This is a genomic window from Kribbia dieselivorans NBRC 106261, assembly GCF_001552435.1.
Lineage (GTDB): Bacteria > Actinomycetota > Actinomycetes > Actinomycetales > Dermatophilaceae > Kribbia > Kribbia dieselivorans.
Genome location: NZ_BCRE01000004.1, coordinates 1 through 57162, shown reverse-complemented (window position 1 = coordinate 57162; position 57162 = coordinate 1). Strand labels below are relative to the sequence as shown.

General features: G+C 68.7%; 51 protein-coding genes, 3 tRNA genes and 2 pseudogenes (1 of these 56 only partly in view). 16 read left to right on the top strand and 40 right to left on the bottom strand.

The window, feature by feature from the left end:
- From KD1_RS00665 to KD1_RS00625, 9 genes are all read right to left on the bottom strand, one after another.
- Positions 1-768, bottom strand: the 5' portion of a protein-coding gene (locus KD1_RS00665) for an ABC transporter substrate-binding protein (RefSeq protein WP_068396016.1). Its footprint begins 465 nt before the window's first position; only the first 768 of its 1233 coding nucleotides appear in the window; the start codon lies at positions 766-768; the stop codon falls past the left edge of the window.
- A gap of 251 nt (positions 769-1019) precedes the next feature.
- Positions 1020-1802, bottom strand: coding sequence for an enoyl-CoA hydratase/isomerase family protein (locus KD1_RS00660; RefSeq protein WP_068396013.1), 783 nt, complete (start codon positions 1800-1802; stop codon positions 1020-1022).
- A gap of 30 nt (positions 1803-1832) precedes the next feature.
- Entirely contained in the window at positions 1833-2594 is a 762-nt protein-coding gene (locus tag KD1_RS00655; RefSeq protein ID WP_068396010.1) for an SDR family NAD(P)-dependent oxidoreductase, read from the bottom strand.
- A gap of 31 nt (positions 2595-2625) precedes the next feature.
- Positions 2626-3549: a hydroxymethylglutaryl-CoA lyase gene (locus KD1_RS00650; RefSeq protein ID WP_217995760.1), complete on the bottom strand. Its 924-nt coding sequence runs from the start codon at positions 3547-3549 to the stop codon at positions 2626-2628.
- An 11-nt stretch (positions 3550-3560) separates the two neighbouring features.
- A complete protein-coding gene (locus KD1_RS00645) occupies positions 3561-4811 on the bottom strand; it encodes an acetyl-CoA hydrolase/transferase family protein (protein ID WP_068396007.1) in 1251 nt (416 codons plus the stop codon).
- Positions 4808-6010 (bottom strand): thiolase family protein, encoded by a 1203-nt coding sequence (locus KD1_RS00640; RefSeq protein ID WP_068396004.1) that lies wholly within the window; start codon positions 6008-6010, stop codon positions 4808-4810. Before KD1_RS00640 ends, KD1_RS00645 begins: the two co-directional genes overlap by 4 nt.
- Positions 6010-6759: an SDR family NAD(P)-dependent oxidoreductase gene (locus KD1_RS00635; protein ID WP_068396001.1), complete on the bottom strand. Its 750-nt coding sequence runs from the start codon at positions 6757-6759 to the stop codon at positions 6010-6012. Before KD1_RS00635 ends, KD1_RS00640 begins: the two co-directional genes overlap by 1 nt.
- Positions 6759-7925 carry an acyl-CoA dehydrogenase family protein gene (locus KD1_RS00630; protein WP_068395998.1) on the bottom strand — a complete coding sequence of 389 codons (1167 nt, stop codon included), beginning with the start codon at positions 7923-7925 and terminating at the stop codon, positions 6759-6761. The genes KD1_RS00635 and KD1_RS00630 overlap by 1 nt, the downstream gene beginning before the upstream one ends.
- Before the next feature lie 56 nt (positions 7926-7981).
- Positions 7982-9049: an acyl-CoA dehydrogenase family protein gene (locus tag KD1_RS00625; protein WP_068395995.1), complete on the bottom strand. Its 1068-nt coding sequence runs from the start codon at positions 9047-9049 to the stop codon at positions 7982-7984.
- Between the two features lie 110 nt (positions 9050-9159).
- Between KD1_RS00625 and KD1_RS00620 the strand changes: the two genes are divergently transcribed.
- Entirely contained in the window at positions 9160-9933 is a 774-nt protein-coding gene (locus tag KD1_RS00620) for a FadR/GntR family transcriptional regulator (RefSeq protein ID WP_217995759.1), read from the top strand.
- Between the two features lie 21 nt (positions 9934-9954).
- On the opposite strand, the gene KD1_RS00615 is transcribed toward KD1_RS00620, so the two are convergent.
- A complete protein-coding gene (locus KD1_RS00615) occupies positions 9955-11937 on the bottom strand; it encodes an AMP-binding protein (RefSeq protein WP_068395992.1) in 1983 nt (660 codons plus the stop codon).
- A gap of 5 nt (positions 11938-11942) precedes the next feature.
- Positions 11943-13118, bottom strand: a complete 1176-nt coding sequence (locus KD1_RS00610; protein WP_068395989.1) for an acyl-CoA dehydrogenase family protein — start codon at positions 13116-13118, stop codon at positions 11943-11945.
- An 81-nt stretch (positions 13119-13199) separates the two neighbouring features.
- Between KD1_RS00610 and KD1_RS00605 the strand changes: the two genes are divergently transcribed.
- Both KD1_RS00605 and KD1_RS00600 read left to right on the top strand, forming a co-directional pair.
- A complete protein-coding gene (locus tag KD1_RS00605) occupies positions 13200-13649 on the top strand; it encodes an FAS1-like dehydratase domain-containing protein (protein ID WP_068395986.1) in 450 nt (149 codons plus the stop codon).
- Positions 13646-14050: a MaoC family dehydratase gene (locus KD1_RS00600; RefSeq protein ID WP_068395983.1), complete on the top strand. Its 405-nt coding sequence runs from the start codon at positions 13646-13648 to the stop codon at positions 14048-14050. The genes KD1_RS00605 and KD1_RS00600 overlap by 4 nt, the downstream gene beginning before the upstream one ends.
- Here the strand turns inward: KD1_RS00600 and KD1_RS00595 are convergent.
- The 9 genes from KD1_RS00595 to KD1_RS00555 form a co-directional block, all read right to left on the bottom strand.
- Positions 14040-14909: an SDR family oxidoreductase gene (locus KD1_RS00595; RefSeq protein ID WP_068395980.1), complete on the bottom strand. Its 870-nt coding sequence runs from the start codon at positions 14907-14909 to the stop codon at positions 14040-14042. The genes KD1_RS00600 and KD1_RS00595 overlap by 11 nt on opposite strands.
- Entirely contained in the window at positions 14909-15781 is an 873-nt protein-coding gene (locus KD1_RS00590) for an enoyl-CoA hydratase/isomerase family protein (RefSeq protein ID WP_068395977.1), read from the bottom strand. The genes KD1_RS00595 and KD1_RS00590 overlap by 1 nt, the downstream gene beginning before the upstream one ends.
- Positions 15782-15834: 53 nt before the next feature.
- Complete coding sequence (locus KD1_RS00585; RefSeq protein ID WP_068395974.1) at positions 15835-17379, bottom strand: class I adenylate-forming enzyme family protein; 1545 nt, start codon at positions 17377-17379, stop codon at positions 15835-15837.
- A 135-nt stretch (positions 17380-17514) separates the two neighbouring features.
- The gene (locus KD1_RS00580; protein WP_068395971.1) at positions 17515-18099 is read right to left on the bottom strand and encodes a TetR/AcrR family transcriptional regulator; all 585 of its coding nucleotides are present in this window, start codon (positions 18097-18099) and stop codon (positions 17515-17517) included.
- 106 nt (positions 18100-18205) lie between these two features.
- Positions 18206-19864: an AMP-binding protein gene (locus KD1_RS00575; protein WP_068395968.1), complete on the bottom strand. Its 1659-nt coding sequence runs from the start codon at positions 19862-19864 to the stop codon at positions 18206-18208.
- A 102-nt stretch (positions 19865-19966) separates the two neighbouring features.
- A complete protein-coding gene (locus KD1_RS00570) occupies positions 19967-20773 on the bottom strand; it encodes an enoyl-CoA hydratase/isomerase family protein (RefSeq protein WP_083541859.1) in 807 nt (268 codons plus the stop codon).
- Positions 20774-20824: 51 nt separating this feature from the next.
- A complete protein-coding gene (locus KD1_RS00565) occupies positions 20825-21805 on the bottom strand; it encodes a quinone oxidoreductase family protein (protein WP_068395964.1) in 981 nt (326 codons plus the stop codon).
- 74 nt (positions 21806-21879) lie between these two features.
- Positions 21880-23067 carry a helix-turn-helix transcriptional regulator gene (locus tag KD1_RS00560; protein ID WP_068395961.1) on the bottom strand — a complete coding sequence of 396 codons (1188 nt, stop codon included), beginning with the start codon at positions 23065-23067 and terminating at the stop codon, positions 21880-21882.
- Positions 23068-23108: 41 nt separating this feature from the next.
- Positions 23109-24353 (bottom strand): acyl-CoA dehydrogenase family protein, encoded by a 1245-nt coding sequence (locus KD1_RS00555; protein ID WP_068395958.1) that lies wholly within the window; start codon positions 24351-24353, stop codon positions 23109-23111.
- 174 nt (positions 24354-24527) lie between these two features.
- Between KD1_RS00555 and KD1_RS00550 the strand changes: the two genes are divergently transcribed.
- On the top strand, positions 24528-25010 hold the full coding sequence (locus KD1_RS00550; RefSeq protein ID WP_068395954.1) for a MaoC family dehydratase: 483 nt from the start codon (positions 24528-24530) through the stop codon (positions 25008-25010).
- Positions 25007-25993 carry an NADPH:quinone oxidoreductase family protein gene (locus KD1_RS00545; protein WP_068395951.1) on the top strand — a complete coding sequence of 329 codons (987 nt, stop codon included), beginning with the start codon at positions 25007-25009 and terminating at the stop codon, positions 25991-25993. Before KD1_RS00550 ends, KD1_RS00545 begins: the two co-directional genes overlap by 4 nt.
- On the opposite strand, the gene KD1_RS00540 is transcribed toward KD1_RS00545, so the two are convergent.
- Positions 25983-27029 carry a phosphotransferase family protein gene (locus KD1_RS00540; protein ID WP_068395949.1) on the bottom strand — a complete coding sequence of 349 codons (1047 nt, stop codon included), beginning with the start codon at positions 27027-27029 and terminating at the stop codon, positions 25983-25985. The genes KD1_RS00545 and KD1_RS00540 overlap by 11 nt on opposite strands.
- 124 nt (positions 27030-27153) lie before the next feature.
- Here KD1_RS00540 and KD1_RS00535 point away from each other — a divergent pair, with 124 nt between their 5' ends.
- A complete protein-coding gene (locus tag KD1_RS00535) occupies positions 27154-27960 on the top strand; it encodes an SDR family NAD(P)-dependent oxidoreductase (RefSeq protein ID WP_068395947.1) in 807 nt (268 codons plus the stop codon).
- 11 nt (positions 27961-27971) lie between these two features.
- On the opposite strand, the gene KD1_RS00530 is transcribed toward KD1_RS00535, so the two are convergent.
- The 8 genes and pseudogenes from KD1_RS00530 to menB all read right to left on the bottom strand — a co-directional run bounded on the left by KD1_RS00530 (position 27972) and on the right by menB (position 36505).
- A complete protein-coding gene (locus KD1_RS00530; protein ID WP_068395945.1) occupies positions 27972-29003 on the bottom strand; it encodes an Rv3169 family protein in 1032 nt (343 codons plus the stop codon).
- Positions 29000-30643, bottom strand: a complete 1644-nt coding sequence (locus tag KD1_RS00525; protein WP_068395942.1) for an AMP-binding protein — start codon at positions 30641-30643, stop codon at positions 29000-29002. Before KD1_RS00525 ends, KD1_RS00530 begins: the two co-directional genes overlap by 4 nt.
- 103 nt (positions 30644-30746) lie before the next feature.
- Positions 30747-31742, bottom strand: a complete 996-nt coding sequence (locus KD1_RS00520; protein ID WP_068395939.1) for an NADPH:quinone oxidoreductase family protein — start codon at positions 31740-31742, stop codon at positions 30747-30749.
- Positions 31739-32419: pseudogene (locus KD1_RS17605) on the bottom strand (SDR family NAD(P)-dependent oxidoreductase); the annotation flags it as partial. The gene KD1_RS00520 and the pseudogene KD1_RS17605, both read right to left, overlap by 4 nt.
- Before the next feature lie 29 nt (positions 32420-32448).
- Positions 32449-32751 (bottom strand): helix-turn-helix domain-containing protein, encoded by a 303-nt coding sequence (locus KD1_RS17600; protein ID WP_083541857.1) that lies wholly within the window; start codon positions 32749-32751, stop codon positions 32449-32451.
- A 121-nt stretch (positions 32752-32872) separates the two neighbouring features.
- A pseudogene (locus KD1_RS17595) lies at positions 32873-33790 on the bottom strand (hypothetical protein); the annotation flags it as partial.
- A 37-nt stretch (positions 33791-33827) separates the two neighbouring features.
- Complete coding sequence (locus tag KD1_RS00510; RefSeq protein WP_217995758.1) at positions 33828-35471, bottom strand: class I adenylate-forming enzyme family protein; 1644 nt, start codon at positions 35469-35471, stop codon at positions 33828-33830.
- A gap of 179 nt (positions 35472-35650) precedes the next feature.
- Positions 35651-36505, bottom strand: a complete 855-nt coding sequence (gene menB, locus KD1_RS00505) for a 1,4-dihydroxy-2-naphthoyl-CoA synthase (RefSeq protein ID WP_068395933.1) — start codon at positions 36503-36505, stop codon at positions 35651-35653.
- 138 nt (positions 36506-36643) lie between these two features.
- On the opposite strand from menB, the gene KD1_RS00500 reads away from it, so the two are divergent.
- The 5 genes from KD1_RS00500 to KD1_RS00480 all read left to right on the top strand — a co-directional run bounded on the left by KD1_RS00500 (position 36644) and on the right by KD1_RS00480 (position 40448).
- Positions 36644-37522, top strand: a complete 879-nt coding sequence (locus tag KD1_RS00500) for an SDR family oxidoreductase (protein ID WP_068395930.1) — start codon at positions 36644-36646, stop codon at positions 37520-37522.
- Positions 37515-38324 (top strand): PaaI family thioesterase, encoded by an 810-nt coding sequence (locus KD1_RS00495; protein WP_169795307.1) that lies wholly within the window; start codon positions 37515-37517, stop codon positions 38322-38324. The genes KD1_RS00500 and KD1_RS00495 overlap by 8 nt, the downstream gene beginning before the upstream one ends.
- A gap of 132 nt (positions 38325-38456) precedes the next feature.
- A complete protein-coding gene (locus tag KD1_RS00490; RefSeq protein WP_068395923.1) occupies positions 38457-39227 on the top strand; it encodes a hypothetical protein in 771 nt (256 codons plus the stop codon).
- Between the two features lie 265 nt (positions 39228-39492).
- A complete protein-coding gene (locus KD1_RS00485) occupies positions 39493-39675 on the top strand; it encodes a hypothetical protein (RefSeq protein WP_068395920.1) in 183 nt (60 codons plus the stop codon).
- A gap of 23 nt (positions 39676-39698) precedes the next feature.
- Positions 39699-40448, top strand: a complete 750-nt coding sequence (locus tag KD1_RS00480) for a helical backbone metal receptor (RefSeq protein ID WP_068395917.1) — start codon at positions 39699-39701, stop codon at positions 40446-40448.
- Between the two features lie 18 nt (positions 40449-40466).
- Here KD1_RS00480 and KD1_RS00475 read toward each other — a convergent pair whose 3' ends face one another.
- Positions 40467-42098: a long-chain-fatty-acid--CoA ligase gene (locus KD1_RS00475; protein ID WP_068395915.1), complete on the bottom strand. Its 1632-nt coding sequence runs from the start codon at positions 42096-42098 to the stop codon at positions 40467-40469.
- Between the two features lie 117 nt (positions 42099-42215).
- On the opposite strand from KD1_RS00475, the gene KD1_RS00470 reads away from it, so the two are divergent.
- On the top strand, positions 42216-43751 hold the full coding sequence (locus KD1_RS00470) for a CYTH and CHAD domain-containing protein (protein ID WP_068395912.1): 1536 nt from the start codon (positions 42216-42218) through the stop codon (positions 43749-43751).
- Between the two features lie 120 nt (positions 43752-43871).
- Here KD1_RS00470 and KD1_RS00465 read toward each other — a convergent pair whose 3' ends face one another.
- The 3 genes from KD1_RS00465 to icmF form a co-directional block, all read right to left on the bottom strand.
- Positions 43872-45053: a thiolase family protein gene (locus KD1_RS00465; protein WP_068395909.1), complete on the bottom strand. Its 1182-nt coding sequence runs from the start codon at positions 45051-45053 to the stop codon at positions 43872-43874.
- Positions 45054-45125: 72 nt separating this feature from the next.
- Positions 45126-46499 carry a phytase gene (locus KD1_RS00460; protein WP_068395905.1) on the bottom strand — a complete coding sequence of 458 codons (1374 nt, stop codon included), beginning with the start codon at positions 46497-46499 and terminating at the stop codon, positions 45126-45128.
- A 122-nt stretch (positions 46500-46621) separates the two neighbouring features.
- Positions 46622-49855, bottom strand: a complete 3234-nt coding sequence (gene icmF / locus KD1_RS00455; RefSeq protein ID WP_068395902.1) for a fused isobutyryl-CoA mutase/GTPase IcmF — start codon at positions 49853-49855, stop codon at positions 46622-46624.
- 113 nt (positions 49856-49968) lie between these two features.
- Here icmF and KD1_RS00450 point away from each other — a divergent pair, with 113 nt between their 5' ends.
- Positions 49969-50466 carry a MarR family winged helix-turn-helix transcriptional regulator gene (locus tag KD1_RS00450; RefSeq protein WP_068395899.1) on the top strand — a complete coding sequence of 166 codons (498 nt, stop codon included), beginning with the start codon at positions 49969-49971 and terminating at the stop codon, positions 50464-50466.
- 15 nt (positions 50467-50481) lie between these two features.
- On the opposite strand, the gene KD1_RS00445 is transcribed toward KD1_RS00450, so the two are convergent.
- Entirely contained in the window at positions 50482-51567 is a 1086-nt protein-coding gene (locus KD1_RS00445; protein WP_217995757.1) for an NAD(P)/FAD-dependent oxidoreductase, read from the bottom strand.
- A gap of 85 nt (positions 51568-51652) precedes the next feature.
- Between KD1_RS00445 and KD1_RS00440 the strand changes: the two genes are divergently transcribed.
- A complete protein-coding gene (locus KD1_RS00440) occupies positions 51653-52564 on the top strand; it encodes a hypothetical protein (RefSeq protein ID WP_068395896.1) in 912 nt (303 codons plus the stop codon).
- A gap of 23 nt (positions 52565-52587) precedes the next feature.
- On the opposite strand, the gene KD1_RS00435 is transcribed toward KD1_RS00440, so the two are convergent.
- The 6 genes from KD1_RS00435 to KD1_RS00410 all read right to left on the bottom strand — a co-directional run bounded on the left by KD1_RS00435 (position 52588) and on the right by KD1_RS00410 (position 54756).
- Positions 52588-52974, bottom strand: coding sequence for a hypothetical protein (locus tag KD1_RS00435; protein WP_068395893.1), 387 nt, complete (start codon positions 52972-52974; stop codon positions 52588-52590).
- A 94-nt stretch (positions 52975-53068) separates the two neighbouring features.
- Positions 53069-53434, bottom strand: a complete 366-nt coding sequence (locus KD1_RS00430) for a carboxymuconolactone decarboxylase family protein (RefSeq protein ID WP_068395890.1) — start codon at positions 53432-53434, stop codon at positions 53069-53071.
- Between the two features lie 288 nt (positions 53435-53722).
- Positions 53723-53797, bottom strand: a tRNA-Val gene (locus KD1_RS00425).
- A 17-nt stretch (positions 53798-53814) separates the two neighbouring features.
- Positions 53815-53885 (bottom strand) — tRNA-Cys (locus KD1_RS00420).
- A 21-nt stretch (positions 53886-53906) separates the two neighbouring features.
- Positions 53907-53979 (bottom strand) — tRNA-Gly (locus KD1_RS00415).
- Positions 53980-54096: 117 nt separating this feature from the next.
- A complete protein-coding gene (locus tag KD1_RS00410) occupies positions 54097-54756 on the bottom strand; it encodes a TetR/AcrR family transcriptional regulator (RefSeq protein WP_068395887.1) in 660 nt (219 codons plus the stop codon).
- Between the two features lie 150 nt (positions 54757-54906).
- On the opposite strand from KD1_RS00410, the gene mhpA reads away from it, so the two are divergent.
- Positions 54907-56541 carry a bifunctional 3-(3-hydroxy-phenyl)propionate/3-hydroxycinnamic acid hydroxylase MhpA gene (gene mhpA, locus KD1_RS00405; RefSeq protein WP_068395884.1) on the top strand — a complete coding sequence of 545 codons (1635 nt, stop codon included), beginning with the start codon at positions 54907-54909 and terminating at the stop codon, positions 56539-56541.
- The coding region (locus KD1_RS00400; RefSeq protein WP_157073088.1) for an iron-containing alcohol dehydrogenase at positions 56538-57162 on the top strand (625 nt) is incomplete at its 3' end. The genes mhpA and KD1_RS00400, both read left to right, overlap by 4 nt.

Below are 57162 nucleotides of genomic sequence, written 5' to 3'. Positions count from 1 at the left end.
GGAGAGGTTGAACTGGGCCATCTGGTTGACGAAGGCGACACCGTCGGCGCCGTACTCCACGGCGAAGAGGCCGTCGGCATCGCTACCCTTGAGCTTCGAGATGTACGACCCGAAGTCCGTCGTGTTCAGCGGCGCGAACTGCTCGATGCCCATCTTCTTGCCGCCCTTGTCGGCGGCGGCCTTGAACACCTTGGCGGAGGTGTGACCGGTCGAGTAGTCGACGGCCTGGATGTCCCACGTGGCCGCGGGCAGCTTGCTCAGGCCCTCGGCGACGGCGTTCATGTCCATGGTCGTGGACTGCACGACGCGGAAGGCGTTGGCGTTGCAGTCCTTGCCGGTCAGGGCGTCGTCCTTGCCCAGGCCGTTGAACGACAGCGCGCCGAGGCCCTCGAGCTGGGCGTTGAGGGCGCCGTGCTCGGTGGAGGTCATCACGCCGCCGATGAACTTGGCGTCCTTCTGGTTCACGGCCTCGCGGGCCGCCCGCAGCGTCGTCGCCGGGGTCGCGTCGGTGTCCATCTTGATGATCTCGACCTTGCGGCCGTCGATCCCGCCGGCCGCGTTGACCTCGTCGGCGGCGAACTGCCACGCCGCGTAGGCGTCCTGGCCGAACTGGGCCAGGGCACCGCTCGAGGGCGGGATGACCGCAACCTTGACGGCCTCCCCATCGGCGGAGTTTCCGTCACCGGCGCTCTGCGGGCTACCGCACGCGGCCAGCAGGCCGGACACGGCCAGGGCAGAGATGATGAACGTCGAACGAGTGCACTTCATCGGACACCTCGGGGTCATGGAGCTCGGGGCTCACAGTGATTCGATGCCACCGGTGTGGCATGCCTTTATTTTGGTCTGACCAACAATGGGAGAGCATCCCCCGATGGGGTCATCCACCTCCCCCACTGGGGTGAGTCGCCCACGCACGCCGGAGCGTCGAACGAGGGCGATACCTGACCCCACCCGATTCGGGTCGGCGAGGACCACGCGTGGTGGCCGACCCGCGCCGGGTGGGGCCGAGGGAACTGCGCTCAGGCGAACTCGGGGGCGCGCTTGCCGAGGAAGGCGGACAGCCCCTCCTGCGCCTCACCGTGCTCGAACAACTCCTGCTCCTGCTCGATCTCGTAGCGGAAGCCCTCGTCGATGGCGGTGTCGAAGGACGCGTCGACCGTGCGGACGATGGCCTTGAGCGCCGGCTGCGACATGCCGCACAGTCCGCGCGCCAGGGTCAGCGCCTCCTCGACGGCCGTGCCGGGCTCGACGAGCCGGTCGACCAGACCCATGACGTGGGCCTCGTCGGCCGGCACCTGCCGCGCCGTCAGCATGATGTCCAGGGCGCGTCCGCGACCGACCAGCCGCGGCAGCCGCTGCGTGCCACCGGCGCCCGGGATCAGGCCGAGCTTGACCTCCGGCAGACCGAGCTTGGCGTCTCGGCCCGCCACCCGCAGGTGACAGGCGATGGCCAACTCCAGGCCACCACCGAGGGCAAGTCCCTCGATGGCCGCCACCGTGATGTAGTCGGTGCCGGTCAGGCGGTCCAACGTCGCCCGCAGACCGTCACCGTAGGCGGTGAAGGAGGCGGCATCGATGTTGGACATGTGCTTGATGTCGGCACCGGCGGCGAAGACCCCGGGCAGGTCCGAGGCGATGACGACGATCTTGATGTCACCGCGGCGGTCGGCCTCGGCCAGCGCGGCCTCGACGCCCTCGATGATGACCGGGCCCAGGGCGTTGGCCGGTGGGCGCTGGAGCGTGACGAGCATGATGCCCGGCTCGGGAACGGCCCAACCGACGGCGGAGTTGTGTTCTGTCATGGTCGAATCCTTTGCTTCGGACTGGGCCACTCAGGCCATCGTCAGGCCGCCGCTGACGGACAGCGTCTGGCCGGTGACGAAACCGGCGCCGTCGGAGGCGAAGAACGCCACGGCGGGGCCGATGTCACTCGGCGTGCCCAGTCGCTTCATCGGCACAGCGCGGGTCATGCCGGCGATGACCTTGTCGGCGTCCTGGCCGGAGGCCTGGGTGAAGTTGCGCAGCGCCGGGGTGTCGGTCGGGCCCGGGCAGACCGTGTTCGCGGTGACGCCCTTCGTGGCCACCTCGCGGGCCAGCGTCTTCGTGAAGGCGATGATGCCGCCCTTGGAGCCGGAGTACACGGCCTCCAACGACGATCCGACCCGACCGGCGTCGGAGCCGATGTTGACGACCCGGCCGAAACCGCGCTCCATCATGCCGGGCACGACCGCCTGGATGACCCGCAGGGCGCCCTTGAAGTTGATGTCGAGGATCTTGTCCCAGAACTCCTCGTTCGTCTTGACGAAGGGCATGAAGTCGTCCCAGCCGGCGTTGTTGACGAGGACCTCGACCGGGCCGAGCTGCTGCTCGACCTCGGCGACGGCCGAGCGCACCGAGTCGGTGTCGGTGACGTCCATGCGCACCGCGATGACGTTGCCGCCCGAGGCTGCGGCGACCTCCTTGGCCGTGCTGGTGGCGGTCTCGCCGTTGAGGTCGGCGATGGCCACGGTGTGGCCCTGTGCGACGAGTGACTCGACGATGCCCCGGCCGATGCCCTGGGCACCACCGGTGACGATGGCGACGCGTGCAGTCATGTTTCTCTCCCGTGTGAGTGTGTGGTGAAGGTCAGTTGTGCCAGGTGACGGGGCCGGCAACGATGGAGTGGCTGGTCAGCTTCCGGCCCAGCACCGACTGCGCCTGGCGCGCGGCGTCGATGACGTTGCCCAGGTCGAGCCCGGTGTCCACGCCCATCTCGTGGAACATGCTCACGAGGTCCTCGGTGGCGATGTTGCCGGTCGAACCGGCCGGCACCGGACAGCCGCCGAGCTCACCGAAGCTCGATTCGAAACTCGTGCACCCGGCCTCGAGGGCGGCGTAGGCGTTGGCCAGCCCCTGCCCACGGGTGTTGTGGAAGTGGGCGGTCACCTCCACACCGGAGAGTCGTTCGAGGGCTCGGGTGAAGAAGGCCCGCGAGTAGGCCGGGTTGCACATGCCGGTGGTGTCGCCGAACCCGATCTCGGTGGCCCCGGCGGCGGCGAACCGTTCGGCCAGGTCGAGGACGTGCTGCATGTCGACGTGCCCCTCGAACGGGCAGCCGAACGAGGTCGCGATGACCGCCGCGCACTTGAGCCCCTCGGCGACGATGCGTTGGGCCATGACCTCGTTGTCGGCCATCGTCTCGGCGATCGTGCGGTTGACGTTCTTGCGGTTGTGGGTCTCAGAGCCGGAGACGAAGATGACGACGTCGTGGAACAGGTCGCGGTACCGCAGCGCGTTGTCCAGGCCCTTGCTGTTCGGCACGAGCACCATGAGGCGCACGTCCTTGGGAACGTCGATCTGCTGCAGCACCTCGACCCCGTCGGCGAGCTGCGGAATGACGTCGGGGCGCACGAAGCTGGCGACCTCGATGCGCTTGAAGCCGGCGGCCCCCAACGCGTTGATGAGCCGCACCTTGTCCGGGGTCGGGATGCTCTCGGGCTCGTTCTGGAAGCCGTCGCGGGGGCCGACTTCACGGATCTGGACCTTCTTGGGCAGGGCTGTCGTCGTCACGGTGATTCCTTTCAGCGGGTCGGGACCGCGGCGCGGTCGACCTGGGCGGAGCGCTCGAGCTGCTCACGGTGTTCGGGGGCGGCTACCTCGATGAGGCGGCGCGCTCGTTCGGGCAGGGAGCACCCGGTCAGATGGGCGGCGCCGTGTTCGGTGACCACCACGTCGATGTCGGCGCGGGAGGTCGACATCGCGCCGAACTCCAGGTGCGCCTTGATGGTGGACTTCCCCTTGCTCGTGGCGGGCAGCACGATGATCGAGCGCGCGCCGGTCTGGGCCGCCGCCCGGGAGAAGTCGGTCTGGCCGCCGATGGCCCCGACATACGTCGTGCCTCGCACCTCGCTGCCGGCCTGGCCGGTGAGGTCGACCTCGATGGCCGAGTTGATCGAGACCAGGGAGCGCAGTCGGGCCAAGGTGGTCGGCGCGTGGGTGTAGCTGACGGGCCGGAACTGCACCGGCAGGTCGCCCAGGCACGCGTAGAGCTCGGTCGAGCCCAATGCGGCGCCGGTGACCATCATGCCCGGGTCGATCTCCTTGCGGGCCCCGGTCAGGGCCCCGGCCTGCACCAGCCGCAGCACCGGATCGGAGATCAGTCCCGAATGGAGGCCCAGATCGCGGTGCCCGGACAGCGCGTCCAGGATGGCCGACGGGATGACGCCGACCCCGACCTGGATCGTGTCGCCGTCCTCGACGAGGTCGGCGACGTGACCCGCGATCGCGAGCTCCACGGCTCCGGGAGATCGTTCGGGGGCCTGCAGCAGCGGGCGGTCGGTCTCGACGGTGGCCGCGAACCGGCTCAGCGGGAGGCGCACCGATCCGACGGTGGCGGGCATCTGGTGGTTGACCTCGGCGATGAGCACCGGGGTGTGGGCGATCGCGTCGGCGACGTAGTCGACACCGGTCCCCAGCGAGCAGTTGCCGTCGGCATCCGGGGGTGAGACCTGGATCAGACCGACGTCGTGCGGGAGTCGACCTTGGGCGAACAGCCGCGGCAGGTTGGAGAAGTGACAGGGCACGACCTCCAACCGGCCCGCCGCGCTGAGGTGACGCAGGTCGCCCAGCGCGCCGTAGGACAGGGCTCGAATCTGCGGCGGGAGCTGCGTGGCCACGCGCTTGTCCCACGTCATGCCGATGAAGGCGGTGACGTCGACGAGCTCGGGTGCGAGATCCAGCAGGGCGTGGACCAACGGAGTCGGTTCGGCGCTCGTCTGGCTCCACCACACGCCGGCTCCCGGCGCGATGAGGTCACGCAGCTCCGGGGTCACGACTCGACCCGCTGAACCAACGTCGCGGTGCCCATGCCGCCGCCACAGCACATGGTGATCAGGGCGAGTTCGCCGTCGCGACGCTCCAGTTCGGCCACGGCCGTGCCCACGAGGCGAGCGCCGGTCGCGCCGACGGGGTGCCCCAGGGCGATGGCGCCGCCGTTGACGTTGACCTTGGACATGTCCGCGCCGAGCTCGCGCTCCCAGGCGATGACCACCGAGCTGAAGGCCTCGTTGATCTCGACGAGGTCGATGTCCGCCATCGTCAGCCCGTTGCGCTCCAGCAACTTGCGGGTCGCCGGGATCGGTCCGGTGAGCATGATGATCGGGTCGACGCCGACCGTGGTGTGGTCGACGATGCGCGCCCGGGGACGCAGACCGTGCTGGTTGACGGCGTCGCGGGACGCGAGCAGCACCCCGCTGGCGCCGTCACAGATCGGTGAAGAGGAGCCGGCGGTGACCCGCCCACCCTCCGGGCGGAAGGCCGGCTTGAGCCCGGCGAGGGTCTCCATCGAGGTACCGGGGCGGACGGTCTGGTCGCTGGTGCGGATCTCGCCGTCCAGTTCCATCGGGATGATCTCGCCCGCGAACCGCCCGTCATTCTGGGCCTCGACGGAGCGCCGGTGGGACTCGACGGCCAAGGCGTCCATGTCCTCGCGGGTGATGCCCCAGCGGTCGGCGATGAGTTCGGCGCTCTCGCCCTGGTGGACGAAGTCGTACCGCTCGCGCAGGGCGGGCGGCCAGGCCACGCCGTACAACTCCTCGAGCTTCGCCGGCGAGTTGATCGGCACGTGACCCATGTGCTCCACGCCTCCGGCGATGACGACCTCGTGGGTGCCGGTGCCGACGAGCGAGGCGCCCATCTCGATGGCGGTCTGGGCCGAGCCACAGCGACGGTCGAGCACCACGGCGGGCACCTCGGGCGGGTAGCCCGCCTGCAGCCAGGCGTTGCGACCGATGTTGCGGGACTGCTCACCGAAGGGCGCGGTGCACCCGACGATGAGGTCCTCGACGGTCATCGGCTCGATGCCGGATCGGGTGAGGAGCTCGGTGTAGACCCGGCCGAGCATCTCGTTCGGGTGGACGTCGCGGAACCAGCCCTTCTCGGCGTGCGAGCGACCGAACGGCGTGCGCGCCGCCTCGGTGATGAGGACCTCGCGGGAGTGGGTCATGAACGGACCGTTGATCGTGCGTGCCATCAGATGACCGTCCCGCCGTCGACGGGCAGGACCTGCCCGGTGATGTATGAACCTCCGTCGGAGGCGAAGAACACGAAGGTCGGCGCGATCTCGTCGGGCTCGGCCCAGCGGCCCAGTGCCACCCGGGCGAGGTTCTTCGCCGAGAGCTTCTCGTTGGTGCGCACCGTCTCGGTCATCGCCGTGGCCGCCAGCGGGGCGATGGCGTTGACCGTCACCTGGCGCCGCGCCAGCTCCTTGGCCAGCGACTTCGTCAGGCCGATGATGCCCGCCTTGGCCGCCCCGTAGTTGGCCTGCCCGATCGTGCCGGTCAGGCCCGCCGCGGAGGTGACGTTGATGATCCGGCCGGTACCGTCCTGGGGCAGTTTGTCGAGCACGGCCTTGCTGCAGACGTAGCTGCCGATGAGGTGGATGTCGATGACGCGACGGAACGAGTCCTCGTCCATGTTGGGGAACATCGCGGGCGCAATGGCGCCGGCGTTGTTGACGAGGATGTGCACGTGCCCGTCGCCCAGGGCGGCGGCGCCCTCGACGGCGGCTGCGGCCTGTTCGGCGTTGCGGACATCGAGGACCGCGTGCTGCGCGACACCGCCGGCATCACGGATCACCTGTGCGACGGCAGCCGCAGCCTCCTCGTTGACGTCGGTGACCATCACCGCGGCTCCGGCGGCTCCGAAGGCACGAGCCACGGCGGCGCCGATGCCGCCTCCGGCTCCGGTAACGAGGGCAGTACGCCCGGTGAGTTCAAACATCAGTAGCTCCGGGGAAGGCCGAGGACGTGCTCGCCGAGGTAGTTGAGAACCATCTCCTGGCTGAGCGGGGCGATCCGGGTCAGACGTGACTCCCGGAAGTAACGCGAGACGTTGTACTCCTCCGAGTAGCCCATGCCGCCGTGGGTCTGCACGGCACGATCGGCGGCCTCGAAGCCGGCGTCGGCGCAGAGGTACTTGGCCATGTTGGCCTCCTTGGCACACGGGCGACCGATGTCGTACAGCCACGTGGCCTTGCGCAGGACGAGCTCGGCGGCGTCGAGTCGGGCGAGCGAGTCGGCCAGCGGGAACTGGATGCCCTGGTTCTTGCCGATCGGGCGGCCGAACACCTCACGGTCGTTGCCGTACTTCACGGCCGTGCGCAGCGCTGCGCGACCGATGCCGAGGGCTTCGGCGGCGACGAGCATCCGCTCCGGGTTGAGCCCGTCGAGGATGTACTTGAAGCCCTGCCCCTCCTCGCCGACACGATCCTCCGCCGGGATGCGCAGGTTGTCGATGTACAGCTCGTTGGAGGTGACCGCGTTGCGACCCATCTTCTTGATGGGGCGGATCTCGACCTTGTCGCGGTCGAGGTCGGTCAGGAACAGGGTCATGCCCTGGGTCTTCTTCTCGACGTCCTCGGCCTTGGTGGTGCGCGTCAGGAGCAGGATCTTCTCGGACTCCATCGCCTTCGAGATCCAGACCTTGCGGCCGTTGACGACGTAGTCGTCGCCGTCGCGCTTGGCGAACGTCGTGATCTTCGTCGTGTCCAGGCCGGCGCCGGGTTCGGTCACCCCGAAGCAGACATGCAGGTCACCATTGACGATGCGCGGCAGCGTGCGGGCCTTGAGTTCGTCGGAGCCGTGCACGACGACCGGGTGCATGCCGAAGATCGACAGGTGCATCGAGCTGGCCCCGTTCATGCCGGCGCCGGAGGCAGCGACCTCCTCGAGGAGGATCGAGGCCTCGGTGATGCCCATGCCATGACCGCCGTACTGCTCGGGCATGGTCACCCCGAGCCAACCACCCTTGGCGAACGCCTCGTAGAACTCGGTGGGGAACTCGTGCGCGAGGTCCTTCTCCATCCAATACTGGTCATCGAAGGTGCCCGCGAGTTCGCGCACGGCCTTTCGAATCTCCTGTTGATCCTCGGTCAGATCGAAGTCCACGGTTCCATCCCTTCCTTAGCTGGGCCAACCATACCAATGGTCAGACCAAACAGCAATCATGACTGTGGGGTGAGTTCGAGCTGGGACGCCAACCGCTCGTTCCACGCCGACGGAGCGCCGAACAGGCGCGCGTCGAGCTTGGCTCGCTTGTAGTACAGGTGCAGGTCGTGTTCCCACGTGTAGCCGATGGCCCCGTGCATCGTCAGGGCGCTGTCGGCCGCAGCCACCCCGGACTTCGTCACCTGGGCCTTGGCGGCACACGCCCACGGCTCGGCCATCTCGTGGCCTTCGTCGACCGCGGCGGCGGCCGGATAGATGATCGACCGGGCCGCCTCGACCCCGACGAGAATCGTCGCCGCCGCATGCTTGACGGCCTGGAACGAACCGATCGGGACGCCGAACTGCTGACGCTGCTTGCTGTACTCGACCGCCAGATCGAGCATGCGCGCCGCGGCGCCGAGCGAGTCGGCGGAGACCAGGACGGCGGCCCGCCGGGCCACCTGCGTCAGGATGGCCTCGGCATCGACGTCCAGCACCTGCGCCGGAGCGCCGTCGAACCGAACGTCACAGGCCTCGCGGGTCTGGTCGAGCAGCGATCGTTCGCCACGCTGCACGTCGGCGGCCTCGACCAGGGCCAGCCCGACTCCCCCACCGGTGGCGACCGGCACGACGAACCGCGCCGCCCGACTGCCACCGAGCACGAGTCGGACCTCGCCGGTCACCGTACCGTCGACCAGGGGAAGCGCCCGGCCACCTCCGGGGATCCGGTCGGAGGCACCGACCCACACGACGAACTCGCCGCGTTCGACGAGGCCCTCGATGACCTCGGGACGACCCGCGACCGCCGGCAGCACGGCCATCGTCGACAGCCAGGCGGCCGACGGAGCGCCGTGCGACCCCATCGCCTCACTGGCCAGCGCCAGTTCGACCAGTCCCCCGCCGGCACCGCCGGCGGCCTCGGCCAACCCGGCCGCCAGCCAGCCGTCCTCGGCCAGACGCGCCTCGAACGGCGCTCCGCCGTGGGTGGCCCATTCGCGCACGGACGGTGAATCCGCCACATGGTCGAGCCACCCCGTGAAGGCCTCGTGGAATTCCTGCTGCTCGAAGGACAGTTCCCACCGCATGTTGTCGACTCCCCTCCGGACGTCGTGATCTAGTCTCGAAATGTTCGATGCTGCGAGAGTACATTAGGTCTGACCAATAGACCATAGTTGTTCCACAGAAGGATGTCGCCATGCCCACTGCCGAAGAGCCCGCCAAGGAGCGCTCGGGGCGCTCCACGATCCAGCTGGCGCCGATGTCCGTGCCGAAGGCCTCGGATGTCCTGGCCGACGAGTTGCGCGAACGCATTCTGTCCGGGGAGTTCGTCGAAGGCACACCCCTGCCGCCGGAGCGTGAGCTCGTCGTGCAGACGAACATGAGTCGCACCACGGTTCGGGAGGCCTTGCGCATCCTCGAGGTCCAGGGCCTGGTCCGCATCAAGGCTGGCCGGGCCGGTGGCGCCTTCGTGCAGCGCCCGGGCGAGGAGTCGATGGCGCGCAGCGTCGGCCTGCTCATCCGCGGGCGCCAGATTCGACTCAAGGCCCTGCTCGAGACCCGCGAGGGCCTGGAGCCGTTCAGTGCCAAGCTCGCGGCACGCAACCGCACCGAGGAGGACCTCGCCGTGCTGGAGGCCGCCAACCAGCGAATCAAGGATGCCCCCGACCTGGCTTCCTTCCTCCAGGCCAACATCGACTGGCACGTCGGTGTCGCGCAGGCTGGGCACAACGAACTGATGACCGGATTGATGATGGCCCTCTCCCCTGCCATCTACGAGGCCACGGAGAACGAGCAGTTCATCGACGACGAGGTCATGGAGACCACCTTCAAGGCCCACCAGAGCATCAATCGCGCCATCCGTGACGGTGACGGCCCAGCCGCCATGAGGCGAATGGACCGTCACGTTCACGTCTATGCCGAGGAGCTCCTCAAGGTCGAGGTGCGCACCGACATCACCTTGCCGGATTAGCGTTCGCGCGCCTCGAGGCGATCACGCCGTCGGTCTGCGGTCGCCGATCGACGCCCGGATCTCGTCGATCGCCTCCGGGTTCTCCGCTCCGGCCAGATCACCGGGATCGGTACCCATCGCCGCGGCCCGGACGGCGCGGCGCATGATCTTCTGCGACCGGGTCTTGGGCAGGCGCGTGACCCGCTGCACCAGGCTCGGCGCGAACGGCTTGCCCACCTGGTCGGCGACCATGTCGCGCAGCTCGGCCGACACATCGACATCGGCATCCGCGCGCGGCACCCAGAAGGCCCACACGCTTTCGCCCTTCTTCGCGTCCGGCACCCCGATGGCGGCTGCCTCGGCGACCGCCGGGTGCGTCACCATCACGGCTTCCACCTCGGCCGGAGCCAGGCGCTTGCCCGCGACGTTCATGACGTCGTCCGAGCGGCCACGGATGAACCACTGTCCGTCCTCGACGAGCGCATAGTCGCCGTGGCGCCACATCCCTGGGAAGGTCGACCAGTACGCCTCCAGGTAGCGCTCGTCGTCCTTCCAGATGCTGCGGGTCATGGCCGGCCAGGGCTGGCGACACACGAGCTCGCCGACCTCACCGCGCACCGAGTGTCCCTGGTCGTCGACCACGTCGACGTCCATGCCAAGCGAGGGCCCGCCGAGGGAGCAGCTGCGAATCGACTCGACCGGGTACGGAGCCAGGAACGACCCGCCTACCTCGGTGCCGCCGGAGAAGTTGATCACCGGCACACGCCCGCCGAACAGGTCCCGGGCCATCCACTCGTATGCGGCGGCGTCCCACGGTTCACCGGTGGAGCCGATCACCCGGACCGAACTCAGATCCGGGAGGTCGGTCGTGGCCTCGGTCAGGCGCAGCGTGCGGATCAGTGTTGGTGACACCCCGAGCATCGTCACCCGGTGCCGTGCGACGAGGTTCCACAGGCGGTTGAGGTCCGGTACATCGGGACTGCCTTCGTAGAGCAGCAGCGTCGCGCCGTTGGCGTGGGTGCCGACCATGGACAGCGGGCCCATGACCCAACCCATGTCGGTGATCCAACAGAAGACCCCGCCGGCGGAGACGTCGAACGAGTAGGCGACCTCGCTGGCAACCTTGACCAGGAAGCCTGCCTGCGTGTGCACGGCTCCCTTGGGTCGCCCGGTCGTACCGGAGGTGTAGGCCAGCATGAATGTCTCGGCGGCCGACATCTCCGCGACGGGTTCGGAATCGCCGTCGTTGTCCACCAAGGTCTCCCACGCGATCTCCGCGGGGTGTCCCTCGGAGGTGTCGGCCTCACCGTCGTTCGCGGCGCCCTCGCCGAGGTTGCGCACGACGATCACCGACTCGACCGACGGGCAGTCGCGCAGGGCCTCGTCCAGGAGCGGCTTCATGGCGACCCGCTTGCGACGGCGCACGGTGCCGTCGGCGACGATGACCGCCTTGGCGTCGGCATCCTGCAACCGCGACGCGATGGCGGTCGGCGCGAAACCGGAGAACAGCGGCACCAGGACGGCACCGATGCGCGCCACCGCGTACAGGCTGATGACGGCCGCCGGAATCATGGGTAGATAGATCGCGACCGCATCGCCGCGGCCCACGCCGAGCCGGCGAAGTCCGGCAGCGGCCCTGGACACCTGGTCCTCCAACTCGGCGTAGGTCAGCCGGGTCACCGTGCCGTCCTCGGCCTCGTGCACGACCGCGTCGCGGGCGGCCGAGACCGGATCGGCGGTCCAGCGCGACAGGCAGGCGTCGACGATGTTGAGCCGGCCGCCGATGAACCAGTCGGGGTGCTCGATCCCCCGCGAGATGTCCAGCACGCGCTCGTACGGCTGCCGGAACGGCAATCCCAGGTCTTGAATGGCGGCATCCCAGTACCACGCGACGTCCTCGACGGACCGGGCCCGCAGTTCGTCGATCCCCGTGATTCCGTGGGCCCGGGCGAGCCGCGTGACGTTCGCGTCCGCGACCTGCTCGGGGGTCGGGTGCCAGACGTAGGTCTGCGTGTTCTCTGCCACGACGTTCAACTCCTCGGCATGCCGAGCATGCGCTCGGCGACGATGTTGCGCTGAATGAAGGTCGATCCGCCGGCGATGGCGGTCCCTCGGGCCTGATAGGCCAGCCTAAGCCAGCGGCCCGCCACCTGACCGGGATCGTCCAACCCCGTCTGACCGCCGAGGGGTTCGAGCGAGAGCCGGAAGTCGGCCAGGTCCTCGACGAGGGGGCAGAAGTACAACTTGCCGATCGAGGTGACCGGACCGGGCGGGCCATCGGTGGCCGCCAGGCTGATCACGCGCTGACCGATGAGCTGGTGGATGAGGGCCCGTCCGTAGAGGTCGGCCACCTGCTGCCGGACGCCCTCGTGGCGGCCCAGCGGTTGACCGTCGTCGTCGGTCATGGATCGCACGTCAGCCACGATCTCGTCGACAGCGCGCTTGGTGTTTACGCGCCCGGTGGCGATCGCCACCCGCTCGAAGGCCAACGTGCCCATGGCCACCGACCAGCCGCCGTCGACCTCGCCGACGACCATCTCGTCGGGGATGAAGACGTCGTCCAGGAAGACCTCGTTGAACTCCGCCTCACCGAGCATGTGCTCCAACGGCCGCACGGTAATGCCGGGAGCGTCCATCGGCACGAGGAAGTAGGTGATCCCCCGGTGACGCTCACCGCCACCGGTGCGGGCCAGGAGGATGGCGTGGTCGGCGATGTGCGCTCGGGACGTCCAGATCTTCTGTCCGTTGATCCGGAAGCCGCCCTCGACCTTGGTCGCCTTCGTCCGCAGGGAGGCGAGGTCCGAGCCGGCCTCCGGTTCGGAGAAGAGCTGGCACCAGATCTCCTCGCCACGCAGGATCTTCTCGAGGAAGCGTTCCTTCTGGGCGGAGGTGCCGAACTGGCTGATCGTCGGTCCGGCGAAGTCCTCGCCGATCGTGTTGAGCCGCTCGGGGGCGCCGGCCCGGTCGAGTTCCTCGGTGTAGATGGCGCGGATGATCTCGTTGGCCCCTTGGCCGCCGTATTCGCGCGGCCAGTTGATGCCGGCATATCCGGCGTCGAACAACAGCCGTTGCCACTGTTGCCAGAACGGCTTCTTGCCCTCCAGCGTGACCGGTTCCGGCCAGGGCAGCAGGGGCAATGTGTCGACGAGCCAGGTTCGCAGCTTCGAACGGAAGGCCGCCTCGTCAGGTGAGTCGGTCAGTTCCACAGCCGTCTCCTCTCCTCGCAATGATGGCTAAATGGTACTATAGGTCTGACCAAAACCGTCAAGGACTCCGAAGGAGGAGTTGTGGCCGAAAGTCTCGTCGGCCTCGTCGTCGACGAGGTGGAGTACGGCGTCGAAGAGGGCAAGATCCGCGAGTTCGCCCGGGCATCATTCGCCGAGGATCCGGTGCACACCGACCCGTCTGTCGCGCACGCCCGGGGGCTGTCCGCCCCGGCCGCCACCGCCACCCATGTCGTCGTGGCCGGCCACCATCGTGACCAGCGGGCCTTCGTGGCTCGCCTCGGCCTGGACATGACCCGGATCGTCGTGGGGTCGGTGCGCTGGGAGTACGACCGGCCACTGCTCGCCGGTGATCGTCTGACGGGTCGCCGGGTCGTGATCGCCGACGAGACCCGCGAGGGCAAGCGCGGCGGCACCATGCGCCTGGTGACCCTGGAGACCACCTATACCGACGCAGAAGGCCAGACGCCCGTTCGCCAACGTGAGGTCCTCATCGAAAGGGGAGCCCGATGACCACGACCCTGCAGGTCGGTACCGCCCTCGAGCCGCGCACCATCGGTCCGATCACCCAGACCGACATCGTGCGCTTCGCCGGCGCGGGTGGCGACTTCAACCCCCTCCACCACGATCCGGAGTTCGCCGCCCGCGCCGGCTTCACCGCGCCGATCGCCATGGGTCAGATGCAGGCCGGCATCCTGGCCGCCGCGCTGACCGACCGGGTCGGCGTCGAACACCTACGCGCCCTCGAGGTGCGTTTCGTCGCCCCGGTCGAGATCGGCGATGTGCTCACCGTGACCGGAACGGTGACCGAGGTGGGCGACGGGGTCGCCACGCTGGCGCTGGCGATGACCAAGGCCGATGCGGCCACGGTCGTCACCGGCACCGCGTCGGTGGGGGTACCGGTCACCCCCTGAGGATCTCCGGCCCCTGGGCACGGTGGAACCCGTCGAACGGCTCGTTGTTCGAGGCCGGTTGCAGTTGCCACCACCCCCGGCGCGCATTGGGAGCCCCACCATCGACCCGGATGCAGGAACCCGTGATGAAGGCCGCCATCGGCGAGAGCAGGAAGACGATGGCGGCCGACACCTCGGCCTCCGTGCCGAACCGCTGCAGCGGGATCCCGGGAGTGACCTCGGTGCGAATGAACTCGGTGTCCTTCGGGTCATAGGTGTCGAGGCCGCTGGAGGCGATGGAGCCCGGTGCAATGGTGTTGACCCGCACCCCCGATTCGGCCCACTCGGTCGCCGCGGATTCCGACAGGGTGAACATTCCACCCCGGGCGGCTGCGGAGTGCGAGAAGTTCGGCCAGCCGTGCCAGATGTCGGCGATCATGTTGACGATGGCTCCGCCGTGCTCGGCCATGTGGCGGTTGTACACCTCGCGCATCATGATGAATCCACCGACGAGATTGTTGTCGACCACGGCGCGGAATCCCTTGGTGCTGATGGACTTCAGCGGAGCGCGGTACTGCCCACCGGCGTTGTTGACCAGACCGTCGATCCGGCCGTGGTCCGACAGGATCCGATCCACGACACCGGCCACGCCTTCCTCGTCGCGGATATCGGTGGCGTAGGCGCTGACGTGGCCGCCGTCGGCCGTGATCTCCTCCACCACGGCCGCCAACTTCGCCTCGTTTCGTCCGACGATCACCACGGACGCTCCCAGGGAGGCCAGCTCGTGCGCGGTGCACCGTCCGATGCCACTCCCCCCGCCGGTGACGACGACCACCTGTCCGGCGAACAACCCTGGGGCAAAGCCGCTCTGGTAGCTCATCAGGAGTCCTTCCGGTCGTCGGCGGGTGCCAAGGGGGTGAAGGGGGTGGGTGTCGTACCGTCGCGGCCGACGTCGGTGCGCGTGAAGAACTCCTGCGAACGGCCCATCACCGTCGGGTTGCTGGCACACAGGGCGTAACCCCACATCGCCTCGACGCGCAACTGGTCGTGCAGTGGCCGGCCGATGATCTCGTGCACCGTCTCCTTCGCCGACTCGATGGCCGCCTGGTCGCAGCGCAGAATGGCCTGCACCACGCGTTCGGTCTCGTCGATGAGTCGGTCGGCCGGCACGACCTTGTTCACCATGTTGGCGTGGTAGGCCCGCTCGGCGGTGACGGGATCTCCGGTCAGGAGGAGTTCCATTGCGAAGCTGACGCCGCAGCTGTTGACGAGGCGAACGATGCCACCGTCGGCCGGGTGCATGCCGCGCCGGACCTCGAAGGTGCCGAACTTCGCGCGATCCGTCGCAATGCGCAGGTCACAGGCCATGGCCAGTTCGATGCCGTGCCCGACACACCAGCCATCGATGGCGGCGACGATCGGCTTGGGGATCGAGGCCAGTGGTCCGCGGGTGATCCCGCTGACCCCGTCCTCCAGGCGCTCTCGGCCGACCATCGGGCCGACCTGTTGCCACTCGGGCGCATGGGTACGCAGGTCCGCTCCCGAGGTGAAGGTGTGGTCGCTGCCGGTGATGACCGCCACGCGCAGGTCATCGTCGTCGCGGAAGTCCTCCCAGATCCGACAGAGCAACTCATGGGTCTCGATGTCGATGGCGTTGCGGACCTCGGGGCGATTCAACGTGATCCACGCGACCGGGCCGCGCTTCTCATAGATGACCTTGGCCGCGGTCGATGCGGCGTCTGAACTGGACATGGTGGTGTCCCTCCTGGATCGGTGGTTGACGGGGATTTCTGACGGGCTAAGCGTCACGACGCGGCCTCGGTGCGAAGGTCGACCTTGCGGACCTTCCCCGACGGCGTCAGCGGCAGCGATGTGCGAATGTGGATGCTCTTGGGCACCTTGTAGCCGGCGATGTGTTCGCGGCAGTGCGCCCGCAGCGCATCCGGGTCCACGTCGCGCCCCTGGGCGGGCACGACGAAGGCGGTGACGGCCTCGCCCCAGCGCTCGTCCGGCACGCCGATGACGGCTGCCATCGCCACGTCCGGGTGGCTGCCCAGGGCCCGTTCGACCTCCACCGAGTAGACGTTCTCGCCGGCGGTGACGACCATGTCCTTGGCCCGGTCGACCAGGGTCAGCTGGCCGGCACTCGAGTGGAATCCCAGATCCCCGGTGCGGTACCAACCGTCGGTGAACGCCGCCGCGCTGGCTTCGGGCTGTCCCAGGTAGCCGGCCATGACATACGGCGACCGCACGAGGACCTCCCCAACCTCGCCGGCGGGGCAGTCGTGGTCCATCGGATCGACGATCCGAACGTGAACCAGCGGCACCGGTGCTCCCGCCGACGCCACGAGCTCGAGCCGGGAGGCGTCGTGGTCGTCCGGCCGAAGGATCGAGATGATGTAGGTCTCGGTGGTGCCGTAGAACTGGCGCAGTTCACAGCCCAGCGCCTCCAGTGCACCTTCGATGGTCGGCGGGGTGATGGCCGAGCCGGCATAGATGAGGGTGCGCAATGAGCTGACGTCGGCGCCGGTCCGCCTGACCTCGTCGACCAGCCACTGGATCGCCGTGGGCACCAGACACAGGGTGGTCGGGCGGTGGCGGGTCAGGGCCTCGAGCACGGCAGCCGGTTCGAAGAACGGGATCATTGCCACGGTGCCGCCGTGGTAGAGCGTCGGCAAACTGACCCACGTGCCGGCCAAATGGAAGTTCGGCATGGCCATGAGGTGGACGTCCTCGCGGCCGGTGCGGATGGTGGGTTCGAGTTCGTCCGAGAGGATCGACAGGTCGAAGCCGTCATGCCGGTGCAAGGCCCCCTTGGGTTGACCCGTGGTCCCCGAGGTGTAGGCGATCAACGAGATGTCCTCGCTGATCGGCCGGGGCAGATCGACGGTGCCGTCCACCCCGGTCAGCCGCGGGTCCAGACCCGACCCGCCCGCGGCCACACTCACGAACGGCCAGAGGTCGATGGGCTGCGCCACCTGGCTCACAGCGGTCTGCAACGCGTCGGCGAAGTCCTCCTGCGTGACGACGACGGCCGGAGCACAGTCCCGCAGCAGGGCAGCGATCTCCGGCACGGCCAAGCGCCAGTTCAGCGGGACGAACGGCCGACGCGCGCGGTTGGCGGCAAACCACGTGACCCACAACTCCAGGGTGTTGTGGCCGAGATAGGCGATGGGTTGCCGCGGCTCGCCACAGTTCACCAGCGTCACGGCGAGGTCAATGACTCGTTCGGCCAGTTGCTGCCACGTGAGCTCAGCGTCGCCGGCCACGAGCGCGACGCGGTCCGGCGTTCGGTCGGCCCAGACGTCAACGATGTCGGGCAGGGTGCGGATTTCGGGGTGTCGCCACATTGGATGTTCCTCTCCCTTGAGCAACGTCTCCTTCTCGAATGATCATTCGAGTGAGAGAATCATGCAATAGGTCAGACCAAAATGGCAAGCCTGAGCCACACCCGTGAATGTGGGTTTCTCCAGTGACGAGGGATGTCAGATCGAGAGCAGGCCCAGCACGCGGCCCGCGATGGCACTCAGATCCGTCTGCCGCTGCTCGATGCTGCGCGCCGAGTGGTGGTAGAGATCGGATTGGAGGGCGCCGATGGCGGCTCGCACCAACTGCTCCGCCTCCTCGGCCGAAAGGTCGGGGCGGGCGCGGACGAGCAGGTCGCTCCACCCGCCGATGTACGCACGTTGCTTGGTACGGATCCGCCCGGCATCCGCCTCGGCGATGTGGCCGGCCTGCCGGTAGTAGGTCTGGGCGGTCCGCCGTTCGTGCACCACGAAGTCCACGTGGCGACGCACGATCGCTCGTAGCGCACCCAGGGGGTCCGACGCCGCGGCGATGGCCTGAGCCTCGTCAGACAGCAGGGCATCCAGGCATTCATCGAACAACGTGACGAGAATCTCCTGCTTGCCGGAGAAGTGCCAATAGATCGTCGAGGCAGCCATGCCCACGGCCCCCGCGATGTCGGACATGGACACGCGCGCGTAGTCCCGGTCCGAGAACAACGTCGCCGCGGCCGCGAGAATGCGTGCCCGCCTCACCTCGGTGGACTCACGCGTGCGACTCGTCATGCGGCGATCCTAGGGTCAGCGCCCAGCAGCCCCGCCCCGACATGACGAATGCCCGAACCGCGCTGGGCGGTTCGGGCATTCGGTCTCGACAGTCGCGGCAGGCCGATCAGGCGTTCTGCTCGGCGGCGATCCGCTCCTTGATCATGGAGCGCAGCACATGCTTCTGGACCTTGCCGGTCGCGGTCATCGGCAGGCCCTCGACGATCTCGAGCCGCTCGGGCACCTTCTGGATGGCCAGACCCTCGCCCAGGAGGTAGTCACGCACGTCATCCAGGGTCAGGCCCGTCCCCTGCTCGGTCGGCACCAGGTAGAGGCACACCTTCTCGCCAAGTCGCTCGTCCGGCATGCCGACGGCTGCGACCTGACTGACGGCCGGGTGCTTGCTCAGTAGATCCTCCACGTGCCGCACGGAGATGTTCATTCCACCCCGGATCACGATGTCCTTGGTGCGCCCGGTGACGCGAACGAAGCCGTCGGCGTCCATCGTGCCGAGGTCGCCGGAGCGCGAGAAGCCATCCTCGGTGAACAGGGCTGCCGTCTCGGTGGGGTTGTTGATGTATTCGAGCATGTGCATCGCGCCCTTGTAGGCGATGTCACCCTCCTCGCCGCGCGGCACCTCGTGACCCGACCCATCGATGATCCGCACCTGCTGGAAGGGCAGCACGCGGCCGTCGGAGGTCAGCGATCGCTCCACCGGGTCGTCGATGGTGCACATCGTCGTGGTGACGTTCTCGGTGCGGCCGTACAGGCTGAGCACCTTGAGGGTCGGCAGCTCGACGGCGGCCCGCTCGATGATGCTGGCCGGGATCGGCGATCCGGCACAGGTCCACAACCGCAGGCTGGTGAGGTCGTGGCGCTGCGGGTCATAGGCGTCCAACAGGGTCTGCAGGAAGGTCGTGGCGGTGACCGCGACGGTGCAGCGGTGCTCCTGGATCTGCTGCGCCCCGGCCTCCGGCACCCACGACTCCATGACGTGCGACGCGGCGCCATGCATCATCGGCAGGATGATGCTGGTCACCAGCCCCGTGGTGTGGGTGATCGGTGACGGCCCGAACTGGACGTCGTCCTGGGTGATGGCCCAGGCCTTGGCCAACAGCCGGGAACCGCAGGCGAGCGTGTTGAAGGTGTGCAGACACCCCTTCGGACGCGAGGTCGTCCCGCTGGAGTAGACGATGACGACCGGCTCATCCGGCCCGAACTTCTCACCCAAGGACTCGTCGGTCGCCCCAGCGCCGTCGGCCACCACATCCGCATAGGCGGTGAAGCCCTGGCCCGGCGTCTCCCCGCGCACGACGACCACGTCCTCGATCGCCGACACGGTCTCGCGAATCCGCCCGTACATGGCGGCGTAGTCGAACTTCTTGAAGGTCTGGCTCGTGATGGCCAGGCGCACCCCGGCGTTGTCGACGATGTAGGCCACGTCGTCGTCACGGTAGATGGGCATGATCGGCACCATGATCGCGCCGAGCCGCTGGAGGGCCACCGCGATGACGGCGAACTCCACCCAGTTGGGCACCTGGACGCTGACGCGATCGCCGGCGCCGATGCCGCGCGCCCGCAGACCACCGGCGAACGCGATGGCCTGATCGCGCAGTTCGCCGAAGGTCAGCGACCGGTGGTCATCGGTGAGGAAGACCCGATCGGGCGTCGCCGCCGCGTGCCCCGACAGGAGGTCGAAGAGCGTCTCCGAGCGCCATTGGCCCGTGGCGTAGAACTCGTCGATCGCCTCGATCGAATACCGATCCGTCACCTTCGCGAACGCCATCGTGCGCCTCTCTCGCCAGGGAGTCCCATCCGGACCCCACATCTCTATCGCTCCAACCATATTATGGTTGGACCAAATGTCAAGAGGATTGGCACCAGGAGGTCAGCGCATCTGCCAGCGCGGGTCGCGCTTCTCCCGGAAGGCCGCGACGCCCTCCTTGATGTCCTCGGTGGTGAAGGCCAGCGCCAGCTGCGACTGCAGGGCCGAGAGCGCCTCCGGCAGCGCGAGATCCCGGGTGGCATCGATGGCGTTCTTGCCCAACTGCATGAGCAACGGCGACTTGGTCGCCAGCCGCTGCGCCCAGGCCCGCACCACGGTGTCGAACTCGTCGGCCGGCACGACGCGGTTGACGATGCCCAGGTCGGCGGCCTCCTGGGCATCGATCGGATCGCCGAGCATCATCAACTCATTGGCCCGCACGCGCGGCAGGTTGCGGTAGATCAGCGCGGAGATCATGAACGGAAAGACGCCGACATTGATCTCGGGGCACCCGAACCGGACACCCTCCTTGGCGATGACGAGGTCACAGGCCAGTGCCAGACCGAAGGCACCGGCCAAGACGTCACCTCCGGCCGCGCAGATGACCGGCTTGCCCAGCCCACCGATCAGTTGGTACAGACGCGGGAACCGATCGAGACCGGCGTACTTCTGGATGGCCGGAGCATCGCTGGCAAAGGCCTTGAGGTCGCCGCCGGCGGAGAACACCCGGTCATGGGAACTGCCCAGCACGACCACCCGCACCTGCTCATCGTCTCGGGCGGACTCGAAGGCGGCGATGAGTTCGTCGAGCAGGGCATCACCGAGGGCGTTGCGCGTGGCCGGACTGTCCAGGGTGATCCACGCGATGCCGGCCTCGTGGGCGCGGCGCACGAATTGCGGTTCGGTCGTCGGAGTGGAGTTCTCGGGCATGTCAGGGATCCCGTCGTGTCAGGGGTGGTTGGGTGGTGGAAGGACTGGGCGTCAGGTGTGGTCGAGCACGATCTTGCCGACAGCCTGCCCCGACTCGAGGAGTCGGTGTGCATCGGCGATCCGGGCCAACGGCAGGACCTCGGCGATGGTCGGCGGCGGCAGGCGGCCCTCGTCGATGAGCGCGAGCAGCCCGGCCAGGTCACGGGGCGAGCCCATGGTCGTGCCGATGAGTTCGTACTGTCCGAAGTAGAAGGGCCGCGCCTGGAGCACCTGTTCGTTGCCCTGCGACGCTCCCAGGACGACGAGTCGCCCGCCGGGCCGGAGCGCGGTGACGGCCTGTGACCAGGCGCCGACGGAGTCGAGCACGACGTCGAACCCGGCCCCGCCGGGCGAGAGAGCCTTGGCCGCCTGAGCCCAATCCGGATCGTCGTAGCGCACGCCGCCGACGGCACCGGCCGTCTGGGCGGTCGCGATCTTGGCGTCGGAAGAGGACGTCACCCAGGCCGGAGCGCCGATCGCCGCGGCCATCGAGATCGCCATGGTCGCGACGCCGCCCCCGGCTCCCAGAACGAGCAGCGACTCCCCGGCAGACAATCGACCCCGGGAGATGAGCGCGCGGTACACGGTCAGGCCAACAAGCGGCAGGGCCGCACTCTCGTGCCACCCCCATCCGCTCGGCTTGGGAGCAACACACTCCTGCGGGACGACGACGGACTGCGCCGCGGTCCCCCATCGGCGATCCCCGAGGATCTCCCACTCGGCTGCCGGCGCCGCGTCACGTTCGCCCCACCACAACGACGGCAGGACGATGACCTCCTCCCCGGTGTCGGCCCGCACGCCCGCTCCATCAGCCCCGGGCACATGTGGCAGCGGGGAGCCGTACAGCCCCTGCCGCACCAGCACGTCGTGCCAGTTCAGGGCACTCGCGCGCAGATCGACGCGCACCCATCCGGTGGCCGGTTCGGGAGTGGGCACGTCGGTCGGCACCAGGACATCGGCGTCACCGAAGCGCGTCATCACAGCAGCCAGCATCGATCCTCCTTTGGTCTGACCAATGACGCTAGCGTGCGATGACGCCGGTGGCAACCCGCCGTCGGTGACGAAACTCAGAGGCTGCCCAGGGTCACCCGCAGGTATTGCGCGATGGCCTCCGCACGATTCTCCGCGCGGAGCTTGCGCAGGATGTGCTTGACGTGCGACTTCACGGTGTCAGGCGCGATGTACAGCTCCGTGGCGATCCGGTCGTTCGTCGCTCCGGTCGACATCTGATGCAGCACCTCGAGTTCGCGGGGCGTCAGAATGCCGGCCAAACCCTCGGTCGCCCGCTGCCTGGAGCTGAGCGTCAGGGCATGTTCCGGATGACTGTCCTGATCCTTGACCCCCATCCGAGACAGGGCGATCTCGGTGTTGGCGACCTCTCCCAGCACGCGTTCGACGTCCGCCAGGGCCGCCTGGACCTCCACCCGCTGACGGTTGAGCTGGAACAGCAACACCGCACGCTCGTACAACTGGTCGAAGGCCCGCGCGAAGGCGTCCAGGACATCTCGGTCGAGAGGGGTGACGTCCTGGTCCTGGAAGTCGGCGTGGATCAGGCCGATGACCTCACCCGCCGGGGCGAGCGGAGCGGCGACATAGGACCCGTGCGGACGGTCGGCGGCAGATGTGGTCGGTCGGGCCCGGATGAAGCTCCCGGCCATCCGGGTGCGCTCGTCATCGGGGAAGACGATGACCGTCTCGCGCCGGTCGACGATGTCCCCCTCGCGAATCCTCGGATCCAGCGCAATCTCCGGGGAGGTGGTCAGCCACTCGACGAAGGCCTGCTCGTTGTCACGCACCTGCCGCGCGAGACTCCGCCACGGACGCCACCGACCCTCTTGCACGCGGGAGACCAGCACCCGGTCGAACTCGCCACACTCGAGCACGGCCCGGCACACCCCGTCGAGGAGGACGTCGGGATCGATGTGCTGGCGCATCCGTTGGACGCCCGCATCGAGCACGGCGAACCGGCGTTGCCGTTCCTCGATGTGGTGGCCACGGAGGTCCCAGCGCAAGGTGTGCAGGTCGGAGAGGCACTGACTCGCCTCGACCACCAGCACACCGCTGCGCTCGGTGTCGGCCTCCTGCAGCCAGATCCGGATCCGCGCGACGGCGTCGGTGAGCTTGGCGTCGATGTCGGCCAGGTCGTCGTCCGGGCCGATGACGACGCTCCGGCCGCCGAGCTCGCCGACCCGCGCCAGCAGCACCTGGGCGCGGGCCCGCAGCTGGGCCACGATGGTTCTCGACGGGCTGGCCATGCCGGGCAGATTAACGGAGCCCCCGGCCACCTGCGCCCGACTCAGCTCCGAACACCGGAGAAGTCGAACATCGCCGCGGCGATCCGGCGCTTCTGCAGTTCGTCGGTGCCCTCGGTGATGCGGTACCGGCGGTGGTGGCGGTAGATGTGTTCGAACTGCTTGGCCCGCGTGTATCCGATCCCGCCGTGGATCTGGATCGCGCGGTCGGCGGCCTGGCACGCCAATTGGTTGCTGCGGAAGTTCACCATGGCGACCTTGTCGCTGACGGCGGTCTTGCCCCCGGCGTCCATCATCGCGGCGGTCCGGTACAGCGTGTTGCGCACCAGTTCGGCTTCGGTCTGCAGCTCGACCAACTGCCACTGGATGCCCTGGTGGTCGCGCAGCAGGGTGCCGAAAACGCGGCGCTCCTGGGCGTAGGCGATCGACTCATTGATGCAGTACTGCGCCGCCCCCAGCGACGAGGCGGCCTGCCGAATACGGTTCTCGTGGACGAAGAGCTGGGCGAGGTCCAGGCCTCGCCCGACCTCACCGAGCACCGCTTCGGCCGGTACCCGAACGTCGTCGAGGTGGACCTCCGGGTGATCGCTGGGCATGTTGAACGTCCAGTGGTTGAAGGGCACCGAGAAGCCGGGCGCGTCGGTGGGCACGATGAACGCGGTGATCCCCGCGGCCTTGCCGTCCTCGCCACCGGTGCGGGCGAAGACGACATCGATCTCGGCGGTGCCGACCAGGCTGTTGAAGCGCTTGGCGCCGGTGATGATCCAGTCGTCGCCATCCGGCTTCGCCTGGGTCTCGATGAAGGTCGCGTCGCTGCCGTGTCCCGGCTCGGTCAGGCCGAAGGCGATCTCGAGGTCACCGGTGATGAGCCGTTCGAGGTAGGCCTCCTTCTGCTCGGGTGTCCCGTACTCGTGCAGCACCAGGGCCAGCGGCAGGTTCGCGACGACGGAGGCCTCGTCGGCGTGGGGGAAGTGCAGGCCTGAGCCCTTGGTCAGCAGGTGCTCGCGAATGAGGGCCATGCCGAGGTTGGTGCCGTCCTGGCCGCCCAGCGCGGCGGGCAGCGGGTAGCGGAAGAATCCGGCTGCGTCGGCGCGTCGGCGCATCTCCCGGAGCAGGTCGAGCCACTCCTGTTTCGGGAAGCCGTCACGGTCCCAGTCGGTGCGGGCCCACTCCCGACGGTGGTCGAAGAAGTGCGGGTGCTCGGCCTCGAGGGGCGTGATCTCCCGGTCGATGAAGACATCGAGGTCGGTGATGAAGCGCGCGATCTCCGGCGGGATGGTCCAATCCATGGCAATGGTCCTTGCGTAGGTCGATATGCGTGGGTCGGTGCTGCGGTCTCTGGGCCGGACGGTACGGACTGAATGCGGTCCGCGGGGCGGGCATGGTGGGGAGCGGTGTGGGATTCCACATCGCGCCTCGTCGCCGGACGGGCAGTCGCGGGCCGAGGCGAGCAGGATCGGGGCATGTTGGAACTTCACGGCATTGACGCCATCCGCGCGGCCGGCGGCCGCGACCTCGGATCCACCCCGTGGTTCACCGTCGATCAGCAACGCATCGACGACTTCGCCCGGGCCACCGACGACTTCGAGGCGATCCACGTCGACGCGCAGGCCGCCCGAGCGGCGGGTCTCGATTCGACCATTGCCCATGGCCTGCTGACCCTCTCCCTGGGCCCGCGGTTCCTCTACGAGTTGTACGCCGTGACGGGTGTGCCGCTGGCCCTGAACTACGGCTTCGAGAAGGTGCGCTTCCTCCAACCGGTCCCCGTCGACGCGCGCGTGCGCATGTCGGCGCGGATCGCGGAGGTGCGCGACATCGAGGGCGGCGTTCGGGTCACCATCGAGCAGGTCTTCGAGGCCGAGGGCCTGCCCGGCCCGGTCTGCGTCGCGACCGCCGTCGTGGCGTACTTCGAGAACGCTCGCGTCGCCGAGGCGGCCTCGTCGTGAGGGGCGTGGTCGTCGAGAGCCTGACCGGGCCCCAGGCGGCCCACCTGACCGACGTCCCCGAACCAGTCGGCGCCCACCCCCGGGCCAACGGCCAACGGATGCTCATCGATGTACGGGCCGCCGGACTGTCCTTCATCGACCCACTGCAGACCCGCGGCGAGTACCAGAACGGGCTTCCGGCTCCCTACGTCGCGGGCAGCGAGTTCGCCGGCGTCGTGCTCGAGGCACCGACCGACACCCGATTCGTGCCCGGCGACCGGGTGGGCGGCATCGTGTGGCAGGGGGCGCTTGCCGAGCGGTGCCTCGCGCTGCCGGACTACACGGTCAAACTGCCCGACTCCATGGACTTCGAGCACGGTGCTGCGTTGTACATGAACTACGCCACCGCCTGGTACGCGTATGACCGGGCGCGGGTGGAGCCCGGTGAGTTCGTCCTCGTCCACGGCGCCGCCGGTGGTGTCGGAACGGCGGCGCTGGACCTCGCCAAGTCGTTCGGTGCGCGAGCCGTGGCGGTCGTCTCGACACCGGAGAAGGCCGAGGTGGCCCGAGAGTGCGGAGCCGAGTTCGTCGTGGATGCCGGGGAGGGATGGCTGGATCGGGTGCGCGAGGTCACCGACGGCCGCGGCGTCCACGTCGTCCTCGACCCGGTCGGTGGCGACCGGTTCACCGACTCCCTGCGCTCGCTGCGTCAGGGTGGCCGCCTCGTGGTGATCGGCTTCACCGGCGGTTCGATCCCGACGGTCAAGGTCAACCGGCTCCTCCATCGCAACCTGACCGTCACCGGCATCACCATGGACAACATGGAGACGGAGTACCCGGGCACCCTGGCGCGGGTCGCCCGTGGGGTCGAGGACCTGGCGCTCGCCGGGCGGCTGGCCCCGCGGGTGGGGTCGGTCTGGTCGTTGGCGGAGGCCGGCGCGGCCATGGCCTCGATGTCGCAGCGGTCGGCGGTCGGGAAGGTCGTCGTACGCGTCAGCGACTGAAGGCCTCCATGCCACGATCGAGCAGGTCGTGGCCGCGTTCGACGACGACCGACAGCGTCTGCGCGGCCGCGACCAGGTCCGGTCGTGGGTGCGGCGCGCGCCGGTTGCGCTTGGCCAGGACGCCGACCGTCGAGGCCACCTTGTACTGATTCAGGGCCAGGAACCAGCCCAGGTTCGGCAGCAGTTCACTCCCCCGGCCCGTGGCCGCCACGATGGCGTCAAGCATCTCGGCCGGTGACGGCATCGCTCGGCCCGCGACCACGTCGGCCTCCGGTCGGGTGTCATGGAAGCGGTGGACCGGGTCGGCGTGCATGACCAGCCACGCGACGTCATGACGCTGATCTCCGACCCCCCAGATCTCCCAGTCGATGACGCCCGACAGGTCGGAGCCCTCGAAGATCATGTTGCCCAACCGGAAGTCCCCGTGCGTGACGACCGCCCCGCCCAACTCGGGTGTCGCGGATTCCAGCCGCGCCCGCAGGCCGTTCTGCGTCGGACAGATGTCGTCGTCGACCGTGTCGAACAGGGCGGCCCACTTCGCCAGCTCGTCGGCCGGGGTGAGCACCGGCTCGTCCCCCAGCCCGAGCTCCTCCGGCAACACGGCCTGCATCGCCGCCAGGGCCCCGGCGGCTGCGAACGCCCGCTCCCGGACCACCGCGGGGCTGGGTGGGTCCGCGGCCACGTCGGTGAGCGGTTCGTAGCTGTCGCCCACCAGCCGCGTCATGACGAACAACGGTGGATCGCCGTCCTCCTCCAGCAGCACCTCCGGCAGACGCAGGTCGGTCGCGGAGCCCAGCGCCCGCATCAATCGCGCCTGCCGGAGCACGTCCCGATTGCGCACCGGCGCCAGTCCGGGCGGAGCCACCTTCACCACCACGTGGCTCACCTCCGCCAGGCCCGTCACGGACACGAGATAGGTCAGACTCGAGACTCCGCCGGGGAGCCGTCGCAGGTCACCGGTGCGAGCCCCCGGCCAGCGGGTCTCGAACAGACCGTCGAGTCGGCTGCGCATGGCCTCGGGATCTGGTTCATTCATGGCCGCGACCCTGCCGGAGGGGGCCCGCTGGCGGCAAGACCGACGAGCGCGCGGGCTGGAGATCTCCACACCCGGTCGATGTCTCCTCGGTGACCCCGGCGGCCGCCGCTGTTAGACACATGGCATGACCGAACCAGAACTGGCCCACATCGCCGTCGAGAGCGCCGCGACCGTGCCCGAACGCTTCTCCCTGGCGCGTCGCGTCGCCATCGTTACCGGAGCCTCCTCCGGCCTGGGAGTCGCGCATGCCCTCGGATTGGCGCAGAGCGGTGCGGACGTCGTCATCACGGCGCGCCGCAGCGACCGTCTGGAGGAGACCAAGCGGGCCGTCGAGGCGTTGGGCGTTCGGGTGGTGGCGATCACCGCCGATGTGACCGCGCTGGAGGACTGCGCGCGGGTGGTGGACACGGCGATGGACCGGTTGGGCCGCGTGGACATCCTCGTCAACAACGCCGGTACCGGTGGGGAGTATCACAGTGTCACCGACGACCCGCCGGAGCACTTCCGGTCCGTGGTCGACATCAATCTCTTCGGCTCCTACTGGATGGTCCGCGAGGCTGCCCGGGTCATGGGAGCGGGCGGGTCGATCATCAACGTCTCGAGCGTCATGGCGCTGACCACCGCCAAGATGCCGGCGGCCGGGTACAGCGCGAGCAAGGCCGGTGTGCTCGGGCTGACGCGTGACCTGGCAGCGCAGTTGGGGCCCAAGGGAATTCGGGTCAACGCGATCCTGCCCGGGGTCTTCCCTTCGGAGGCGACCGCCAACTACAGCGAGAACTACAAGCGCAAGGTCATCGCCGCGAAGATCCCGATCGGGCGCATCGGTGACCCGCAGGACGCCGCTGCCGTGGTCGTGTTCCTCGCCAGCGACGCCGCCGCCTACGTGACAGGCGTGAGCCTGCCCGTCGACGGCGGCGTGCTGATCAACTGAGGAGTCTCGAGTCAGTCGCCCAGAGTCGGGAGGTAGCGGTAGGAACTGCTCCGCGAGTGGGCGAACTCGAAGATGCCCGTGCCGCGCTGCTCTCCCCACGTGAACGCCGTGAGTCGGTCCGTCAGGGCCGTGTCCACGGTGCGCGGGGAGACCGTGCCGTCGAGGGGGTACGTGTCGGACTCGAGATGATCGCGCCCGCGCGGCTTCCCGTGATGGCCCCCGTACCCGCCTCCGGACATGTACCCGCCCCGGGCGGTGCCGTCGCAGTCGATCCGGTAGACCCGACCCGCGGCCGTGATCACCTCGACGATCCCGGAGGTGAGGTCGAGCCCGTCGTCGAAGACGAGATCGTGGCGGACCTCGACGACGTCGTCCAGGGTGCCGTCCTCATGCATGACGGCGCCCTCCAGCAGCAGGCGGTCCCCGCCCTGCCGGCCCTCCACGAGCAGGAAGCCCACGGAGCGGTCGGCGAACTGGGCCTGGAACCAGATGTGCAGTCCCTGGCCGCCGCTCATCGTGCGCACCCCGCGGGAACGGTCCCGCTGGCCGTACCAGCCATCGACGGGCTGCTGGCGCCCGTCGATGGTGATGGTGCCCCGGTAGCGACCCGACTGCACGAGATGATCGAACGAGGTGGCTGGGCCGTCGGCGTTGTCGACCTCGACCGACCCCAGCCAGTACGGCGTGCGGGCGGTCCAGGTGACGTCGAGTTCGACGCCCGTGGGGTTCTCGCCCAACTGCAGGCGCCATTCCCGGTTGGCGGCGACGCACTCGAACCGCAGCGGTCCGGAGCCCTCGTCGCCCGTCGCCGACAACTCCGTGGAGAAGCGGACATTGCGCTGCTCCGTGGCGGTCGAGATCACCGCGAACCCATCGGCGACATCCTTGGGCGGGTACACGCCGTAGCCGAGGATGACCGACGGCTGGGTGTCATCGACCGGATGCAGGTTGAACATGAATCGGTCGAAGAATCGCGCCGGCAGGCTGGCGGCCTCGTCGCGCCGGACCAGCGGATCGTGGAAGTCGGCACCCGCCTCGGTCATACCGCTGCCAGCCTCTCGGCGATCTGCTGGCGCAGGACATGCTTCTGCACCTTGCCCGTGGCGGTCATCGGCAACGCGTCGACGACCTCCAGTCGCTCGGGGAGCTTCTGTGTCGCGATGCCGTCGCTGCGCAGGAAGTCGGTCAGTTCCGCCAGGGTCGGTGACGCGCCGTCAGCCGGGACCACGTAGATGCAGACCTTCTCGCCGAGTCGGTCGTCCGGCATGCCGACGGCCGCGACCTGCGACACCGAGTCGTGGCGCATGAGGTGCTCCTCGATCTCGCGAGCGCTGATGTTCATGCCGCCCCGGATGATCAGGTCCTTCGTGCGCCCGGTGACCCGAACGAAACCGTCCTCGTCCATGCGCCCGAGGTCGCCGGAGCGGGAGTAGCCCTCCGGGGTGAACAGCGCACCGGTCTGCTCGTCGTCGTGGAAGTACTCGATCATGTGGCTCGGGCCGCGGTAGGCGATGTCGCCCTCCTCGCCACGGGCCACCTCGAGGCCATCGCCACCGACGATCTTGACCGAACCTCCGTCGACGGCCTGGCCGTCGGAGGTCAGCGCTCGACCGGGGTCGTCACCGGTGCTGCAGGTCGTCGTGACGAAGTTCTCCGACCGACCGTACAGGCTGAGAACCCGCAACCCGGGCAACTCGCGACCGGCCCGCTCGACGAGCGGCGGCGGGATGGGCGAGCCGGCGCAGATCCAGCGGGTGAGGGTGCCGGCGTCGTTCTGCCCTGGGTCGTTGGCGTCCAGGAGCATCTGCAGGAACGGGGCCGCGGTGACGGCCGCGGTGCACCCGTGGCGCTTGACGGCGGCGACACCGGCCGTGGGCTCCCACACCTCCATGAGGTAGGAGGAGGCGCCGGCCAGCATGGGCAACACGACGCTGGTCACCAGACCCGTGGCGTGGGTGATCGGCGAAGGGCCGAACTGGACGTCGTCGGCGGTGTAGTCGAGGGCCGTGTGGATGGCCGCAGCGCTGGTGCGAACGGTGTTGAAGGTGTGCAGGCAGCCCTTCGGCCGGGAGGTGGTGCCGGAGGTGTAGACGATCAGGAAGGCGTCGTCGGGCCGGCTGTCCTCGGGGAGTTCGCTCGTCAGGGTCGCCAGGTCACCCTCGACGATGAGGGCGTCCAGGGCCTCCTCGCCCTCGCTGCGGGCCACCCACAGGTTCTTCACGGCCGGCGCCTGCTGCCGGAGGCTGCGGAACATTGCGGCGTGGTCGAAGTTGCGGAAGGAACCACACGTGATGGCGGCCACGGCCCCGGAATGCTGGAGGACGTAGGCCACCTCGTCGTTGCGGTAGATCGGCATGACGGGGACGAGTACCGCCCCGATCCGCGAGAGCGCCAGCGCGATGGTCGGGAACTCGGTCCAGTTCGGCAGTTGGACCACCACGCGCTGGCCGCGCTGAATCCCCTGACGGTGCAGCCCGACGGCCAGTCGCAGGGCGCGCTCCTCGAACTGCGCGTAGGTGAGCGACCCGCGGTCGTCGATGAAGGAGGTCTTGTCCCCGTGGGCCTCAGCCTGACGGTGGGCCAGGGCCGCGAAGCTCTCGGTGGTCCAGTAACCCGACTCGTACCACGCGGCGATCTCCTGCTCGGAGTATCGGTCGTGAACAGTCTTCAGGTCAGTCGTCATTGGCTGTGATTCCCTTCGGATCGGATGTGGGGTCAAGCGTACTTTTGGTCTAACCATTGGTCAAGAGATCCAAATGGACGTAATGGAGCGTCGGTCGGCGCGTTCAGGCGCCAACACCGGCGAGGTCGACGACGACCTTGCCGTGGGCGGTTCGCCCGGCGATCGACTCCAGGGCCTGGGCGGCCTGCGCCAACGGCAGCACCGCACCGATGTGCGGCGTGATGGCGCCGCGCTGGGCGAGATCCTCGATCGCCTCGGCCATCTCGACGGCGATCTGGGGATGACGCTCGACGTAGGGGGCGAGAGCCACCCCGACGACGCTGAGGTCGCGCAGCAGGAGCCGGTTCACCTTCACCGTCGGGATCTCGCCGCCGGCGAACCCGACGACGGCCAGGCGGCCGCCCACGTCGAGGCTGCGCAGCGAGTCGGTGAACCGATCCCCGCCGACCGGGTCGATGACCACGTCGACGCCACGCCCCTGGGTGAGCCCGCGCACCTCCTCGACCCAACCGGGCTCCGGCCGGATCACGTGCATCGCCCCCAGCCGTCGGGCCACCGCAGCCTTGGCGTCGTCGGAGACGACCGCGATCGGCGTCGCCCCCAGCGCTCGCGTCACCTGCAGCGCCGCCGTGCCCACCCCGCCGGCGGCGCCGTGGATCAGCACGGACTCCCCCGCCGTCAGGCTGACCCGACGAGCGGCGAACCAGGCCGTGGAGTAGTTCAGTTGCAGGGCGGCGCCCTCGATCCACGACATCGCATCGGGCAGACGCACGGTGTACTGGGGCATGCCGAGGGCGCGCTGGGCCAATCCACCCCACAACGTCAGGCTCGCCACGCGATCCCCGGGCCGCCACCGTGATCCGGGCGGAGCCTCGAGCACCACCCCGGCGACTTCACCCCCGGACACGTAGGGCGTCGGTTTGCCGTGCTGGTACTCGCCCCGGGACTGCAGCAGATCCGGGAACGACAGGCCGGTCGCGTGCACGTCGATCAGCAGTCGCTGGCCGTCGGCCCACTCGTGCGCCCCGACCGGCTCGGGAACGTCCTCCACGGCGCCGCCGGCGGGCCCGATGAGGTCCCGGATGACGAAGGCCTTCACGGTGCCGAACCGACCACACTCGAAGTGACCGACCGGGTGTTGAGGCCGTCGCCCGCGTCGACCGTCAGGATCTGCCCGGTCACCCGGCCTGCGCGCGGGGAGGCGAAGTACGCCACCGCATCGGCGATGTCCTCCGGTTCGACCATCCCGCCGGGCATGCTGTCGCGCCAGGCCTGCACGATGTCGGCCGGCATGGACAGCACCCCGCTGCTCGCCGTCATCCCCGGCAGCACCGCATTGGCCGTGATGCCGGTGGCCACGTTCTCGGCCGCCACCGTCTTGACCATGCCGAGCAGCCCGGCCTTGGTGGTGCTGTAGCTGACCTGCCCGGGCAAACCCACCGTGCCGGCCGTGCTCGAGACGAGCACCACCCGGCCGAAGCCGCGCTCGCGCATGCCGGCCAGACAGGCCTGCAGCACCCGGAAGGTACCGGTGAGGTTGACGTCCAGATCGAGCTGCCACTTGGCCAGGTCGAGGGTGTGAGCCTGGCCGAACACGGTCGTCAGGGCAGCGTTGCCGACATAGACGTCGACATCGGACAGGTCGGGCAGGGGGTCGCGGGCGATGTCGAGTTGCCACGTGCAGCCGGGGCGGCGGTCCATCGTGACGACCTCCATCCCATCGGCGACGAGCCGCTCGACGATGGCCTCACCGATGCTGCCCTCCCGGGCGGCTCCGGTGACCAAGGCCTTGGGTGCGGTCCTGCTCATGTCGTCCCTTCCTTTCGCTGGCTGGTCGGTGCCGGGGCTCGCTCGTCCACGGCAGGGTGACCCTGCAGGCGCAGCACGAGCAGCGCCGTCTGCACGCTGAGTTGATCGTTCGCATTGGTCATGTCGAGTCCGGTCAAGGTCTGGACCTTGTTCAGCCGCAGCCGCACCGTGTTCTCGTGGACCCCCGAGTTCCTGGGCCGTACCGCGGATGCTGCGGCCGAGATCGAACCACGTCTGGAGGGTCGGCAGCAGATCTCCCGACTCCGCTTCGAGAAGAGGGCCGATTGTCGCGCTGACATGTCGCCGCAGCGCCACGATGTCACTGTTGGCCAGGAAGAGTCGCGCCGGGCCGAGGTCCCCGACCGACAACACCCGCCGGCCCGCGCCACCCCAGCGGCGCACGGAATGGGCGACGTCACGCGCGTCTCGATAGGCGCGCATGAAGTGTCCCGGCTCGGCCACGTCGGAGACCCCGGCCACGGCAGCGGGACCACATCGTTGTGCCAGGGCCATCTCGACCGCTCGTCGCACGCGCACCGTGACCTCGTGGCCGGGGACGCCCTCCGGCGCCTCCACCATCAGGAGTACGCCCTCGTTGCCGCGAGCGGCGAGCACGTCGGTGGCCGTGGCGCGCCTGATGTCGGCAGCGATCAGGCCGGGATCGACCGGTTCGGCGCCCGGTGCCGAGGCCTCCGGGCTTCCATCCAGGACGTGGACCACGACCCGGCTCGCATCGACGTCGACGCCGAGGTACTCCCCGCTCGCGCGCAGGTCGTCCAGCGTGGCGGTTCCTCGCGCCAATTGCCGCGCCAAGGTGGCGCGGGCGTCGAACGCGACGCGGGCGATGCGCTGCTGGGTGCGCAATTCGAGGCCGAGCCGGCGGGCGAGTGCGCGCAGGATGTACCCGTCGGTCTCGTCCAGCCGGCCGGGGCGCTCCACGACCAAGCACCACCCGACGTGCTCCTCGCCGATCCCGACCGGGGTCACCAGGACGCGGTGGGCCAACCCGGTCGTGGGCCCCGCCGGAGCGATCAGGGGCGCCGCCCCGATGGCCACGGAGGAAGCCGCGTGGCACGCGGCCAGCACGCGCCGCAGGTCGGGCCACTGGCGATGCTCGCGTGGGGCCCCCGCCACCAGCCGATGTCCGAGGTCGATGTAGGCGACCGGCTTGCGCAACCCGGCCTGGGCCGCATTGACCAGTCCGGACAGCCCCTGGGCCCGGTCGAACGACTCGAGCACCTCCAGGCGGCCGCGCAATGCCGCGATCTCCGCGCTCGCCCCGGCGTCCGCGACGCCCTCCTCCGCAATCTCGGGCAGGGTGCGACCGCTCGGGATCATCAGCCGCGGGTCCCGTCGCACCTGCCCCACCCCCAGGTCATGTCGACAGTTGGTTGCGGACCCGGTGCTTCTGCACCTTGCCCCCCACGGTCTCGGGCAGGGCATCCACCACGAGCACCTGCTTGGGCACCTCGTACCCGGCCAGGTGCGCTCGCGCGTAGTCCAGGACGGCCTCCTCGGTGACCTCGGCTCCGGCCCGGGCCGTGAGCACGGCGATGACCCGCTCGCCCCAGCGATCGTCGGGGATCCCGACGACGGCGACCTTCTCGACACCCGGGCAGTCGGCCAGGACGGTCTCGACGCGCAGGGACGAGATGTTCTCGCCACCGGACTTCACGATGTCCTTGTAGCGGTCGACCATGATCTGGGAGCCGTCGTCGGTGTAACGACAGCTGTCCTCGGAGTGGAACCAGCCTCCACGGAAGGCCTCCGCCGTGGCGACCTCGTCGCGGTAGTAGCCGGAACTGATCGCCGGAGATCGGTACACCGCCTCCCCCGGCACTCCCACCGTCCCGCGCAGTGGCGTGCCGTCGAGGTCCACGATCTGCGCGGCCAGCAGGGGGTTGGGTCGGCCGACGTGGTTGACGCCCTCGATGCTTTCGGCGAATTTCGCCGGCTCACGGTGTGGCCAGAAGCGGTAGCACGACATCGACTCCGTCTGCCCGAACACCTCGAGCAGGCGGACGCCATCGGCACAGACCCGACGGACCTCCTCGAACATCGCCGGCCGAATCGTTCCCCACGCGAACATCACCACGGTGAGGGAGCTCAGATCGATGCTCGCCGGGTGAGCCGTGGCCTCGTCGGTCAACTTCTGCACCCAGAGCGGCGCTCCGGCCCACACGGCGGTCGCCCGGGTCGTCGTCACGGCCAGGGCCAGGGCCTCGGCGTTCGGGCGCCGGCCCAGGACCAGGGTGCCGCCGGTCAGCACGGAGGCGAGCACGCTGGAACTGAAACCCGTGTGGTAGATGATCGGCAGGAACGTGGCCTGGATGAGATCGGTCTCGACATCCAAACCGCGCGTCAACGACATCGAGTAGGCCCACGCCGACAGGTAGGAGAAGGTGTTCGACGACATCGACGCCTTCGGCATCGCGGTCGTACCGGAGGTGAAGGTCAGACACCAGATGTCATCGGCGTGCAGCGCGATCTCGACGTCGGGCTCGGAGGTGGGCACCTCCCGCAGCCACGCCTCCCAGCCCACGCTGCCCGCAGCGGCGACGCCCCCGATCTCGATGGTCACGCCCACACCCGGAGCCGAACCCAGCACGTCGGCGGCCCGGCCCACATGTTCGGCGTCGGCGATGACGAAGCTCGGCTCGGTCAGGTCGACCACCCACCGGAGCAGATCACCGGCCAGGTGCGGGTTGACCGGCACGGCCACCAGCCCCGCCTTCGCGACCCCGATCATCGACAGGACCGCCTCGATGGAGTTGTCGCAGTACAGCAGGACGCGAGCCCCGCGTTCGAGGCCTCGTGCCAGCAGGGCGTTGGCCACCTGATTCGCGCGATCGTCGGCCTCGGCGTAGGTGACCCGGGCGAGGTCCGCGCTCCCGTAGGCCCCCTCCCACCCGATGAGGGCCACCTTGTCCGGAGTGCTCCAGCGCACCCGCTCGAACACGTCGCCGACGACCATCCGGTTCCACCGGTCGGTGTTTCGACGCCCGTAGAGACTGGTCACGTCCATACTGATCCTCCCACTACCGCGAATGGTTGGACCATAGTTGGGGCCTGTGGCATACACAAGAGGGGCCCGACGACCGGGGTGTGGATTTCCCCAGTGGCAGGCCCCTCCGTCGCGTCGATCAGGTCCGCGCCGTCACCGACGCCGGCCTGGTCGGACCGCGGATCGCGAAACCCTCACGGGCGGCGCGGGAACTTCTCGAACTCCGGGCGACGCTTGGCCTTGTAGGCCTCGCGCCCCTCCTTCGCCTCGTCCGTGCTGTAGAAGAGCAGGTTCGCGTCGTGCGCCAGCTGCTGCAGGCCGGCCATGCCATCCTCCGAGGCGTTGAAGCTCGCCTTCATCAGACGCAGGGCGAATGGTGACTTCTCCAACATCTCGCGGCACCACGCCACCGTCTCGGACTCGAGATCGGCCAGCGGCACGACGGTGTTGACCAGCCCCATCTCGCGCGCCTCTTGCGCGTCGTACATCCGGCAGAGGAACCAGATCTCCTTGGCCTTCTTCGGCCCGACGAGGTCGGCCAGCAGGGCCGCGCCGTAGCCGCCGTCGAAGGAGCCGACCTTCGGGCCGACCTGGCCGAACTTGCCGTTGTCGGCAGAGATCGTCAGGTCGCAGACGAGGTGGAGGATGTGCCCGCCACCGACCGCGTAACCGGCCACCATGGCCACGACCGGCTTGGGCAGTCGTCGGATCTGGATCTGGAGGTCGGTCACGTGGAACCGTCCCACCGAGCCCGCCTTACCGGGCTCCGTCAAGTAACCCGTGTCACCGCGCACGCGCTGGTCACCGCCGGAGCAGAAGGCGTCCGGGCCCTCACCGGTGAGGATGATGACGCCGACGTCGCCATCCTCGCGCGCCAAGGTCAGCGCGTCGGAGATCTCGATCAGCGTCTGCGGACGGAACGCATTGCGCACCTCCGGTCGACAGATAGTGATCTTGGCGATCCCGTCGCCGCTGAGGTCGTACCGAATGTCCTCGTATTCGCCCTGCTGGGTCCACTCGACCGGGGCGTACTCACGTGCGGTTGGCATGGCTGCACCCTATGCCCGCTGGGGATCTCCCCGGTGATGGGATGATGCCACCTCTGGTGCAATCGCCCACTCGGCATGTACGGTTGGTTTAATTGTCCGACCAAACAGGATCTCAGATCCCACCACATTGGAGGCGACGTGGCCTACACCTCGATCTATGCGCAGGACCTCTTTGCTGACCAGGTCATCGTCATCACCGGCGGTGGCAGCGGCCTGGGGCGGTGCACGGCCCATGAGCTGGCCCACCTCGGCGCGCACGTGGTCATCACCGGACGCAGCCAGGACAAGCTCGACACCGTGGTCGCCGAGATCACCGAGGACGGCGGCTCGGTGTCGAGCCACGCCTTCGACATCCGTGACGAGCCGGCGGTCTCCGCCGCGATCTCCGCCATCCTCGCCGAGCACGGCAAGATCGACGGCCTGGTCAACAACGCCGGCGGCCAGTACAAGTCGCCCCTGAAGGACGTCTCGACCAAGGGCTTCGAAGCCGTGGTGCGCAACAACCTCACCGGCGGTTTCATCATGATGCGCGAGACCGTCAACCAGTGGATGGCGCAGAACGGCGGCTCCATCGTCAACATCATCGCCGACATCTGGCACGGCTGGCCGGGCATGGGTCACTCCGGCGCCGCCCGCGGCGGCATGCTCACCCTGACCGAGACCGCGGCCTGCGAGTGGGCCGAGTTCGGTGTTCGCGTCAATGCCCTCGCGCCGGGCGGCATCGCCTCGAGCGGATTCGACACCTACACCGAAGCCGACAACGTGTTCTTCCGGGACCAGGCCGTGCCCGTCATCCCGCTGCGCCGGTTCGGCACCGAGGCGGAGATCTCGGCCGGCATCGTCTACCTCCTGTCGCCGGCCGCGGCCTATGTCACCGGATCGGTGCTGCGGGTCGATGGCGGCACGCCCAATTGGCGCGGTGGCTGGCCGCTGCAGGGGTCCAACAACACCGCACCGTTCAAGGGTTTCCACCGCAGCACCGCTCCGGCCGTGCTCGAGGGCACCAATCTTGCCTGACCACGCCTCGCCCACCGTGGCGCGCCTGCGCGAGGACTCGACGTATTACGGCGGTGGTCCCAGCCAGTTGTTCCACCTCGGGCGGGTCGACACCGACGGTGACGACACCGTTGGCACCATGACGACCGGGCCCTGGTGTCTGGCACCGTCCGGCGCCCCCGCGGCGGGGGCGCTGGGGGTGTTCGTCGATGAGGCCTTCGGCTACGGCGCCAACCGCTGGCGCGCGGATGGACATTGGTCGGTCACGACCCACTGTCACATCACCTTCCACCAGCGCGTGCCCAGCGACGGCAGCGTCCTGAGCGCCCGAGCGCTGACATCGCCTCCCGTGGGCCGCAACGCCCACGGCGGCGGGGAGATCACGGATCCGAACGGCCTCCCCGTGGCAACCGTCTCGCAGTGGGTCCGCTTCTTCCCGACGACGGACGAACTGACCCCTCGGGGGCTGGACGAAGCCTTGCCGACCGCCCTGCAGCCCGCCGATCTGGTCAGGATCGTGGACGAGACGACGATCGAGGTGCTGCCGCACCGCGCCTTGACGAACCCCGCCGGGATCCTGCACGGCGGCATCTCCATGTGGGCCTGCGAATTGGCGGCCGCGCACCTCGCGGCCACGACCGGTGATCGTCTCGCGGCCTCGCTGGACGTCACCTTCCTGGCACCGCTGTCGGCCGAACACGGAGCATCGTTCACCGCCACGCCACAGCACGTCGGCCGCGGCGTGGCGTCGTTCGAGGTGCTGGGACGTGACCACGACGGTCGGGTGGGCGTCCGCGCCACAGCGATGTACCACGCGCCCTGAGGCGGCAGCACCTCAAGCCCTTGCCTGGCTCAAGTGGGAAGCTGCGACGCTTCCAAGCCACGCAGGCCGCACTTGACAGGCTGTTTCACGCGCTGCTTGGATCTTCGTGTGCGCAGGATCACATGGAGGGCCATGGCGACGACGCTGGCACTTATAGTCTCACCGTCGGCCAGGGCCGCAGTCTCGCTGGAAGTTCAACCTCGCGACGAACCCATCTTCGTCGTCCGGACCGGGGATACTTCGGCTGCTGACGCGCTGGAGCACCACGTAGGCGAACACCCAGATTCCGAAGAGACTGTGCGCACGATGTCCAAGGGGATGCGCGATCAACTGAACTCCGGGGAGGACGTTGGCGTCGGCACCCCTCAGGCCTCGATCGCCGAGCAACTGAGCGAACTTGATGAACTGGACAACGCCCTGAATGTGGGGACATACAGCGTCACACCCTCTAACCCGAACACTTTCCCCGTTAGGGGTGTCAAGACAGGGGATCGCTGGGCCTGGCACCAGATGCGAACAATCGTCGAGGGCGCGTACTGCACGTCCAGCGGCTGCACCGTGACGGACAAGTTCTCCGTGCGGGCCACCGTTGACCCCGGAACCAAGACCTCGAAGCTAACCCTGACAACCAGCTATTTCCCCAACTCCGGCGCGTTCTCGCAGCGACGACTACGCCTGTTTGCCGTCTGCTCTGGCAGGGTCTGCGGGACAAACCTCTATACGGGCTGGAAGACGGGAACGAGCGTCAAGTACCTCACCAGCACATCGGATCGCTCCGGGAAGCCTCTGACGATCGCAACGGGCTTGGAGGCGTATAGCCCCAGGGGATGGACGTACGACGGGGCTAAGACGCGCGACTGCACTGGTCGATCGGGAAGGGACAATCGATGCCGATACTCCTGACAGATCTGAGCGGTACCTCATGACCGGCCACCTACCTCCTCGCACCGTGGCAGGGTTGGACCTCACCGTTCCAGGCGACGATGCCCGTGTCGAGATCTACGGATGGGTCACGCGTGGGCCATCGGCGACCTTCCACGTCTCTTGGGAAGCGAATGCTGTCAGCGGGCACGACTACCTCGCCGATCTCGCTGACTGGGGGCCGGATGGCTCTTGGCAGGAACTTCGCCCATCTGGGTGCTTCACCCTCAACCTCTCATCGGGGGGCGTGAACGTCCCATACGAGGTCGTCGACGCCGGCGGTGGCGTCGACGACGAGGGGCTGGTCTCCTTCCACGGCGCCGGACGATTCACCATTCCGACGGGCGGTGACGTCCTCGACGTCTTCATCAGTTGGCCGGTGCATGGCATCGCAGTCACCGAGCACCTTGCCGGTGCCCTGTTGACCTGAAGCACACTCGTAGGCTGGGCGTCATGCCCACCCCTGATGACCTCGGCACCCCGGTTGACGTCCCGACGACCGCCACCCGCGTGGTCTCGCTGGTTCCATCACTGACCGAGGCGGTCGCCGCCACCCGGCCAGAGGCGCTCGTCGGGGCCACGGAGTGGTGCACACACCCGGCCGACCTCGACGTCGCGCGCGTGCGTGGCACGAAGAACGTCGACTGGCGCGCCGTCGTCGCCCTCTCCCCCGACCTGGTCATCGCCAACCAGGAGGAGAACCGCGAGATCGACGTCCGGCGCCTGCGCGAGGCCGGAGTACCGGTGTGGGTGACCGTCATCGAATCGGTCCCGCAGTCCCTCGACGCCATGGACCGGCTGTTCGCCGAGGCCCTGGGCTGGGGTATCCCCGAGTGGCTGGCCGAGGCACGCCGACTCTGGGACACCGCGCTCCCACCCATCACGACTCGGGTGGCGGTGCCGATCTGGCGTGACCCGTGGATGGTCGTCGGGTCACGCACCTACACCGGTGACCTGCTGCGCCGGGTCGGTTTCGACAACGTCTTCGAGCAGCACTCCGGGCGCTACCCCAAGGTGGACCTGGCCGACCTCGACCGGGCCGACATCGACCTCGTCCTCCTGCCCGACGAGCCCTACGTCTTCACCCCGGAGGACGGACCGGAGTCGTTCACCCACACCGCCACCCAGTTGGTCAGCGGCCGCCACCTGACCTGGTACGGGCCGGCCATGGTCGAGGCGCATCAGGCTCTGACGCGCCTCTGACCTGGCCGGCCCGGTCGATCAACCCTGGATGCGGGACTCGTGCCCGGCCCAGGCCTGCTCGCGCAGCGCGAACTTCTGGATCTTGCCGGTGCTCGTCTTCGGCAGGTCCGGCACGACGTCCACCGACCCGGGCGCCTTGTACCGAGCGATGCGGGTCTTGACGTGCTCGACCAGTTCCTCGCCGGTGATGGTGGCGTCCGGCTTGACGATGACGAAGCCCTTGGGACGCTCGCCCCACTTCGGGTCGGGCACCCCGATGACCGCCGCCTCGAGCACGTCCGGGTGTGACATGAGCGCCTGCTCGACCTCGACGGTGGAGATGTTCTCGCCGCCGGAGATGACGACGTCCTTCATCCGGTCGCGCAACTCGACATACCCGTCCGGGTGCATGACGCCGAGGTCGCCGGTGTGGAACCAGCCACCCTGGAACGCCGCCGCGGTGCCGGCGTCGTCCTTGAAGTAGCCCTTCATGATGCCGTTGCCGCGCATGACGATCTCACCCATGGTCGTGCCGTCGGCGGGCACGTCGCCCATCTGACCGTCGACGACGCGCAGCCGGTCGGCGTGGATCATACCCACGCCCTGCCGAGCCTGCGCCACCGCGCGGTCCTCGCGCGACATCTCCGTCCACGAGTCCTGGGGCTCACACACGGAGTACGGACCGTAGGACTCGGTCAGGCCGTAGACGTGGTTGATGGTGAAGCCCATGTCGGCCATCTCCATGATGGTCGCCGGCGCCGGCGGAGCACCTGCGGTGGTGATGGTGATCGGCGACTCCAGCCGGCCGGCCTCCTCGGCATTGAGGATCGTCGTGACGACGGTCGGAGCGCCGTTGAGATGGGTGATCTCATGGGTGCGAATGTTGTCCCAGATGGCGGTCCCGCGCACCTCGCGCAGGCAGACCTGGGTGCCACCGACCGCGGTCACGGCCCAGCCGGTGCACCAGCCGTTGCAGTGGAAGAGCGGCAGGGTCCACAGGTAGTTGGACGCCCGGGTGAAGCCGGAGTGGATGATCTCGCTCAGCGCGTTGAGGTGCGCGCCGCGGTGCGTGTACACGACTCCCTTGGGTCGCCCGGTCGTCCCGGAGGTGTAGTTCAGCGCGAGCGGTGCCAATTCGTCGTCGATCTCGAACGGCAGCGGCTCGTCCGACCCAGTCGCCAGGAACTCGTCGTAGGTGCGGAAGAAGCCGCCGAGCGCCTCGCGGTGGGCGTCGGTCGCGGTGATCCCGGCCACGGTGTCATCGACGACGACGACGGGGATGGAGAGGTTCGCGTCCTGCACGCCCTCGATCGCGGCGGTGGCGAAACCGGCGTCGACGATGAGCACCTTGGCCTCGGAGTGCTGGAGGATGTACCCGATCTCCGGCGGTGCCAGTCGGGTGTTCATCGCCAGCAGCACGCCGCCGGCCAGCGGCACCGCGAACTCGGCCACGACCATCTCCGGCACGTTCGGCATGAGGTAGGCGACGCGGTCGCCCGGCTTCACGCCGGCGTGCTTCAGCGCATGCGCCACCCGCACGGCCTCGGCCTGGAACTGCGCGTAGGTGTGGCGACGGTCGCCGTAGACGATCGCCGTGCTCTGCGGCCACACCGATGCGGAGCGTCGCAGGAATGAAAGCGGCGTCAGGGCCGTGAAGGAAACAGGCTGCATGGAATCGTCAGCTCCTCAAGCGGTGTGGGTGGGTTCATGGCGAAATCTACTGTGTGACCTGTCCGACTGTGGTCGGTGGCCGATGATTCGGCCGATCGGCCAGTGGGAGAATGAAGGATGTCTGTTTCGTCCACCACCGAGATCGAGCGCAAGTACGACGTCCAGGCCTCCGACGTGATGCCCGATCTGGCGCAGGTCCCAGGCGTGACGACGACGGTGGCCCACGAGCACCACCTCGACGCGACCTACTACGACACGGCGTCGTTCGCCTTGTCGCGCCATCGCATCACGCTGCGCCGCCGGGTCGGTGGCGCCGACGCGGGGTGGCACCTGAAACTGCCTGCCACCGAGGGTGCCCGCACCGAGGTCGCCCATCCGCTCGGCGACGATGACGAGTCGGTGCCCGAGGACCTGCTCGGCCTCGTGCGGGCCGTGGTGCGACTCGAGCCCCTCGCCCCCGTCGTGCGGCTCACCACGACGCGCCACGAGACCGACCTCGTCGGTTACGAGGACGTGGTGCTCGCCAAGGTCGCCGACGACCTCGTCACCGCGCAGCGTCTCGACCGGCCGGTGCCGTTGGCCCAGTGGCGCGAGTGGGAGGTTGAGCTGGTCGACGGCGAGCCCGGCGTCTTCGTCGACGTCGCGCAGGTGCTCGCCGATGCCGGAGCCACCCCGGCCGACCACGCCTCGAAGCTCGCGCGCGCCCTCGGCGACGACGCTCCGTCGCCGACCCAGTGGCCCTCGACCCAGAAGTTGCGCGGCAGGGCCACCGCCAAGGAGGCGATGCAGGCCCACCTCGGGCAGCACGTGCGGGCCCTGATCGACCAGGACCGCCGCGTGCGCGTCGATGCCGACGACAGCGTGCACAAGATGCGCGTCGCGGCGCGGCGATTGCGGTCGGCGTTGAAGACGTTCGAGCCGCTCCTGCAGCCCGAGGGTCTGGCCGAGATCGAGGCGGATCTGCGATGGATCGGCGCGGAGCTCGGTGTCGCGCGTGATGCGGAGGTGCTCCGCGACCACTTCGCCGCCCTCCTCGCCCAGGAGCCGCCCGAGGCGATCCGCGGGCCGGTCGTCGAGAAGATCGCGCAGCGGCAGCAGGAGACCTACGATCGCGGCCGACGAGACTCCGTCGAGCAGATGGACGGTGAGCGCTACCTGACGCTGCTCGATCGCCTGGAGCGTCTCGTGCTCGAACCCGACATCACCGCGCTGGCCACCGAACGCGCCTCCGTCGTGTTGCCTCGGCTCATCGCGCGTGACCTGCGGTTGGTCACTCGCACCCACCGCGCGGCGCAGCGGGCCACCGACCCGGTCGAGCATGATCTCGCCCTGCACGCGGTGCGGAAGAAGGCCAAGCGGCTGCGGTACGCCGCCGAATCGGCCGTGCCGGTCCTGGGGGCGCGAGCCGCCAAGCTCGCCGCCCGCGCGACGGCGGTGCAGGAGTCGCTCGGTGACCATCAGGACTCCGTCGTGGCGCGTCAGCGGCTGCTCGAACTCGCCGAGGCCGCCCACGAGGCCGGCGAGGACACGTTCACCTATGGTCGCCTGCACGCCGCCGAGGAGCGTCGTGGCGCGGATGTGGAGCGGGAGTTCGAGGCCTCGTGGGCGCGGCTGCCGACCACCAAGATCGGCCCCTGGTTGGCCAAGCGCTGACGCGCCCTCCCGCGGTTCGAGCCCGTTCCCCTGCGGTTCGAGGTATTACCCGTCGCTATTGCGACGGGTAATACCTCGAACCGCGGGAGGGCGGAGGGACACTCGAGTCGAACCCGGTGATCAGACGCGGCGCAGCAGCGCAGCCAACGCCTGGCCGCCACCGATGCACATCGTCACCACGCCGTACTCGAGGTCGCGGCGCACCATGTCCTTGGCCGCGCGCAGCGTCAGGATCGCGCCGGTCGCACCGACCGGGTGACCCAGCGCGATCGCCCCGCCGTACGGGTTGACCCGGTCCATGTCGAGGCCGGCGTCACGCACGACCGCGACGGCCTGGGAGGCGAACGCCTCGTTGACCTCGAACGTGCCGATGTCCGAGGGCGCCAGGCCGGTCTGCTCGAACAGGCTCTGGAGCGCGAGCACCGGGGCGTACCCCATCAGCTCGGGCTCCAGCGCGCCGGTGGCGACGGCCTCGAGGGAGACCAGACCGGTCAGGCCACGCTCGGCGACCGCCGACTCGGTGGCGAGCACGACCGCAGCGCCACCGTCGTTGATGCCCGAGGCGTTGCCGGCCGTGACCGACCCGTCCTTCTGGAAGGCCGGGCGCAGCTTGCCAAGGATCTCCAGCGTGGTGTCCGGCTTGGGGTGCTCGTCGACGCTGACCTCCACGGGCTTGCGGCCCGAGGTCGTCACCACCACGATCTCCTCGGCGAAGGCCGCCTTGGCCGCATCGGTGGCCGCCAACTGCTGGGAGCGCAGCGCGAACTCGTCCTGCTCCTGGCGTGAGACTCCGTACTTGGTGGCGACGTTCTCCGCGGTGACACCCATGTGGATGTTGTGGAACGGGTCGGTGAGCATGCCGACCGTGCCGTCGACCAGCGCGCGGTCGCCGAGCTTGTAGCCCGAGCGTGCACCGAAGTCGTAGAACGGCATCCGCGTCATCGACTCGTCACCACCGGCGAGGGTGATGTCGAGGCCGTTCCAGCGCATCTCCATGGCGGCCGACCAGATGGCCTGCAGACCGGAGCCGCACAGGCGGTTCACGGTGTACGCCGGGGTGCTCACGGGCAGGCCGGCGGTGAGGGCCACGCGGCGGGCGTTGTAGGCGTCGGGGCCGACCTGGCCGATGCAGCCCATGATGACCTCACGGACATCTTCGGCGGCCACACCGGAGCGTCGCAGCGCCTCGGTCGTCGCCGCGGCCCCGAGTTCGTAGCCGGGGGTGTCCTTGAACACGCCGCCGAAACTGCCGATGGGGGTGCGGGCGCCATCGACGATGACGATCTTCTCTGCGGTGGACATGCGTTGTCCCTCTCTGTCAGACGGTGCGGCGTGACCATTGTGCCCCGCCGCACCGCCGGACAGCAGGCGGGATCAGCGGAACCGCGGGTCGTTACCGGCCTTGGTGCCGGCCTTGCCGTGGCTCTTGAGCTTGAGTTCCTTGGCGACCTCACCCCAGGAGACGTACGAGAAGTTCGTCGGGTCGCGGTCCACCTCGGCCTCGGTCATGCCGGCCCAGGTCTCGGGCTCGTCGTGGGTGACGACCAGGCCCTGGCGGAAGCGACCGACGGGCCGGTTGGTGATGGCCAGGCCGTCGGAGCCGTTGATGTCGTCGGCACCCTTGATGCCGGCGACCGAGAAGGTGCCGACCACCTTGTTCTTGCCCTTGCGGTCGTACACGACGAAGGTGTCGTCGCCCTGGCTGGACAGCACGACGTAGCCATTCGCACCGGGGCCATACCAGATGTCGACCCCCTCGGCATCGGCCTCGATGTACTTCCCGCCGAAGCCCTTGTCGGGTCCGGCGACCACGCACTCCTCCTCGTCGGCGTCGAACACGTCCGTGACGCCGAAGTCCTTGACCTTGTCGATGAGGACCGGTGTGGCCGAGCGCTTCTCGAGTTCGATGCGCCACAGGCCCACGTCCTCCTGCGCGGCGTACAGGGTGCCGGTGCGCTGATCGACGGTGACGCCCTCGAACTGCGGGTCGACACCGGGTTCCTCGCAGGGGTACCAGCTCGAGCCGTCCGGCAGGGTGAACGTGCGCGGCATGGTGATCAGGCGCGGGCTGCCCAGGGCGACCGTACCGTCGGCCTTGGGGAGAACCTGGGCCACCGCGAGGGTGGTATTGCCCTCGCGGGTGACGACGACGAAGGTCTTGCCCTTGTCCTTGCCGCGGGTGGGCTGGTACACGGCCAGGCCGTAGGCCGTGTGCTCGTCCTCGAGCTCGGACTGCGACGTCACGAACAGCCACTTGTACCCCTCGGCGGTAATCTCACGCAGCGGGGTGGCGGCCGTGGCACCGGCCGGGTCAATGGCGAAGAAGCGCACCGTGTCGTTGTACCGGTCCGACACGGCCGCGACGTCCACACGACGCGAGCCGACCTTGAGTCCGTAGGCGATGTCGACGTTGTTGAATCGACCGGCCGCGGGGAACGCGGTCGCGGCCAGTGACTGGAGTTCGCCGCCCTTCATGTCGTAGACCCGCAGGCCGCCTTCCTTGGCCGTGGCGAGGACGAGCGAATTGTGGGAGTTCTTCGAGTTCACCCAGATGGCCGGGTCGTCGCCGGAGGCGTTGCCCCCGGCCTCATCGTCGAAGAGGACGGGAGTCTCGTTGTCCGTGGTCACGGTCGCGTGCGGAGCAGCGCTGGGTCGCGATGCCGGGATGGCCGCCTGGGCTGGGAGGACAAGCGCAGCGGCGACGGCGACACCGGCGGTCAGGGCGAAGGATCGGGTCATGGTTCGCATGCCCTCCACCCTCCCGATCCCGGGTGTCGAGCGAGTGACGGCTGGATGAACCCTGCGTGTCCGGCAGATGAGGAGGCCCCGGGTGCGCTGGGCACCCGAGGCCTCCTCATCTGCAGGCGGGGTCAGACGTTGCGTCGGTACTGGCCGCCAACCTCGAAGAACGCGTCGGTGACCTGCTGCAGCGAGCAGACCCGGGCAGCGTCCATGAGCACGGCGAACACATTGTCTCCGGCCACGGCCGCGTCCTTGAGTCGGGCCAGTTGCACCTGGGCCTCGTCGCGGTGGGTGTCCTGGAAGGCGTGCACCCGATCGAGCTGCGACTGCTTCTCCGACTCAGTCGCCCGAGCCAGCTCCACCGTGGTCTGCGGCGCCTCGGACTCCGGCGCCCGGAAGGTGTTCACCCCGATGATCGGCAGGGAGCCGTCGTGCTTCCGGTGTTCGTAGAGCATCGACTCGTCCTGGATCCGGCCGCGCTGGTAACCGGTCTCCATCGCGCCGAGCACGCCACCGCGCTCCGAGATGCGGTCGAACTCGGCCAGCACGGCCGCCTCGACGAGGTCGGTGAGCTCGTCGATGATGAACGACCCCTGGTTGGGGTTCTCGTTCATCGCCAGGCCCCACTCCTTGTTGATGATGAGCTGGATGGCCAGGGCGCGACGGACCGACTCCGTGGTCGGCGTGGTGACCGCCTCGTCGAAGGCGTTCGTGTGCAACGACTGGGCGTTGTCGTAGATCGCGATGAGCGCCTGGAGCGTCGTGCGGATGTCGTTGAAGTCCATCTCCTGGGCGTGCAGCGAGCGACCGGAGGTCTGGACGTGGTACTTGAGCTTCTGCGCCCGGTCGTTCGCGCCGTACTTCTCCTTCATCGCCACCGCCCAAATGCGGCGGGCGACGCGGCCGATGACCGAGTACTCCGGGTCCATGCCGTTGGAGAAGAAGAACGACAGGTTCGGCGCGAAGTCGTTGATGTCCATGCCGCGGGCGAGGTACGACTCGACGTAGGTGAACCCGTTTGCCAGCGTGAACGCGAGTTGGCTGATCGGGTTCGCCCCGGCCTCGGCGATGTGGTAGCCCGAGATCGACACCGAATAGAAGTTCCGCACGCCCTGATCGATGAACCACTGCTGGATGTCACCCATCATGCGCAGCGAGAACTCCGTGGAGAACAGGCACGTGTTCTGGCCCTGGTCCTCCTTGAGGATGTCGGCCTGCACCGTGCCGCGCACGTTCTGCAGCGCGTAGGCGCGCAACTCGTCGTACTCGGCTCCGCTCGGCTCGCGGCCCTCGTTCTCGCGGAACTTGTCGACCTGCTGGTCGATCGCGGTGTTGAGGAAGAACGCGAGGATCGTCGGGGCCGGACCGTTGATCGTCATCGACACCGACGTCGTCGGTGCGAGCAGGTCGAAACCGCCGTAGAGCACCTTCATGTCGTCCAGCGTGGCGACGGAGACACCCGAGGTGCCGACCTTGCCGTAGATGTCGGGGCGCGGGTGCGGGTCACGGCCGTAGAGGGTCACCGAGTCGAACGCGGTCGACAGGCGGGTGGCCGGCTGGCCCTCGGAGAGGAGCTTGAATCGACGGTTGGTGCGGAACGGGTCACCCTCACCGGCGAACATGCGAGCCGGATCCTCGTTGTCGCGCTTGAACGGGAAAACCCCGGCGGTGAAGGGGAAGAAGCCCGGGAGGTTCTCGCGGCGCCAGAACGACACGAGTTCACCGTGGTCCTTGTACCGCGGCAGGGCGACGCGCGGGATCTTGTTGCCCGAGAGCGACTCCTTGGTCAGCTTGGTGCGCAACTCCTTGTCGCGCACCCGGACGACCTGCTCGTCGCCGGAGTAGGACTCGACCACACCGGGCCAGGCCTCGATCTGGTCCTTGACCTCGGTCGGCACGGCCTTGCGGGCGACCTTGAGGAGCTGGTCGACGGCGTGGTCCTCGTGACCGGCGGCGGCGAGTTCGTCGTCGACGAGTTCAAGGCGCTGGACGCGGCGGGCGGCCTCGGCGTAGGTCTCGGTGTCGGCGTGGTAACCACGGATCGTCTCGGAGATCTCGGAGAGGTAGCGCACGCGCGTGGCCGGGACGACCTGGCGGATGCCGCTGGAGTGCCGCACGTCGACGTGCGGCAGGGTCCCCTCGGTGACCGGCAGCCCCTTGGCGGCCAGTTCGCCGCGCAGGTGCTGGTAGAGCGCCGTGACGCCATCGTCGTTGAACGTCGCGGCCGAGGTGCCGAAGACAGGCATGTCCTCGGGCTTCTTGCCGAAGGCCTCACGGTTGCGGACCATCTGGCGGCCCACGTCGCGCAGCGCGTCCATCGCACCGCGTCGCTCGAACTTGTTGATCGCCACGACGTCGGCGAAGTCGAGCATGTCGATCTTCTCGAGCTGCGAGGCGGCACCGAACTCGGGGGTCATGACGTACATCGAGAGGTCGACGAAGGGCACGATGCCGGCGTCGCCCTGACCGATGCCCGGAGTCTCGACCATGATCAGGTCGAACCCGGCGGCCTTGAGCACGTCGATGACCTGCGGCAGTGCCTCGGGCACCTCCTTGTCGCCGCGCGTGGCCAGCGAGCGGAAGTAGACGCGGTCGCCGTCGAGCGAGTTCATGCGGATGCGGTCGCCGAGCAGGGCGCCTCCGCCCCGGCGACGGGTCGGGTCGATCGCGACGACGGCGATCCGGAGCTTGTCCTCCTGGTCGACGCGCAAGCGACGGACGAGCTCGTCGGTCAGGGAGGACTTGCCCGACCCACCGGTACCGGTCAGGCCCAGGACCGGGGTGGTCGTCGTCGCGGCGGCGCCGGCGAAACGAGCCCGGACATCCTCGCTCAGGGCACCGAGCTCGGCTCCGGTGATCGCGCGGGCCAGAGCGGTGCGGTCGCCGGTCAGCACGGCATCGACGTCCGCCGCGCCGGTCTCCCACAGGTTGAAGTCACAGTCGGCGATGACGTTGTTGATCATGCCGACCAGGCCCAGACGCTGCCCGTCCTCCGGGGAGAAGATCGTCACGCCGGACTTGCGCAGGCGGGCGATCTCCTCGGGCACGATGACGCCGCCGCCACCGCCCACGACGCGGACGTGACCGGCGCCGCGCTCACGCAGGGACTGCACGAGGTACTCGAAGTACTCGACGTGCCCGCCCTGGTACGACGAGACGGCCACCCCCTGAGCATCCTCCTCGATCGCGGCGTCGACGACCTCCTGGACGGAGCGGTTGTGGCCCAGGTGGATGACCTCCGCACCCTGGCTCTGCATGATGCGCCGCATGATGTTGATCGAGGCGTCGTGGCCGTCGAAGAGGCTGGCCGCGGTGACGATCCTCACCGGGTTGGTGGGGACGTGCAGTGCCGGTGTGGACATGGTGGGCTCCCAGGGCATGGAGGATCAGGAACACCTGAATGCTATGACATCCAACTAATGGACGTCAATGTATGGTGGTGTGACGCACATCCGCGCGCACCGAGGAGAACGCCGTGACGACCCTGCACCGAGACCCCATCGAGGCGGCCCACCAGAACTGGGTCGAACATGGCTGGGCGGGCGCGGCGGACGGCATGGTCGCGATCACCTCGCTCATGCGCGCGCAGCAGATCGCCCTGGCCCGCGTCGAGGCCGTGCTCAAGCCAATGGGCGTGACGTTCTCGCGCTACGAACTGCTCATGCTGCTCGTGTTCAGCAAGCGCGGTGCACTGCCCATGAGCGTGGTCTCGTCGCGCCTGCAGGTGCACCAGTCGAGCGTGACGAATGCGGTCGATCGGTTGGAGGGCGCGGGTCTGGTCTCGCGACTCCCCCACCCGGAGGATCGTCGGGCCACGCTGGTCGAGATCACTCAGGCTGGTCGGTCGCTCGCGGCCGAGGCCACCGACCGCCTCAACGCCGAGGTGTTCGGCGACCTCGGGCTCTCCGACGACGACATCACCGACCTCGTGCGGATCCTGACGACGATGCGGCGCAGCGCCGGAGATTTCTGACCCCGATATCGGCTCTCAGGCGCTCGTGGAGGCCGGTTCCGCGGCCGATTCCTCGCTCGAATGACCGGGGAAGAGGTGGGCGGACGGGTCGAGGAAGACCGCCGCGTTGTTGATCGCGATCGCCGCTTCCCCGAAGCCGACGACGATCAGACGGACCTTGCCCGGGTACTCGACGATGTCGCCCGCGCCGTACACCCCCGGGATGGCGGTGACCCCGGTGGTGTCGACGTTGATGTACCGACGCCCCGTGATCTCCATCCCCCATTCGAGCAGCGGCCCCAGGTTGGCGGTGAAGCCGAGGGCACCGATCATGCGGGTACACGGCAGCAGGCGGGGGGTGTCCTCGCCCTTGACCGTGACCTCGACCTGTTCGAGATGGGTCGACCCGTGGGCGGCGCTCACCTCCCCGTCGGTGATGATGGTCGCCGAACTCGCCTGCAGCCGAGCCAGACTCGCCGGGTGCGCGCGGAACTTCGCACGCCGGTGCACGAGCGTGACCGACTTGGCGATCGGCTCGAGCATGAGGGCCCAGTCCACGGCGCTGTCGCCACCGCCGACGACCACGACGTCGGCCCCGGCGAACGGTGTCGGGTCCGGCACGAAGAACGAGAATCCGCGGTGGAGGAACTCCTCACCGGCCGGGTGCGGTCGCGGGGTGAAGGTTCCGATGCCACCGGTGACGACGATGGCTCCGGTGCGCACCTGCGTGCCTGCGCTCGTGGTGATGATGAAGTGGCGCGGCAATGCGGACTCCCCCACACCGCGCTCCGCTGGGTCGAGTCGCGTCAGGTCCTGGGCCTCCTGGCCGAGCAGGTAGATCGGGTCGGCGGCGGCGGCCTGCGTGACGAGATTGTCCACGAGGTTGCGGCCCGAGATCGACGGGAAACCGGCGACATCGTGGATGAGCTTCTCGGGGTACATCGCGCTGACTTGTCCCCCGGGCTCCTCGAGGGAGTCGATGAGCGCGACGCTCAAACTCCGCATCCCCGCGTAGTAGGCGCCGAAGAGCCCCGTCGGGCCGGCCCCCACGATGGCGACATCGACGTCGACCACCTCGCCGGCGTCGGGTGAACCACTGGCCTCATTGCCCACTGCAGTCATGGCCCGGAGAGTAGTCGGGCGCCCCGCGGCTTGGGAAGGCGTGTTCGAAGGGGCGAGACGACCAGCCGTCGGGCAGGATTGGGCCGTGACGAGCGACTACCTCGGGCAGGCCCGCGAGACGAACCGGACGCGATACTGGCAACTGAGTGCGGGGCTGGGGATCATCGCGTTGTGGGCCGTCATCCTCCTGCTCGGGGTGCGGTCGGGCTATCAGATGGTCACCCTCGACGATCTGCAGCGCGACGCCGATGCCGGGACGGTGTCCGACATCGCGCTGGCCTCCGGGTCGCAGGAGGGCCCGACGACGACCATGCAGACGGGCATTCGTCTGATTCTGACCGAAGGCACCGCATCCACGGCCGGCGGGATCGTCGCGTACACGCTCAAGGACGACGCGCGTGGCTGGTTCGACGACCGCGTACGTGTGGTCATGCCGCCGGGCGAGGGAGCCACGTCCACGTCGATCATGCCGCTCCTCCAGTTCGGTCGTCACTCGGAGTTGTCGAAGTGGGGCTCGGCGGAGAAGCGCGTGGCCGGGCTGGTCTCGCACGGGCCACATTCGGGGGCGCTCGCGGCCGTCGACGCGAACCGGCCAAGCGGCATCAGCGTCGCCGAAGCACTCACCGCCGCACTCCTCCTGGGTACGTTGGCGTTGATCATCACCGGTCCGCGCCCCGGGTGGGGAACCCGGTGGTACTGGTTCTGGATGCTGGCCATACCCGCCGGATTGGGCACGGTGGCGTACGCGGTGGTCGAGTTGCTGCGCGGCCGAGCGGGTGCCTCCGCACCGGCCGGTGGTGCGGTCAAACGTGACGATCTGCCGATCTGGACACACGACGATCCGGCCGGGGTGACGGAGCAGGTCACCCCACCCAAGGACACCCGGCGCAACTGGTGGCGCGGCCTGTTGTGGGGTGTGGTCGTGTGGCCTCTGCTGCTGTCGCTGGCCGGGTTCCTGCTGGTGTCGCTGCTCAGGCCGACGATCCTGCCGGCCTGAGCCGTCGTCAGCCGACGGCGGGGTCAGCTGAACCAGGGGCGGTGGCCGCCGCCGCCCGGGTCGCCCGGCGCATCATCGGGCACGTGGTGCGCCTGGTCCTCGTTCGGGTTGCCGTACAGCAGGCGCCCGCCATCGGTGATGACTGTCAGGTCGTGACCGGCCCCCAGCCGCAACTGCTCGGCCAGCCGCTTCACGCGGGGGTTCTTGACGGGCACCGAACTCGCCGCGAACCCCTCGGTGAGTCGTTCGGCGAGCTCTGCCTCCGTCAGGTGTGCCGCCTGCTCGTGCGCTCTGACGAGCACGTTGATGTACGTCGAGACCTGTTCGTCGGAGACGCCCTCCAGCCAGACTTCGTTGAGTTCGATGACGACATCCCGGTCGATGAAGGTGTGGCGACTGGGCTGTGACATGGCTCCTCCTCTGCGGGTGGCACAGGGAAAGAGTCCCTGTCCATCGACCATAGGGCCAACGGAGCCGTGACGCGAGGGTACGGGCGGGGGTATTTCAGCCCTGCTTGCCCAAGAACTCGGTGAAGGCGCTGTAGGCGCGTGGCCCGTAGACCGTCGCCGGGCCGCCATTCATGAGGATGGCGACGCCCAACATCTCGGCGACCTCCTCCTGGCTCGCACCCGCGCCGGCTGCTCCCTTGGCGTGCGAGGCGATACAGCCGTCGCACTGTCTGGTCACGGCGATGGCCAGGGCGATGAGTTCCTTGGTCTTGGCATCCAGCGCGCCCGGGGCAAGGGCTGCCGAGTGGACGGCCGCATACCCCTTGTACACGTCGGGGATCATGCGTCGCAGATCGCGACCCAGGGGGATGACGTCGTCGAGAACGTCCTGACCGTGGTGGTGGAGTGCGTCGTTGCTCATGTCGGTGAGCCTAGCCGTGGGGGTCGGGCGACGACGGAGAATGGAGGGGTGACCGTCTCACCGCTGACACCCGACGAGGTCGCGTTCTCCGTCTCGCGCGTGCTGAGGCGAACGGCGCTCCGTCTGCCGAGCGCCACAGAAACCTTGGAGTGTCGCAGGAAACAGTTGAGGGTCGCATGTAATAACTGGTGACGCTGGCACTTTTCCGTGGCGCTCGCCCACCGCGCCATGGATCAGGGCCCGCGCCACCCCTGAACAGCATCTCCGCAGGTCAGCGGCCTTCTACGCTGGTGGGCGATACTGGGTTTGAACCAGTGACCTCTTCCGTGTCAAGGAAGCGCGCTACCACTGCGCCAATCGCCCGTGAGGGGTACAACTCGAGGTGGAGACGGGATTTGAACCCGTGTACACGGCTTTGCAGGCCGTTGCCTCGCCTCTCGGCCACTCCACCATGGGGGCGGCAAACCCTCCGAGCGGATGACCGGGCTCGAACCGGCGACCTCAACCTTGGCAAGGTTGCGCTCTACCAACTGAGCTACATCCGCACGGCCCCGCCAGTTGGCATTTCGAACGCGGGGCGCGAGGAGAGACATTAACCGATCGAGCCCGTCGATGCGAACCGAGGGCTGCTCGGCGTGTCCGAAACAGGCCCACCGGGGGCCTCAGCCCAGCTTCCCGGCCTCGACCTCCTCGAGCGAGCGAAGCGGAGGGAGCGGGCGATGGGCCACGTCGCGCGCCTCCGCCGGCGACAACCCGACCATCCGGAGCATCGTCTCGGCGAAGACCACGCTCGGATCGACGTCACGCTCCCCCGCCAGGTAGACGCGCATCGTCGACAGGAGCGCCCCGAAGGTGATGGCGGTGGCAATGTCGAGGTCGAGGATCCGGAATCGCCCCGACTCCATGCCCTTGGCCAGGTCGCGCCGAGCTCGCGGGCCCAGCGTGGCCAGCAGTTCGTCGTGGGCGACGCCCAGTCGCACCATCAGCCACCCCCACAGCGGGTCACTGACGGCCGCGCCCATGAGGTGACGCAGCGAGAATCCGTACACCTCGGCAGCATCCTCCAGGGGTGCCGACATCGCGTCCAGGCGCTGTCCCAGCGTCTCCACTGTCGTGCGTACCACCTCGGTGATGAGCTCCTCGCGCGAGGCGAAGTGGTTGTAGAACGTGCCCGCACCGAGGTCGGCCCGTTCGGTCACGGCCGAGACAGTCAGGGCGTCCGCGCCGACCTCCGCCACCAGGCTCACAGCGGCGTCGAGCAGCCGTTGGCGGTTGAGCGCGCGCCGACGGTCGGTGCGCCCCACCTTCGGGGTTGTGGGCATCGGCCGTCCTTCGGCAGTCGGGGCAGGTCCGCGACACGGTACCAACGGCGCTCCCTTCGTCGGGTCACCTCGAATCACAAATGAGGGTTGTCTCATACATGAGGGATGCTTCATACTCGTCCCATCTGCTTCGCATCCAAAGGAGGATCCATGAGCACGAACACACATCACGACTGCGACGTCGCCATCGTCGGACTGGGGCCGGTCGGCCTGTTCTCGGCCATCGTGCTGGGCACGAAGGGCTACCGAGTCGTCGGCCTCGACCGCTGGGCCACCCCCTATGCCCGACCCCGCGCGGTGACCTTCGACCACGAGATCGCCCGCCTGCTCAACTCGATCGGCATCAACGCCGACGACGACGAGTGCATCGACTATTACGACGCGATCTACCGCTGGCAGAACGCCAACGGAGACGTGCTCACCGAGGTCGACTGGATGAACCAGGCCGACGATGGGTGGCGCAACCGCTACTGGTTCAGCCAACCCGCGCTCGAGGAGCGCCTGCGCCAGATCATCGCCTCCCTGCCCAACGTCACCCTGCTGCAGGGCCACCAGGTCGGCGAGATCCAGCAGGACGCCGACGGGGTCACGCTGACCCACCGCGAGACCGAGGTCAACGGCACCTCCTGCACGGTCAAGGAGGGCGGGGTCACCGGCACCGTGCGCGCGGCGGCCCTGATCGGCTCGGACGGCGCCAACAGCAAGGTGCGCGCGGACCTCGGCCTGACGATGCAGGACCTCGAGTTCTACTACGACTGGCTCGTCGTCGACGTGCTGCCAAACGAGGACAAGGAATACGACCCTCCGCACTATCAGGTCTGCGACCCGGTGCGCCCGACGACGGTCGTGCCCGGGGGCCCCGGACCGACCCCCACGTCCCCGCGCCGTCGACGCTGGGAGTTCATGGCGCTGCCCGGCGAGACCGCCGCCGAACTCGAGGCCGACGAGCGGGTCTGGGAACTGCTTGCGCCGTTCGACGTCACCCCCGACAACGCCGTCCTTGAGCGAGCCGTCGTGTGGCGATTCCAGGCCAAGTACCTCGACCAGTGGAACGTCGGGCGGATCGCCCTGGCCGGGGACGCCGCTCACCTCATGCCGCCTTTTGCCGGCGAGGGGATGTGCGCCGGGCTGCGTGACGCCGCGAACCTGTGCTGGCACCTCGACCTGATCCTGCAGGGGCACGCTGGCTGGGACAGCCTCGACGGTTACTCGAGCGAGCGCCTGACGAACGTACGCTGGTACATCGACTTCGCGGTGGACCTCGGTCGCACGATCTGCGTCGCCGACCCCGCCGAGGCGGCCGAACGCGACTCCCGCATGATCGCCGAGCACCTCGTCCAACGCGAGATCGGTCCGGTCCACCCGCACCTGGCCACGCTGGGTCCCGGAGCGTGGATCGCCGACGACGCGCACGCCGGTCGCCCCGCCATCGCGGGCCGCGTCGCCCACCACGGTCGTTTTGGCCGGTTCGACGATGTCGTCGGCACCGGGTGGATGCTCCTCTCCGACGTGCGCCAGGCCGCGCCGCTCCCCCCCGAACAGCAGGCCAGGTTCGAGGGCATCGGCGGGCGCATCGTCTCGGTCGGCGCCCCCGGCTCGGGTGCCGATGTCATCGACGTCGAGGGGGCGTACGGTCGGTGGATGAAACAACAGGGCGTCAACCACCTGCTCGTGCGGCCCGATTTCTGCGTCGCTGCAACCGCCGATACCGCCGATACGCTCGCCACCTCGATGGACACGCTTTTCGACGCGATGGGCGTGCGCTCCCTGGCAGGCGCGGCATGAGGTTCACCCACGAGACACTGCCCCAGCGGGTGCGCTTCGCCGCCGGTGACGCGGCCGCCGCCGTGACCGCCGAGGTCGAGCTCCTGGGAGCAAAGCGAGTCATGTGCATCGCCTCCCCCAGCGAGGCCGCGCTCGCCGAAGCCGTGACCGCCGGCATCGACGTGGCCCTGCGCCACGACGAGGTGCGCATGCATGTGCCGGTCGAGGTCGCCGAACGGGCCCGGGCCGCCGCCAGCGATTCCCAGGTCGACGCCATCGTCAGCGTCGGCGGCGGTTCGACCACCGGCCTGGCCAAGGCCGTCGCCCTGACGACCGGAGTGCCGATCATCGCCGTGCCGACGACGTACGCCGGGTCCGAGGCCACGAACGTCTGGGGTCTGACCGAGGGCGGCACGAAGACGACCGGCCCCGACCCGAGGGTGCTGCCGGCTGCCGTCGTCTACGACTCGACCCTGATGCTCTCGCTGCCGGTCGGCCTGTCGGTGGCCAGCGGCCTCAACGCCCTGGCGCACTGCGTGGACTCGTTGTGGGCACCGCGGGCCGACCCGATCAACGCGGCGCTGGCTGTCGAGGGCGCGCGTGCGCTCGCCGCCGGCCTGCCCGCCGTCGTCGCCGACCCCA

What these genes read in the sequence shown, in the direction of transcription:
- KD1_RS00590 (WP_068395977.1), bottom strand. Translation starts at nt 15,781, where the DNA reads ATGTCCAGTTCAGACGCCGCATCGACCGCGGCCAAGGTCATCTATGAG.
- KD1_RS00530 (WP_068395945.1), bottom strand. Translation starts at nt 29,003, where the DNA reads ATGACCGAGGCGGGTGCCGACTTCCACGATCCGCTGGTCCGGCGCGAC.
- KD1_RS00480 (WP_068395917.1), top strand. Translation starts at nt 39,699, where the DNA reads ATGCCCACCCCTGATGACCTCGGCACCCCGGTTGACGTCCCGACGACC.
- KD1_RS00525 (WP_068395942.1), bottom strand. Translation starts at nt 30,643, where the DNA reads ATGACGACTGACCTGAAGACTGTTCACGACCGATACTCCGAGCAGGAG.
- icmF (WP_068395902.1), bottom strand. Translation starts at nt 49,855, where the DNA reads ATGTCCACACCGGCACTGCACGTCCCCACCAACCCGGTGAGGATCGTC.
- KD1_RS00555 (WP_068395958.1), bottom strand. Translation starts at nt 24,353, where the DNA reads ATGGATTGGACCATCCCGCCGGAGATCGCGCGCTTCATCACCGACCTC.
- KD1_RS00585 (WP_068395974.1), bottom strand. Translation starts at nt 17,379, where the DNA reads ATGTGGCGACACCCCGAAATCCGCACCCTGCCCGACATCGTTGACGTC.
- KD1_RS00490 (WP_068395923.1), top strand. Translation starts at nt 38,457, where the DNA reads ATGGCGACGACGCTGGCACTTATAGTCTCACCGTCGGCCAGGGCCGCA.
- KD1_RS17600 (WP_083541857.1), bottom strand. Translation starts at nt 32,751, where the DNA reads ATGTCAGCGCGACAATCGGCCCTCTTCTCGAAGCGGAGTCGGGAGATC.
- KD1_RS00410 (WP_068395887.1), bottom strand. Translation starts at nt 54,756, where the DNA reads ATGCCCACAACCCCGAAGGTGGGGCGCACCGACCGTCGGCGCGCGCTC.
- KD1_RS00535 (WP_068395947.1), top strand. Translation starts at nt 27,154, where the DNA reads ATGACCGAACCAGAACTGGCCCACATCGCCGTCGAGAGCGCCGCGACC.
- KD1_RS00435 (WP_068395893.1), bottom strand. Translation starts at nt 52,974, where the DNA reads ATGTCACAGCCCAGTCGCCACACCTTCATCGACCGGGATGTCGTCATC.
- KD1_RS00460 (WP_068395905.1), bottom strand. Translation starts at nt 46,499, where the DNA reads ATGCGAACCATGACCCGATCCTTCGCCCTGACCGCCGGTGTCGCCGTC.
- KD1_RS00430 (WP_068395890.1), bottom strand. Translation starts at nt 53,434, where the DNA reads ATGAGCAACGACGCACTCCACCACCACGGTCAGGACGTTCTCGACGAC.
- KD1_RS00655 (WP_068396010.1), bottom strand. Translation starts at nt 2,594, where the DNA reads ATGACTGCACGCGTCGCCATCGTCACCGGTGGTGCCCAGGGCATCGGC.
- KD1_RS00470 (WP_068395912.1), top strand. Translation starts at nt 42,216, where the DNA reads ATGTCTGTTTCGTCCACCACCGAGATCGAGCGCAAGTACGACGTCCAG.
- KD1_RS00475 (WP_068395915.1), bottom strand. Translation starts at nt 42,098, where the DNA reads ATGCAGCCTGTTTCCTTCACGGCCCTGACGCCGCTTTCATTCCTGCGA.
- KD1_RS00600 (WP_068395983.1), top strand. Translation starts at nt 13,646, where the DNA reads ATGACCACGACCCTGCAGGTCGGTACCGCCCTCGAGCCGCGCACCATC.
- KD1_RS00560 (WP_068395961.1), bottom strand. Translation starts at nt 23,067, where the DNA reads ATGGCCAGCCCGTCGAGAACCATCGTGGCCCAGCTGCGGGCCCGCGCC.
- KD1_RS00550 (WP_068395954.1), top strand. Translation starts at nt 24,528, where the DNA reads ATGTTGGAACTTCACGGCATTGACGCCATCCGCGCGGCCGGCGGCCGC.
- KD1_RS00660 (WP_068396013.1), bottom strand. Translation starts at nt 1,802, where the DNA reads ATGACAGAACACAACTCCGCCGTCGGTTGGGCCGTTCCCGAGCCGGGC.
- KD1_RS00570 (WP_083541859.1), bottom strand. Translation starts at nt 20,773, where the DNA reads ATGCCCGAGAACTCCACTCCGACGACCGAACCGCAATTCGTGCGCCGC.
- menB (WP_068395933.1), bottom strand. Translation starts at nt 36,505, where the DNA reads ATGCCAACCGCACGTGAGTACGCCCCGGTCGAGTGGACCCAGCAGGGC.
- KD1_RS00640 (WP_068396004.1), bottom strand. Translation starts at nt 6,010, where the DNA reads ATGGCACGCACGATCAACGGTCCGTTCATGACCCACTCCCGCGAGGTC.
- KD1_RS00465 (WP_068395909.1), bottom strand. Translation starts at nt 45,053, where the DNA reads ATGTCCACCGCAGAGAAGATCGTCATCGTCGATGGCGCCCGCACCCCC.
- KD1_RS00635 (WP_068396001.1), bottom strand. Translation starts at nt 6,759, where the DNA reads ATGTTTGAACTCACCGGGCGTACTGCCCTCGTTACCGGAGCCGGAGGC.
- KD1_RS00565 (WP_068395964.1), bottom strand. Translation starts at nt 21,805, where the DNA reads ATGCTGGCTGCTGTGATGACGCGCTTCGGTGACGCCGATGTCCTGGTG.
- KD1_RS00575 (WP_068395968.1), bottom strand. Translation starts at nt 19,864, where the DNA reads ATGGCGTTCGCGAAGGTGACGGATCGGTATTCGATCGAGGCGATCGAC.
- KD1_RS00625 (WP_068395995.1), bottom strand. Translation starts at nt 9,049, where the DNA reads ATGCGGTGGGAACTGTCCTTCGAGCAGCAGGAATTCCACGAGGCCTTC.
- mhpA (WP_068395884.1), top strand. Translation starts at nt 54,907, where the DNA reads ATGAGCACGAACACACATCACGACTGCGACGTCGCCATCGTCGGACTG.
- KD1_RS00620 (WP_217995759.1), top strand. Translation starts at nt 9,160, where the DNA reads ATGCCCACTGCCGAAGAGCCCGCCAAGGAGCGCTCGGGGCGCTCCACG.
- KD1_RS00445 (WP_217995757.1), bottom strand. Translation starts at nt 51,567, where the DNA reads ATGACTGCAGTGGGCAATGAGGCCAGTGGTTCACCCGACGCCGGCGAG.
- KD1_RS00540 (WP_068395949.1), bottom strand. Translation starts at nt 27,029, where the DNA reads ATGAATGAACCAGATCCCGAGGCCATGCGCAGCCGACTCGACGGTCTG.
- KD1_RS00580 (WP_068395971.1), bottom strand. Translation starts at nt 18,099, where the DNA reads ATGACGAGTCGCACGCGTGAGTCCACCGAGGTGAGGCGGGCACGCATT.
- KD1_RS00595 (WP_068395980.1), bottom strand. Translation starts at nt 14,909, where the DNA reads ATGAGCTACCAGAGCGGCTTTGCCCCAGGGTTGTTCGCCGGACAGGTG.